Annotated in this window: 56 protein-coding genes and 1 other annotated feature (1 of these 57 cut by a window edge); of the genes, 29 read left to right on the plus strand and 27 right to left on the minus strand. The window is 54.4% G+C overall.

Features of this window, described 5'->3' with window-relative positions; genetic code table 11:
* Positions 1-252: 252 nt before the first annotated feature.
* The 6 genes from trpA to trpL all read right to left on the minus strand — a co-directional run bounded on the left by trpA (position 253) and on the right by trpL (position 6,925).
* On the minus strand, positions 253-1,062 hold the full coding sequence (gene trpA, locus BMW97_RS01455) for a tryptophan synthase subunit alpha (protein WP_045908897.1): 810 nt from the start codon (positions 1,060-1,062) through the stop codon (positions 253-255).
* Positions 1,062-2,255 (minus strand): tryptophan synthase subunit beta, encoded by a 1,194-nt coding sequence (gene trpB / locus BMW97_RS01460; protein WP_045908896.1) that lies wholly within the window; start codon positions 2,253-2,255, stop codon positions 1,062-1,064. The genes trpA and trpB overlap by 1 nt, the downstream gene beginning before the upstream one ends.
* Positions 2,256-2,265: 10 nt before the next feature.
* Positions 2,266-3,624 carry a bifunctional indole-3-glycerol-phosphate synthase TrpC/phosphoribosylanthranilate isomerase TrpF gene (gene trpCF, locus BMW97_RS01465; RefSeq protein ID WP_045908895.1) on the minus strand — a complete coding sequence of 453 codons (1,359 nt, stop codon included), beginning with the start codon at positions 3,622-3,624 and terminating at the stop codon, positions 2,266-2,268.
* A 3-nt stretch (positions 3,625-3,627) separates the two neighbouring features.
* Positions 3,628-5,223, minus strand: a complete 1,596-nt coding sequence (gene trpD / locus BMW97_RS01470) for a bifunctional anthranilate synthase glutamate amidotransferase component TrpG/anthranilate phosphoribosyltransferase TrpD (RefSeq protein WP_008502806.1) — start codon at positions 5,221-5,223, stop codon at positions 3,628-3,630.
* Complete coding sequence (locus tag BMW97_RS01475) at positions 5,223-6,785, minus strand: anthranilate synthase component 1 (RefSeq protein ID WP_045908894.1); 1,563 nt, start codon at positions 6,783-6,785, stop codon at positions 5,223-5,225. Before BMW97_RS01475 ends, trpD begins: the two co-directional genes overlap by 1 nt.
* Before the next feature lie 25 nt (positions 6,786-6,810).
* Positions 6,811-6,904: a sequence feature (Trp leader region), on the minus strand.
* Complete coding sequence (gene trpL, locus BMW97_RS24415; protein ID WP_106993556.1) at positions 6,881-6,925, minus strand: trp operon leader peptide; 45 nt, start codon at positions 6,923-6,925, stop codon at positions 6,881-6,883. It overlaps the preceding feature by 24 nt.
* Positions 6,926-7,064: 139 nt before the next feature.
* On the opposite strand from trpL, the gene rnm reads away from it, so the two are divergent.
* From rnm to rluB, 3 genes are all read left to right on the plus strand, one after another.
* Positions 7,065-7,946 carry an RNase RNM gene (gene rnm, locus BMW97_RS01480; protein WP_045908893.1) on the plus strand — a complete coding sequence of 294 codons (882 nt, stop codon included), beginning with the start codon at positions 7,065-7,067 and terminating at the stop codon, positions 7,944-7,946.
* Positions 7,943-8,563, plus strand: a complete 621-nt coding sequence (locus BMW97_RS01485) for an L-threonylcarbamoyladenylate synthase (protein WP_003856793.1) — start codon at positions 7,943-7,945, stop codon at positions 8,561-8,563. The genes rnm and BMW97_RS01485 overlap by 4 nt, the downstream gene beginning before the upstream one ends.
* A gap of 96 nt (positions 8,564-8,659) precedes the next feature.
* Positions 8,660-9,535 (plus strand): 23S rRNA pseudouridine(2605) synthase RluB, encoded by an 876-nt coding sequence (gene rluB, locus BMW97_RS01490; RefSeq protein WP_045908892.1) that lies wholly within the window; start codon positions 8,660-8,662, stop codon positions 9,533-9,535.
* A 35-nt stretch (positions 9,536-9,570) separates the two neighbouring features.
* Here the strand turns inward: rluB and cobO are convergent, their stop codons facing one another.
* Both cobO and BMW97_RS01500 read right to left on the minus strand, forming a co-directional pair.
* The gene (gene cobO, locus BMW97_RS01495; RefSeq protein WP_045908891.1) at positions 9,571-10,161 is read right to left on the minus strand and encodes a cob(I)yrinic acid a,c-diamide adenosyltransferase; all 591 of its coding nucleotides are present in this window, start codon (positions 10,159-10,161) and stop codon (positions 9,571-9,573) included.
* On the minus strand, positions 10,158-10,919 hold the full coding sequence (locus BMW97_RS01500; RefSeq protein ID WP_045908890.1) for a YciK family oxidoreductase: 762 nt from the start codon (positions 10,917-10,919) through the stop codon (positions 10,158-10,160). The genes cobO and BMW97_RS01500 overlap by 4 nt, the downstream gene beginning before the upstream one ends.
* Positions 10,920-11,170: 251 nt before the next feature.
* On the opposite strand from BMW97_RS01500, the gene sohB reads away from it, so the two are divergent.
* Positions 11,171-12,217 carry a protease SohB gene (gene sohB / locus BMW97_RS01505; protein WP_045908889.1) on the plus strand — a complete coding sequence of 349 codons (1,047 nt, stop codon included), beginning with the start codon at positions 11,171-11,173 and terminating at the stop codon, positions 12,215-12,217.
* A 34-nt stretch (positions 12,218-12,251) separates the two neighbouring features.
* Here sohB and BMW97_RS01510 read toward each other — a convergent pair whose 3' ends face one another.
* Entirely contained in the window at positions 12,252-12,503 is a 252-nt protein-coding gene (locus tag BMW97_RS01510) for a YciN family protein (RefSeq protein ID WP_003856804.1), read from the minus strand.
* Positions 12,504-12,902: 399 nt separating this feature from the next.
* On the opposite strand from BMW97_RS01510, the gene topA reads away from it, so the two are divergent.
* The 5 genes from topA (at position 12,903) to acnA (ending at position 20,387) form a co-directional block, all read left to right on the plus strand.
* Complete coding sequence (gene topA, locus BMW97_RS01515; RefSeq protein WP_045908888.1) at positions 12,903-15,500, plus strand: type I DNA topoisomerase; 2,598 nt, start codon at positions 12,903-12,905, stop codon at positions 15,498-15,500.
* Positions 15,501-15,687: 187 nt separating this feature from the next.
* A complete protein-coding gene (gene cysB, locus BMW97_RS01520) occupies positions 15,688-16,662 on the plus strand; it encodes an HTH-type transcriptional regulator CysB (protein WP_008502814.1) in 975 nt (324 codons plus the stop codon).
* A 338-nt stretch (positions 16,663-17,000) separates the two neighbouring features.
* The gene (locus BMW97_RS01525) at positions 17,001-17,141 is read left to right on the plus strand and encodes a YmiA family putative membrane protein (RefSeq protein ID WP_213327741.1); all 141 of its coding nucleotides are present in this window, start codon (positions 17,001-17,003) and stop codon (positions 17,139-17,141) included.
* A gap of 310 nt (positions 17,142-17,451) precedes the next feature.
* Entirely contained in the window at positions 17,452-17,550 is a 99-nt protein-coding gene (gene ymiC / locus BMW97_RS24260; protein WP_032623144.1) for a small membrane protein YmiC, read from the plus strand.
* 161 nt (positions 17,551-17,711) lie between these two features.
* On the plus strand, positions 17,712-20,387 hold the full coding sequence (gene acnA / locus BMW97_RS01535; protein ID WP_032674926.1) for an aconitate hydratase AcnA: 2,676 nt from the start codon (positions 17,712-17,714) through the stop codon (positions 20,385-20,387).
* A 35-nt stretch (positions 20,388-20,422) separates the two neighbouring features.
* Here acnA and ribA read toward each other — a convergent pair whose 3' ends face one another.
* On the minus strand, positions 20,423-21,013 hold the full coding sequence (ribA, locus tag BMW97_RS01540; protein WP_008501210.1) for a GTP cyclohydrolase II: 591 nt from the start codon (positions 21,011-21,013) through the stop codon (positions 20,423-20,425).
* A 197-nt stretch (positions 21,014-21,210) separates the two neighbouring features.
* Here ribA and pgpB point away from each other — a divergent pair, with 197 nt between their 5' ends.
* The 5 genes from pgpB (at position 21,211) to yciH (ending at position 24,860) form a co-directional block, all read left to right on the plus strand.
* Positions 21,211-21,978 carry a phosphatidylglycerophosphatase B gene (gene pgpB, locus BMW97_RS01545; RefSeq protein ID WP_032674925.1) on the plus strand — a complete coding sequence of 256 codons (768 nt, stop codon included), beginning with the start codon at positions 21,211-21,213 and terminating at the stop codon, positions 21,976-21,978.
* Positions 21,979-22,126: 148 nt separating this feature from the next.
* Positions 22,127-22,435, plus strand: coding sequence for a LapA family protein (locus BMW97_RS01555; RefSeq protein ID WP_008501212.1), 309 nt, complete (start codon positions 22,127-22,129; stop codon positions 22,433-22,435).
* Positions 22,436-22,441: 6 nt separating this feature from the next.
* Positions 22,442-23,611: a lipopolysaccharide assembly protein LapB gene (gene lapB / locus BMW97_RS01560; RefSeq protein ID WP_063621868.1), complete on the plus strand. Its 1,170-nt coding sequence runs from the start codon at positions 22,442-22,444 to the stop codon at positions 23,609-23,611.
* Between the two features lie 185 nt (positions 23,612-23,796).
* A complete protein-coding gene (gene pyrF / locus BMW97_RS01565) occupies positions 23,797-24,534 on the plus strand; it encodes an orotidine-5'-phosphate decarboxylase (protein WP_045908886.1) in 738 nt (245 codons plus the stop codon).
* Positions 24,534-24,860 carry a stress response translation initiation inhibitor YciH gene (yciH, locus tag BMW97_RS01570; protein ID WP_045908885.1) on the plus strand — a complete coding sequence of 109 codons (327 nt, stop codon included), beginning with the start codon at positions 24,534-24,536 and terminating at the stop codon, positions 24,858-24,860. Before pyrF ends, yciH begins: the two co-directional genes overlap by 1 nt.
* A 105-nt stretch (positions 24,861-24,965) precedes the next feature.
* On the opposite strand, the gene osmB is transcribed toward yciH, so the two are convergent.
* The 3 genes from osmB to BMW97_RS01585 form a co-directional block, all read right to left on the minus strand.
* Entirely contained in the window at positions 24,966-25,184 is a 219-nt protein-coding gene (gene osmB / locus BMW97_RS01575) for an osmotically-inducible lipoprotein OsmB (protein ID WP_008501216.1), read from the minus strand.
* Positions 25,185-25,444: 260 nt separating this feature from the next.
* Positions 25,445-26,197, minus strand: a complete 753-nt coding sequence (locus tag BMW97_RS01580; protein WP_045908884.1) for a DNA-binding transcriptional regulator YciT — start codon at positions 26,195-26,197, stop codon at positions 25,445-25,447.
* Between the two features lie 44 nt (positions 26,198-26,241).
* Positions 26,242-26,424, minus strand: a complete 183-nt coding sequence (locus BMW97_RS01585) for a YciZ family protein (protein WP_045908883.1) — start codon at positions 26,422-26,424, stop codon at positions 26,242-26,244.
* Positions 26,425-26,617: 193 nt separating this feature from the next.
* On the opposite strand from BMW97_RS01585, the gene BMW97_RS01590 reads away from it, so the two are divergent.
* On the plus strand, positions 26,618-27,487 hold the full coding sequence (locus BMW97_RS01590) for a crotonase/enoyl-CoA hydratase family protein (protein ID WP_032674921.1): 870 nt from the start codon (positions 26,618-26,620) through the stop codon (positions 27,485-27,487).
* Here BMW97_RS01590 and pdeR read toward each other — a convergent pair.
* From pdeR to BMW97_RS01620, 6 genes are all read right to left on the minus strand, one after another.
* Entirely contained in the window at positions 27,484-29,475 is a 1,992-nt protein-coding gene (pdeR, locus tag BMW97_RS01595; RefSeq protein WP_045908882.1) for a cyclic di-GMP phosphodiesterase, read from the minus strand. The two genes, BMW97_RS01590 and pdeR, sit on opposite strands and share 4 nt — an antisense overlap.
* 323 nt (positions 29,476-29,798) lie before the next feature.
* Entirely contained in the window at positions 29,799-31,733 is a 1,935-nt protein-coding gene (locus BMW97_RS01600; RefSeq protein WP_090392421.1) for an exoribonuclease II, read from the minus strand.
* Positions 31,734-31,821: 88 nt separating this feature from the next.
* Positions 31,822-32,808 (minus strand): CMD domain-containing protein, encoded by a 987-nt coding sequence (locus BMW97_RS01605; RefSeq protein ID WP_090392422.1) that lies wholly within the window; start codon positions 32,806-32,808, stop codon positions 31,822-31,824.
* A gap of 154 nt (positions 32,809-32,962) precedes the next feature.
* Positions 32,963-33,751 carry an enoyl-ACP reductase FabI gene (gene fabI / locus BMW97_RS01610; RefSeq protein ID WP_003856831.1) on the minus strand — a complete coding sequence of 263 codons (789 nt, stop codon included), beginning with the start codon at positions 33,749-33,751 and terminating at the stop codon, positions 32,963-32,965.
* Between the two features lie 270 nt (positions 33,752-34,021).
* On the minus strand, positions 34,022-37,117 hold the full coding sequence (locus BMW97_RS01615) for a multidrug efflux RND transporter permease subunit (protein WP_045909002.1): 3,096 nt from the start codon (positions 37,115-37,117) through the stop codon (positions 34,022-34,024).
* A gap of 95 nt (positions 37,118-37,212) precedes the next feature.
* Positions 37,213-37,599 carry a colistin resistant protein CrrC gene (locus tag BMW97_RS01620; RefSeq protein WP_044597947.1) on the minus strand — a complete coding sequence of 129 codons (387 nt, stop codon included), beginning with the start codon at positions 37,597-37,599 and terminating at the stop codon, positions 37,213-37,215.
* Positions 37,600-37,870: 271 nt separating this feature from the next.
* Between BMW97_RS01620 and BMW97_RS01625 the strand changes: the two genes are divergently transcribed.
* Entirely contained in the window at positions 37,871-38,575 is a 705-nt protein-coding gene (locus tag BMW97_RS01625; protein ID WP_045908879.1) for a response regulator, read from the plus strand.
* Positions 38,572-39,636: an ATP-binding protein gene (locus BMW97_RS01630; RefSeq protein WP_045908878.1), complete on the plus strand. Its 1,065-nt coding sequence runs from the start codon at positions 38,572-38,574 to the stop codon at positions 39,634-39,636. Before BMW97_RS01625 ends, BMW97_RS01630 begins: the two co-directional genes overlap by 4 nt.
* Here the strand turns inward: BMW97_RS01630 and BMW97_RS01635 are convergent.
* The 6 genes from BMW97_RS01635 to sapA form a co-directional block, all read right to left on the minus strand.
* A complete protein-coding gene (locus BMW97_RS01635) occupies positions 39,617-40,558 on the minus strand; it encodes an ATP-grasp fold amidoligase family protein (RefSeq protein ID WP_045908877.1) in 942 nt (313 codons plus the stop codon). The genes BMW97_RS01630 and BMW97_RS01635 overlap by 20 nt on opposite strands.
* Before the next feature lie 148 nt (positions 40,559-40,706).
* Positions 40,707-41,513 (minus strand): putrescine export ABC transporter ATP-binding protein SapF, encoded by an 807-nt coding sequence (gene sapF, locus BMW97_RS01640; protein WP_008501227.1) that lies wholly within the window; start codon positions 41,511-41,513, stop codon positions 40,707-40,709.
* 1 nt (position 41,514) lies between these two features.
* On the minus strand, positions 41,515-42,507 hold the full coding sequence (gene sapD, locus BMW97_RS01645) for a putrescine export ABC transporter ATP-binding protein SapD (RefSeq protein WP_008501228.1): 993 nt from the start codon (positions 42,505-42,507) through the stop codon (positions 41,515-41,517).
* Positions 42,507-43,397: a putrescine export ABC transporter permease SapC gene (gene sapC / locus BMW97_RS01650; RefSeq protein ID WP_045908876.1), complete on the minus strand. Its 891-nt coding sequence runs from the start codon at positions 43,395-43,397 to the stop codon at positions 42,507-42,509. The genes sapD and sapC overlap by 1 nt, the downstream gene beginning before the upstream one ends.
* Positions 43,384-44,349: a putrescine export ABC transporter permease SapB gene (gene sapB / locus BMW97_RS01655; RefSeq protein WP_023616846.1), complete on the minus strand. Its 966-nt coding sequence runs from the start codon at positions 44,347-44,349 to the stop codon at positions 43,384-43,386. Before sapB ends, sapC begins: the two co-directional genes overlap by 14 nt.
* On the minus strand, positions 44,346-45,986 hold the full coding sequence (gene sapA, locus BMW97_RS01660) for an ABC transporter substrate-binding protein SapA (RefSeq protein ID WP_045908875.1): 1,641 nt from the start codon (positions 45,984-45,986) through the stop codon (positions 44,346-44,348). The genes sapB and sapA overlap by 4 nt, the downstream gene beginning before the upstream one ends.
* Positions 45,987-46,363: 377 nt before the next feature.
* On the opposite strand from sapA, the gene BMW97_RS23760 reads away from it, so the two are divergent.
* Complete coding sequence (locus BMW97_RS23760) at positions 46,364-46,912, plus strand: hypothetical protein (RefSeq protein WP_139177171.1); 549 nt, start codon at positions 46,364-46,366, stop codon at positions 46,910-46,912.
* Between the two features lie 62 nt (positions 46,913-46,974).
* On the opposite strand, the gene BMW97_RS01665 is transcribed toward BMW97_RS23760, so the two are convergent.
* Both BMW97_RS01665 and pspF read right to left on the minus strand, forming a co-directional pair.
* The gene (locus BMW97_RS01665) at positions 46,975-47,250 is read right to left on the minus strand and encodes a hypothetical protein (RefSeq protein ID WP_045908874.1); all 276 of its coding nucleotides are present in this window, start codon (positions 47,248-47,250) and stop codon (positions 46,975-46,977) included.
* 81 nt (positions 47,251-47,331) lie between these two features.
* Positions 47,332-48,309, minus strand: coding sequence for a phage shock protein operon transcriptional activator (gene pspF, locus BMW97_RS01670; protein WP_045410368.1), 978 nt, complete (start codon positions 48,307-48,309; stop codon positions 47,332-47,334).
* Between the two features lie 166 nt (positions 48,310-48,475).
* Between pspF and pspA the strand changes: the two genes are divergently transcribed.
* The 11 genes from pspA to BMW97_RS01725 form a co-directional block, all read left to right on the plus strand.
* On the plus strand, positions 48,476-49,144 hold the full coding sequence (gene pspA, locus BMW97_RS01675) for a phage shock protein PspA (protein WP_023617933.1): 669 nt from the start codon (positions 48,476-48,478) through the stop codon (positions 49,142-49,144).
* A 49-nt stretch (positions 49,145-49,193) separates the two neighbouring features.
* Entirely contained in the window at positions 49,194-49,418 is a 225-nt protein-coding gene (gene pspB / locus BMW97_RS01680) for an envelope stress response membrane protein PspB (RefSeq protein WP_023312045.1), read from the plus strand.
* The gene (gene pspC / locus BMW97_RS01685) at positions 49,418-49,777 is read left to right on the plus strand and encodes an envelope stress response membrane protein PspC (protein WP_023617934.1); all 360 of its coding nucleotides are present in this window, start codon (positions 49,418-49,420) and stop codon (positions 49,775-49,777) included. The genes pspB and pspC overlap by 1 nt, the downstream gene beginning before the upstream one ends.
* 12 nt (positions 49,778-49,789) lie before the next feature.
* Complete coding sequence (pspD, locus tag BMW97_RS01690; RefSeq protein WP_023312043.1) at positions 49,790-50,014, plus strand: phage shock protein PspD; 225 nt, start codon at positions 49,790-49,792, stop codon at positions 50,012-50,014.
* Between the two features lie 196 nt (positions 50,015-50,210).
* Complete coding sequence (locus BMW97_RS01695; RefSeq protein ID WP_045908873.1) at positions 50,211-51,908, plus strand: alpha-amylase family glycosyl hydrolase; 1,698 nt, start codon at positions 50,211-50,213, stop codon at positions 51,906-51,908.
* Between the two features lie 14 nt (positions 51,909-51,922).
* Positions 51,923-53,215 carry an ABC transporter substrate-binding protein gene (locus tag BMW97_RS01700; RefSeq protein ID WP_045908872.1) on the plus strand — a complete coding sequence of 431 codons (1,293 nt, stop codon included), beginning with the start codon at positions 51,923-51,925 and terminating at the stop codon, positions 53,213-53,215.
* Positions 53,216-53,237: 22 nt separating this feature from the next.
* Positions 53,238-54,119 (plus strand): carbohydrate ABC transporter permease, encoded by an 882-nt coding sequence (locus tag BMW97_RS01705; protein ID WP_090392424.1) that lies wholly within the window; start codon positions 53,238-53,240, stop codon positions 54,117-54,119.
* A complete protein-coding gene (locus BMW97_RS01710; protein WP_008501243.1) occupies positions 54,106-54,948 on the plus strand; it encodes a carbohydrate ABC transporter permease in 843 nt (280 codons plus the stop codon). The genes BMW97_RS01705 and BMW97_RS01710 overlap by 14 nt, the downstream gene beginning before the upstream one ends.
* 28 nt (positions 54,949-54,976) lie before the next feature.
* A complete protein-coding gene (locus tag BMW97_RS01715; protein ID WP_045908870.1) occupies positions 54,977-56,029 on the plus strand; it encodes a D-guloside 3-dehydrogenase in 1,053 nt (350 codons plus the stop codon).
* Between the two features lie 17 nt (positions 56,030-56,046).
* Positions 56,047-56,835, plus strand: a complete 789-nt coding sequence (locus BMW97_RS01720; protein ID WP_045908869.1) for a 3-dehydro-D-guloside 4-epimerase — start codon at positions 56,047-56,049, stop codon at positions 56,833-56,835.
* An 11-nt stretch (positions 56,836-56,846) separates the two neighbouring features.
* On the plus strand, positions 56,847-57,069 hold the start of the coding sequence (locus BMW97_RS01725) for a D-glucoside 3-dehydrogenase (protein ID WP_090392682.1). 836 nt of this gene lie beyond the right edge of the window; 223 of the gene's 1,059 nt are visible here — the first part of the coding sequence; it begins with the start codon at positions 56,847-56,849; its stop codon lies beyond the right edge, outside the window.

Here is a 57,069-nt window from a genome sequence, read left to right on the forward strand (position 1 = left end):
CGTAAAATTCATTAAAGAACATGCCAAAAAGTTGTCCTATCTTATTGAATCAAAGGATAAATTTGTGTTTTTTGGTATTCTTTGAACTCAGAAGGATTAAAGATAAAAAAGAGTCCAGATCATACGCTTACACGACAGTTTGAAAAGCCATTCACACCGAAAATATCGAAAGGATCAATTTTAACGTCATCCTTTGTTGATGGCGGGGAATAAAGGCTAACCGTCTGGCAGGGATGCCAGACGGTGGAGGGATCAGACTTTACGCGTCGCCGCCTTCATGGCGGTCACAAACGCCTTCAGCTCGGCCAGCATCTGCTCGGGCTTGTCCACGTTCTTCTCGATGATCTTCACAATCGCAGAGCCGGAAATGGCACCCGCAGCCTTCGCGTCAATCGCCGCGGTGACTTGATCCGGAGAGGAGATCCCGAAGCCCTGCAGCGGCGGTGCGGCATGGTACTCGGCCAGCTTCTCCACCAGATGATGCAGCGGCAATGCGGCCTTATTCTCGGCACCGGTCACGCCTGCGCGGGAGAGCAGGTAGGTGTAACCGCGCCCGTAAGAGGCAATCTGGCGCAGCAGCTCATCGTCCGCGTTTGGCGGGCAGATGAAAATAGGGGCGACATTGTGACGCATCGCAGCCTGGCGGAACGGCGCGGACTCTTCAACCGGCACGTCGGCGACCAGAACGGAGTCGACGCCCACGCGTGCGCACTCGGCGTAAAACTCATCGATACCGCGGTTGAACACCAGATTGGCGTACATCAGCAGGCCAATCGGGATAGTGGGGTGCTTCTGACGGATCGCCGCCAGCATTTCGAAGCACTGGGTCGGCGTGACGCCTGAGGCAAACGCGCGCAGCGTCGCATTCTGGATGGTCGGGCCATCCGCCAGCGGGTCAGAGAACGGGATCCCCAGCTCCAGCGCATCGGCACCGGCTTCAATCAGGGTGTCGATGATCTTCAACGACTGTTCAGGGCCCGGATCGCCCAGGGTGACGAAGGGAACGAACGCGCCTTCCTGGCGGGATTTCAGTTCTGCAAATACGTTATCGTAGCGTTCCATCAGATTTCCCCTCGTGCTTTCAGAATATCGTGAACGGTGAAGATATCTTTGTCACCGCGTCCGGAAAGGTTGACCACCAGCAGTTGTTCTTTTTCCGGATTGTCTTTCATCAATTTCAGCGCATGGGCCAGAGCGTGTGAAGACTCCAGCGCCGGGATGATCCCTTCGCTGCGGCACAGCGTTTTGAACGCTTCCAGCGCTTCGTCATCGGTAATGGAGACATAGTCCGCACGACCGGTGCTGTTCAGATAGGCGTGCTGCGGCCCGACGGACGGAAAGTCGAGGCCGGCAGAGATAGAGTAAGACTCTTCAATCTGGCCTTCATCGGTCTGCATCATCGGGGACTTCATGCCGAAGTAGATCCCCACGCGGCCATGCTTCAGCGGCGCGCCGTGTTCACCCGATTCAATGCCGTGACCCGCAGGCTCGACGCCAATCAGACCCACGCTGGTGTCGTCGATAAAGTCTGCGAACATGCCGATAGCGTTAGATCCGCCGCCGACGCAGGCGATGACCGCATCCGGCAGGCGACCCTCTTTTTCGAGGATCTGCGCTTTGGTCTCTTCCCCGATCATGCGCTGGAATTCGCGCACGATGGTCGGGAACGGGTGCGGGCCCGCCGCGGTACCGAGCATATAGTGCGCGGTTTCGTAGCTGCCAGACCAGTCGCGCAGCGCTTCGTTACAGGCATCCTTCAGCGTCGCGGAGCCGCTGTGCACCGGGATCACTTCTGCACCCATCAGACGCATACGGAAAACGTTTGGAGACTGACGCTCAACGTCTTTCGCCCCCATATAGATGCGGCATTTCAGACCGAGCAGGGCGCTGGCGAGCGCCGAGGCCACGCCGTGCTGGCCTGCGCCGGTTTCGGCGATGATTTCGGTTTTGCCCATACGCTTCGCAAGCAGCGCCTGGCCCAGCACCTGGTTAGTCTTGTGCGCGCCGCCGTGCAGCAGGTCTTCACGCTTAAGATACAGCGTGGTTTTCGTGCCTTCCGTCAGATTGCGGCATTTGGTCAGGGCCGTTGGGCGGCCTGCATAGTTTTTCAGCAGGTCGGTAAATTCGGCCTGAAATGCCGGATCCTTCTGTGCGCTCACAAACGCTTCTTCCAGCTGGCGCAGCGCGGGCATCAGGATTTGCGGGACGTACATCCCGCCGAATTCACCAAAATACGGGTTAAGTAATGTCGTCATCTTCTCTTCCTTAATATGCACGCAGAGTTTTAAAAACCGAGGCCAGTTTGCTGGCATCTTTAATACCCGGCTGGGACTCTACGCCTGAATTGAAATCGAGGCCTGCGCAGCCGGTTTTCGCGGCTTCTACACAATTGTCCGGGCTTAAACCGCCCGCCAGCAGGACGTTGTCCAGCTTTTCGCCGTTCAGCAGAGACCAGTCAAAACGCTGGCCGGTTCCGCCCTGGCCGTTATCGAGGACGTATTTATCCACGTGGTTCAGGTTACGCGGGGGCAACGTATCGTCAACGCGTTGCGCTTTCCAGATCTGTACCTGCGGTGCCAGCGTAGCGCGCAGGGCATCGATGTAGGCCTGATCTTCATTGCCGTGAAGCTGCACCGCGCTCAGGGATAACGCGTCGGCTTTTTCAACCACTTCTGCGATATCTGCATTGCGGAACACGCCAACATAGCTGAGTGGTGCCGCGGCGATGACCTTACGCGCCTGCTCTTCGCTGACCGCGCGAGGAGAGGAATCCACAAAAATCAGCCCGCCATAAATCGCTCCGGCTTCATACGCGGCCTGGGCGTCCTGTTCGCGGGTTAAGCCGCAGACTTTGTTTTCACCCAGCAGCACGCGACGTACTGCCGCATTGAGATCGTCATGTTCCATCATGGCGGAGCCAATCAGGAAACCGTTGGCGAAGTGGCTCAGCTCGCGCACCTGGGCGTAGCTGTTAATGCCGGATTCGCTGATCACCGTGACGCCAGATCCCAGACGCGGTGCCAGCTGGCGCGTTCGGTTCAGGTCAATGGACAGGTCACGCAGATCGCGGTTATTAATGCCTACCACTTTGGCTTCCAGCGCAATCGCGCGTTCCAGCTCCTCTTCATTGCTCACTTCGGTCAACACGCCCATTTTCAGGCTGTGCGCGACGGCAGAGAGCTGGCGATACTGCTCGTCGTCAAGCACCGAGAGCATCAGCAGGCAGGCGTCAGCCTGGTAAAAGCGCGCCAGCCAGATCTGATACGGGTCGATGATAAAGTCTTTGCACAGGATCGGCTGCGGCGCGATACCGCTGACGATCGGCAGAAAATCGAAGCTACCCTGAAAATATTTCTCATCCGTCAGCACGGAGATAGCGGACGCATGATGCTTATAAATGCCGGCAATACGCGCCGGGTCGAAATCGTCACGGATAACGCCTTTAGACGGAGACGCTTTTTTGCACTCAAGAATAAACGCGGTGCGCGCACCCTGCAGGGCGTCATAGAAACGACGGCTGCTCGGGACGACGTCATTCTGAAAACTGGCAAGCGGCTGCTGTTGCTTGCGGGCTTCCACCCAGATGGCCTTATCGGCAACGATTTTCGCTAAAACGGTCTGCATTCTTTACCCTCTTGCCGCAAGTGCGGTAACGCGATCGTAAGCTGCACCGGAGCGCAGTACATCCAGAACTTTTTGAACGTTGGCCTTCAGGTCTTCCTCGCCGTGCAAACGCATCAGCATGGCGACGTTGGCAGCAACGGCGGCCTCATGGGCAACCTCTCCCTTACCTTGTAATAAGCGCGTCAGAATGTCACGGTTTTCTTCCGGGGTACCGCCGGCCAGCGCTTCCTGGTGATACGGGGTTAAACCAAAGTCAGCGGCTTCCAGCTGGTAGCTCAGGATTTCACCGTCGCGCAGTTCGGCTACCAGCGTCGGCGCATGCAGTGACACTTCATCCATTCCGCCGCTGTGCACCACGGCGGCACGCTGGTAACCCAGCACGCGCAGCGTCTCTGCAATCGGCAGGACCAGTTCCGGACTGTAGACACCGATCAGCGCCAGCGGCGGATGGGCCGGGTTGATCAGGGGGCCGAGCACGTTAAACAGGGTGCGGGTTTTAAGCTGCTGACGAACCGGCATTGCGTGGCGGAAACCGGTGTGATACTTCGGCGCAAACAGGAAGCAGACGCCCAGGTCATCCAGCGCTTCACGGGAACGTTCGGCGTTCATATCGAGATTAATGCCGAATGCCGCGAGTAAATCAGACGAGCCTGACCGGCTGGACACGCTGCGGTTACCGTGCTTCGCCACTTTCAGACCACACGCTGCGGCCACAAAGGCGCTGGCGGTTGAAATATTGATACTGTTGCTGCCGTCACCGCCGGTGCCGACGATATCAGCAAACGGATAGTCCGGACGCGGGAACGGGGCGGCATTTTCCAGCAGGGCCGTGGCGGCACCGGCGATCTCCTGCGGGCTTTCACCGCGGACCTTCATGCTCACCAGCGCGGCCGCCAGCTGTTCCGGCTTCAGCTCACCGCGAACCACGGCGGAGAAGAGCTGGTGGCTCTCCTGCTGGCTCAGGGTTTGCGCCTGATACAGTTTTTCCAGAATCGGCTGCAGGGTGTTGGTCTGCTCCAGCTTCTGTAACGCCCAGTCGAGGGTCTGCTCCAGCAGGCGGGCACCGTGGGAGGTCAGGATGGATTCCGGATGGAACTGCATCCCGCAAACGCGATCCGCGTCGTGACGGACCGCCATCACCATCCCTTCAAACGAGGCGTTGATCGTCAGCCCGGCGGGAATGTTGCTGCCGACCAGCGAGTGGTATCGCGCGACCGGGAGCGGATTCGGCAGCCCGGCAAACATCGCCTGGCCGTCATGTTCGATGCTGGACGCTTTACCGTGCAGGATTTCACCCGCCTGGCCAACGTAGCCGCCATAGGCTTCAACAATCGCCTGATGACCGAGGCAGATGCCGATAATCGGCAGCTTGCCGCGCATACGGGTCAGCAGCTCCGGCATACAGCCCGCTTCGCTCGGCGCGCCTGGCCCCGGAGAGAGCATCAGCACCGGGTTTTGCATGGTGGCCAGACGGTCAATCAGGGTCTGCGCCGGTACATGGTTACGATAGATAACGACGTTATGGCCATTCGCACGCAGCTGATCTGCCAGGTTGTAGGTAAAGGAGTCGATATTATCGAGCAGCAGAATGTCAGCCATCAGAAAATCTCCTGTGCGTGGTGTGCGGTAGCAATGGCGCGAAGGACCGCACGGGCTTTGCTGCGCGTTTCGTCAGCTTCAGACTGCGGAACAGAATCAAGAACAATCCCGGCACCCGCCTGGACGGTGGCAATACCGTCTTCAACATAGGCGGAGCGGATGACGATGCAGGTATCGAGGTCACCATGGGCCGTAAAATAGCCCACCGCACCGCCGTAGCTGCCGCGACGACGCCCTTCGGCGGCGGCAATCAGCTGCATAGCGCGCACTTTCGGCGCACCGCTCAGGGTGCCCATGTTCATGCAGGCGCGGTAGGCGTGCAGCACGTCGAGGTCGTGGCGCAGCTCACCGACCACGCGGGAGACCAGGTGCATCACGAATGAATAGCGGTCGACTTTAGTCAGGTCCGCCACGTAGCGGCTGCCTGGGGTGCAAATACGAGCCAGATCGTTACGCGCCAGGTCAACCAGCATCAGGTGCTCAGAGAGCTCTTTATGGTCGGTGCGCATTTCCAGCTCGATGCGGCTGTCGAGATCGCGATCCAGCGAGCCGTCTGGGCGACGTCCACGTGGACGGGTTCCGGCGATCGGGTAGATCTCAATCTGACGGCTGGTGGCGTCATATTTCAGTGAGCTTTCCGGCGAGGCGCCGAACAGCGTGAAGTCGTTGTCCTGCATAAAGAACATGTACGGGCTGGGGTTGCTCTTTTTCAGCACGTCGTAAGCGGCCAGCGGAGACGGGCAGGGCAGAGAGAAGCGACGGGACGGTACAACCTGGAAAATTTCCCCGGCGCGAATCGCTTTTTGCATCTGGCGAACCACGGCACCGTACTGATCGTCGGTCTGGTTCACATCGCAGGTCATTTTTTCCACCCGCTGTACCGGCAGTGCAGGTGGCGCTTCCGTCATCTGCTGCTGAAGCTGAGCGATGCGGTGCTCAAGACGGTTTTTCTCAGCGGTTGAAGGCGTGAACAGGCTGGCCTGGATACGGGTGTACTGTTTCTGATGGTCGATCACCAGCAGGGTTTCGGCCAGATAGAAGCAATAGTCCGGGCAGCGATTGCCCTGCTCGGTTTCCGGTAAATCTTCAAATCCGGCGACCAGGTCGTAGGCAAACAGCCCGCCAAAGAACATCGCTTCACGCTCATCGTGTGGAACGGTAACCAGGTTCTGCAGCAGGCGGAAGGCATCGAAGACGGAAAGGGAGCACAGGCGCGCGTCTTCATCCAGCAACTGGCTAACCGGCGGGAAATGCAGAATACGCATTTCTGGATGACGTTCGTTTTCGATGCCTGAAGGCAGGGCGGCATCCAGCAGTGGCAGCAGCGAGGCGCCGTTGTCTGATAAGGCCTTGATTGTGACAGTGTCACCTAGAGCGGTAATGCGCAACGCGCTGTCGACCAGCAGCAGGCTTTTGAGATCGTCCTTGCTGTCAATGTCCGCAGATTCCAGCAGCAGCGTTGCCGGGCGTGCCCCGCACACCTGATGAAATAGCGCGGTCGGGTTGTGGCGATAGGCCGCCTCGCAGGTCAGCAATTCGAGATGGGGTTTGGCTGTTTGCATGTTGGTGTTCTCATTTATTCTGTTCAAAAAAAAGCCCGCTGGGTAGCGGGCGGGTATCTGTTTGCATTTCGCAGACGCGTGACACTGCCCGATGATCAGGAAGTACGCCACCAACCGTGCAGAGTGAAATGTGCTGTCATTTTCAGATACCTTTCTCGTGTGAACTTGCGTACTAGTTAACTAGTTCGATGGCGTGTTGTCAACCCTTGATTTCAGAATTTCGATATAAGTCGGTATCATGATGGTTTCGGATGTCTCCAACCTGTTATGGGAAGTGCTTTGAGCGATACCACCTACGCTATTATTTATGATTTACACAGCCATACTCAGGCCTCTGATGGCCTGCTGACACCCGAAGCCCTGGTTCATCGTGCCGTTGAAATGCGCGTCGGTACGCTGGCGATAACCGATCACGATACGACGGATGCCATTCCGGCGGCGCGCGCCGAGATCGCCCGCAGCGGGCTGGCGCTTAATCTGGTCTCCGGTGTCGAAATTTCGACCGTCTGGGAAAACCATGAGATTCATATCGTTGGCCTGAACATCGATATAGACCATCCGGCACTGACTGCTTTTTTGCAAGAACAAAAAACGCGCCGCAACCAGCGCGCGGAGATGATCGGCGAACGTCTGGAAAAGGCGCATATTCCGGGTGCACTGGAAGGTGCCCAAAAGCTGGCGAACGGCGGGGCGGTCACGCGCGGTCATTTCGCCCGTTTTCTGGTAGAGGCGGGTAAGGCCACGACGATGGCGGATGTCTTTAAAAAGTATCTGGCGCGCGGGAAAACCGGATACGTTCCGCCACAGTGGTGTACAATAAAACAAGCTATTGATGTGATTCATCATTCTGGCGGTAAGGCCGTGCTGGCCCATCCGGGGCGGTATAATCTTTCTGCTAAATGGCTGAAAAGGCTGCTGGCGCACTTTGCCGAAAACGGTGGTGAGGCGATGGAAGTCGCCCAGTGTCAGCAGGCGCCCAATGAGCGCGCGCAGCTCGCGACCTATGCCCGACAGTACGGTCTGCTTGGCTCACAGGGTTCTGATTTCCATCAGCCCTGCGCCTGGATCGAACTGGGGCGCAAGCTCTGGCTGCCCGCTGGCGTTGAGCCGGTCTGGCAGCTCTGGGAACAGCCGCAGCAAATTGAAGAGAGGGAAGTATGAGTCAGTTTTTCTATATCCATCCGGACAACCCGCAGCCACGTCTGATTAACCAGGCCGTGGAGATCGTCCGCAAAGGCGGCGTGATTGTCTACCCGACCGATTCCGGCTACGCGCTGGGCTGCAAAATTGAAGATAAAGGGGCGATGGAACGCATTTGCCGTATTCGCCAGCTGCCGGACGGCCATAACTTTACCCTGATGTGCCGCGATCTCTCTGAGCTGTCCACCTATGCTTATGTGGATAACGTGGCGTTTCGCCTGATCAAGAACAACACGCCGGGGAACTACACCTTCATCCTGAAAGGGACGAAAGAGGTGCCGCGCCGCCTGCTGCAGGAAAAGCGTAAGACTATCGGCATGCGCGTGCCGTCGAACCCGATTGCGCAGGCGCTGCTGGAAACCCTCGGCGAGCCGATGCTCTCTACCTCGCTGATGCTGCCGGGCAGCGAGTTTACTGAGTCCGATCCGGAAGAGATCAAAGATCGTCTGGAGAAGGTGGTCGAGCTGATTATTCACGGCGGTTATCTCGGCCAGCAGCCGACCACCGTGGTCGACTTAACCGAAGATGCACCGGAAGTGATTCGAGAAGGCGTGGGTGACGTAAAGCCTTTCTTGTAATGGTATAAGCAGATATACTACGCGGCCATCAAAGCAGGGCTCAGCCCTCTTTTGACCTGATTCGACGCCTGTGAAGGCGACACCTGAGGAAGCTCAATGAGCGAGAAGTTACAGAAAGTGCTGGCGCGTGCCGGCCACGGTTCACGCCGTGAAATCGAAGCCATTATTGAAGCGGGCCGCGTGAGTGTGGACGGTAAAATCGCCACGCTGGGTGACCGCGTAGAAATCGTACCGGGGCTGAAGATCCGTATCGACGGTCATCTTATCTCCGTGAAAGAGTCTGCTGAACAAATCTGCCGCGTGCTGGCTTACTACAAGCCGGAAGGCGAGCTGTGTACCCGCAATGACCCGGAAGGTCGCCCGACGGTGTTTGACCGTCTGCCTAAACTGCGTGGCGCTCGCTGGATTGCCGTTGGTCGTCTGGACGTGAATACCTGCGGTCTGCTGCTGTTTACCACCGATGGTGAACTGGCAAACCGTCTGATGCACCCAAGCCGTGAAGTGGAACGTGAATACGCCGTGCGTGTGTTCGGCCAGGTTGACGAGAATAAACTGCGCGACCTGTCGCGTGGCGTTCTGCTGGAAGACGGTCCTGCGGCGTTCAAAACCATCAAATTTACCGGTGGGGAAGGCATCAATCAGTGGTACAACGTGACCCTGACCGAAGGCCGCAATCGCGAGGTGCGTCGTCTCTGGGAAGCGGTAGGCGTGCAGGTTAGCCGCCTGATCCGTGTCCGTTACGGCGACATCCTGCTGCCAAAAGGCCTGCCGCGTGGGGGATATACCGAACTGGATCTGACCCAGACCAACTACCTGCGCGAGCTGGTCGGCCTGACGCCGGAAACCACCTCTAAAGTGGCGGTGGAGAAAGATCGTCGCCGCATGAAGGCGAACCAGATTCGCCGTGCGGTGAAGCGTCACAGCCAGGTGAGCAGCAACCGCCGCTCTGGCAGCCGTAATAACAACGGTTAATGTAAAAGCCCGGTGAAGACACCGGGCTTTTTTCTTTAGTAATCAATCCCTATTTGCGCTTTGATGCCCGCATCAAACGCATGTTTAACCGGACGCAGCTCGCTGACGGTATCTGCCAGCTCCAGAATATCCCGATGACACCCGCGGCCCGTGATGATAACCGTCTGATGGGCGGGACGGTCTTTCAGTGCATTAAGCACGTCTTCTAGCGGCAAATAGTCGTAGGCGACCATATACGTGATCTCATCCAGCAGAACCATATTGAGTGAAGGATCGGCCAGCATTCTTTTAGCGTGCTCCCAGACGGCCAGACAGGCTGCGGTATCGGTTTCGCGGTTCTGGGTGTCCCACGTAAATCCGGTCGCCATCACCTGGAACTCAACGCCGTGGGGCTCAAGCAGATTACGCTCGCCGTTAGGCCACTCACCTTTAATAAACTGGATAACGCCGACCTTCTGTCCGTGGCCGACGGCGCGTGTCGCCGTGCCGAATGCGGCCGTGGTTTTCCCTTTGCCGTTGCCGGTAAAGACGATGACGATCCCGCGCTCATCCTGAGCGGCCGCGACGCGTGCATCAACCTGTTCCTTCAGACGCTGCTGGCGCTGCTGGTGACGTTCTTCACTCATTGCGATATTCCTGGTTTACGGCCTGGCTGGGCGTCAAAGGTCATCCCGGTTTTGCGGCGGCTGTCGTCGCCCATTAGCCAGAGATAGAGCGGCATAATGTCTGCCGGCGTTTTCAGCTTCTGCGGATCTTCCGTTGGGAAGGCACTGGCGCGCATTTTGGTGCGCGTACCGCCCGGGTTAATGCAGTTTACGCGCAGATGGCGGCTTTGGTACTCCTCTGCCAGCACCTGCATCATGCCTTCGGTCGCGAATTTTGAAACGGCATAGGCACCCCAGTTTGCACGCCCCTCACGGCCTACGCTGGAAGAGGTGAATACCAGTGAACCTGAATCCGATTTGAGTAATAAAGGAAGCAGTGCCTGGGTCAGGAAAAACGTCCCGTTGACGTTGACCTGCATGACCTCCTGCCAGATCTCGGGATCCTGTTCATCCATCGGGCGAACTTCGCCAAGCAAGCCGGCATTGTGCAGCACGCCGTCGAGACGCGGATAATGGGTGCTGATGCGCTGAGCAAGCTCCTGACATGACGCGGGCGTGCAGGTGAGCAGATCGAGCGTGTACCAGCGAGCAGGAATCCCACCTGCGGCTTCAATCTCCTGCGCCACCCCTTTAAGTTTTTCTTCGTTGCGGCCGGTCAGGATGACGCTCGCGCCATACTCAGCGTAGGTCAGCGCCGCTTCACGGCCAATCCCGTCGCTGGCCCCAGTGACAAGAATGATGCGGTTCTGCAGCAGATTTTTTTGCGGTTGATAATGCAAGGTGACTCCTCGGCGCACGGTGACTCAAAGACGCCTTCTTTTGTGACTTTTCGGCTTTATGCCCGAATTCGCCTGATAATTCAATCAGTCTACAGGACGCATTGCTGTAAAATTAACAATTTGCAAATATTTAAACGCCAGACCGGGGATTCCTGAAGGCGCCTCGCAGAGGTAATGTCACGAGCGAGACGCATGGGCAGGGCTGTTGTACACTGCCGTGAAAGATTCGTGGTTAAATCAAGGTGGAACGCGTGGAATTACTTTCTCAATATGGGTTGTTTTTGGCGAAAATCGCGACGGTGGTGATTGCCATTGCGGTGGTTGCCGTTCTGATTGTCAACCTGACGCAGCGCAAGCGTCAGCGTGGGGAGTTACGCATCACCCGCCTGAGCGAGCAGTATAAAGAGATGCAGGAAGAGATGTCTCTGGCGCTGCTTGACAGTCATCAACAGAAACTGTGGCTCAAAGCGCAGAAGAAAAAGCATAAACAGGAAGCCAAAGCGGCAAAGGCAAAGGCGAAACTCAATACGCCACAGGATAAGGTCACGCCCCGCGTCTACGTGCTCGATTTTAAGGGCAGCATGGATGCGCATGAAGTGTCCTCTTTGCGGGAGGAAGTGACGGCCGTTCTGGCCGTGGCGACGCCGCAGGATCAGGTCGTTGTTCGTCTTGAAAGCCCGGGAGGTGTCGTGCATGGTTACGGCCTGGCCGCGTCTCAGCTACAGCGCCTGCGTGAAAAACAGATCCCGCTGACCGTAGCCGTAGATAAAGTGGCGGCGAGCGGTGGCTACATGATGGCCTGCGTGGCGGACAAAATTGTGGCCGCACCGTTTTCTATTATTGGCTCGATCGGCGTGGTCGCGCAGATCCCGAACTTTAACCGCTTCCTGAAAAATAAAGAGATTGATATCGAACTTCACACGGCGGGTCAGTACAAACGCACCCTGACGCTGCTGGGTGAAAACACGGAAGAAGGGCGCCAAAAATTCCGTGAGGATCTCAACGAAACGCATCATCTCTTTAAAGACTTTGTGCACCGTATGCGCCCGACGCTGGACATTGAGCAGGTCGCGACGGGTGAGCACTGGTACGGCGTTCAGGCGCAGGAGAAAGGGCTGGTGGATGAAGTCGGAACCAGTGACGATCTGCTGCTCAACCTGATGGAAGGCCGGGAACTGGTAGGCGTCCGTTTTGCCCAGCGCAAGCGACTCCTTGACCGCTTTACCAACAGTGCCGTAGAAAGCGCGGACCGCCTGCTGCTCCGCTGGCTACAGCGCGGACAAAAACCGCTGCTGTAAACAAAAACGCGAGGCTTATGCCTCGCGTTTTGCGTTAATCGACCAGGTGATATTTCTCGGAAAGCGTGTGTGCCAGGTATTTAAACATGTTAAACACGGCGGTGCTTTTCGGGGTCGGTAAGCCCTGTTCATCAAGGAAGTATTCGCCGCTGAAAACCAGCACGCCATTTCGCTGCTCTACGCCGGTGGCTTCAATGCCTGCCAGCGTATCTTCATGGTCACGAATAAGCTTGTTTGCTTCGATAAGCAGAGAGGCTCGGTCAATAGGTTGGGTCGTATTCTGCATAATCCACTCCTTAAACAGTGACAATAGTCTACGCCGAGGGCGCTTTGGGGGCAAATTTTCCCTGTATTGTGAGGGGATAAGGTGCAGGGGCCTGGCTGGCAGGATTTGCTTTTGCATGCTAATAAAGTTGCGTAACGAATTTTATCAGGTAGAGTGTGCGCTTTCGTCATTCTGGCAACAGAATTGCTTGACATTCAACCGGGAATTCGTCACGAATTACACGAGATGTGAGAAAAATACCCGAGAACTCAATCACCTGGGCGGCTTTTCTTTAACGCCCGGTAAGACAAAGGGGTTGATATCTCCTGACGCAGTCGCAATATCATTGGCTCGTCGTCAGCGGAAGGGAAATCAACGTGCGGCGTATTCCTGGAAGAATTAAATTAGGTAAAGGTGAATATGGGTAAAGCTCTCGTCATCGTTGAGTCCCCGGCAAAAGCCAAAACGATCAATAAGTATCTGGGTAATGACTACGTGGTTAAGTCCAGCGTGGGTCATATCCGCGATTTGCCGACCAGTGGCTCAGCCAGCAAAAAGAGCGCAGACTCTACCTCCACCAAAGGGGCTAAAAAGCCTAAAAAGGATGAACGTAGCGCGCTTGTCAACCGCATGGGTGTTAACCCATGGCATAACTGGGATGCACAATATGAAGTGCTGCCAGGGAAAGAAAAAGTCGTTAACGAGCTGAAGCAGCTGGCTGAAAAAGCAGACCACATCTATCTCGCAACCGACCTTGACCGCGAAGGGGAGGCCATTGCGTGGCACCTGCGGGAAGTGATCGGGGGTGATGACAAACGCTACAGCCGCGTAGTGTTTAACGAAATTACGAAGAATGCGATTCGTCAGGCGTTTGAGAAGCCGGGCGAGCTGAATATCGACCGCGTCAACGCCCAGCAGGCGCGTCGCTTTATGGACCGCGTCGTGGGTTACATGGTTTCTCCACTGCTGTGGAAGAAAATTGCCCGTGGCCTGTCCGCAGGTCGCGTGCAATCCGTCGCCGTGCGTCTGGTCGTTGAGCGTGAGCGCGAAATTAAAGCCTTCGTGCCGGAAGAGTTCTGGGAAGTCGATGCCAATGTGACCACGCCGGGTGGTGACGCTCTGCCGCTGCAGGTAAGCCATCAGAACGATAAGCCTTTCCGTCCGGAAAACCGCGACCAGACCATGGCCGCCGTGGCGCTGCTGGAAAAGGCACGCTATCAGGTACTGGAACGTGAAGACAAACCGACCAGCAGCAAGCCTGGTGCGCCGTTTATCACCTCCACCCTGCAACAGGCGGCAAGCACCCGTCTGGGTTACGGCGTGAAGAAAACCATGATGATGGCCCAGCGCTTGTATGAAGCAGGTTACATCACCTACATGCGTACCGACTCAACCAACCTGAGTCAGGACGCGGTCAACATGGTGCGTGGCTACATCAGCGACAACTTCGGTAAGAAATACCTGCCGGAAAGCGCTAACCAGTTTGCCAGCAAAGAGAATTCTCAGGAAGCGCACGAAGCGATTCGTCCTTCTGATGTCTCTGTGCTCGCTGAATCACTGAAAGATATGGAAGCCGACGCGCAGAAGTTGTATCAGCTGATCTGGCGTCAGTTTGTTGCGTGCCAGATGACCCCGGCCCAGTACGACTCCACCACGCTGACCGTCGGGGCGGGTGATTTCCGTCTCAAGGCGCGTGGTCGTATTCTACGTTTCGACGGCTGGACGAAAGTGATGCCTGCGCTGCGTAAAGGTGATGAAGATCGAACGCTGCCAGCGGTGAATAAAGGTGATGAACTTTCTCTGGTTGAGCTGCTCCCGGCTCAGCACTTCACCAAGCCACCTGCACGCTTCAGTGAAGCATCTCTGGTAAAAGAGCTGGAAAAACGCGGTATTGGCCGACCGTCGACCTATGCGTCAATTATCTCGACGATTCAGGATCGCGGTTATGTCCGTGTTGAAAACCGTCGTTTCTATGCGGAAAAAATGGGGGAGATCGTCACCGATCGTCTGGAAGCCAACTTCCGCGAGCTGATGAACTACGATTTCACCGCGCAAATGGAAGACAGTCTCGACCAGGTTGCCAGCCACCAGGCGGAATGGAAAAAGGTCCTCGACAGCTTCTTCAGCGATTTCACCGACCAGCTTGAAAAAGCGGAGAAAGACCCTGAAGAGGGCGGCATGCTGCCTAACCAGATGGTACTGACCAGCATCGACTGCCCAACCTGTGGCCGCAAGATGGGGATCCGTACTGCCACCACGGGCGTGTTCCTCGGCTGCTCTGGCTATGCGCTGTCGCCAAAAGAGCGCTGCAAAACCACCATCAACCTGGTGCCGGAGAATGAAGTTCTCAACGTGCTGGAAGGTGACGATGCGGAAACTAACGCTCTGCGTGCCAAGCGCCGCTGCAAAAAATGCGGCACAGCAATGGACAGCTACCTGATCGATCCAAAACGCAAGCTGCACGTGTGTGGTAATAACCCAACGTGTGACGGGTATGAGATCGAAGAGGGCGAGTTCCGCATTAAAGGCTATGACGGCCCGATTGTGGAGTGCGAGAAGTGTGGTTCTGAAATGCACCTGAAAATGGGGCGTTTCGGTAAGTACATGGCCTGCACCAACGACGAATGTAAAAACACGCGCAAAATTCTGCGTAACGGTGAAGTGGCTCCGCCGAAGGAAGATCCGGTTCCGCTGCCAGAGCTCCCGTGTGAGAAATCTGACGCGTACTTCGTGCTGCGTGACGGTGCGGCAGGTGTCTTCCTGGCCGCCAACACCTTCCCGAAATCGCGTGAAACCCGCGCGCCGCTGGTGGAAGAGCTGCATCGCTTCCGCGAACGTCTGCCGGAGAAACTGCGTTATCTGGCCGATGCGCCACAGCAGGATCCGGAAGGCAATAAAACCGTGGTGCGGTTTAGCCGTAAAACTAAGCAGCAGTACGTTGCGGCAGAGAAAGAGGGTAAAGCGACTGGATGGTCAGCCTTCTTTGTCGATGGCAAATGGGTTGAAGGCAAGAAATAATCTTCCCTAACCGTAACTTACCTGTGAAAGGGCCGGATTTCCGGCCCTTTTTTATTACCTTGTTATTATTTTTTGTTCCGTACTATACAGTCAGGCTATAAATGATATAGTGGTTATAGTTAACCTGTTTCTTATTATTAAATCGTCTTAAGCGATTGACCGCATGCGCTAAATCGGATGGTCTGGCATGAAATTACAGCAGCTTCGTTATATCGTTGAGGTGGTGAATCATAACCTTAACGTCTCTTCTACCGCCGAGGGGTTGTATACCTCGCAACCGGGCATCAGCAAACAAGTTCGTATGCTGGAGGATGAGTTAGGCATTCAGATCTTCGCTCGCAGCGGTAAGCATCTTACCCAGGTGACGCCGGCGGGGCAGGAAATCATCCGCATTGCGCGGGAAGTCCTCTCCAAAGTCGATGCGATTAAGTCTGTGGCAGGGGAGCATACCTGGCCGGATAAAGGCTCGCTGTATATTGCCACCACGCATACGCAGGCGCGCTATGCGCTGCCCGGCGTGATCAAAGGCTTTATCGAGCGTTATCCTCGCGTCTCGTTGCATATGCACCAGGGCTCGCCAACGCAAATTGCTGAAGCCGTCTCCAAGGGGAATGCAGACTTTGCCATCGCCACCGAAGCGCTTCACCTGTATGACGATCTGGTCATGCTCCCGTGCTACCACTGGAACCGTTCTATTGTGGTGACCCCCGATCACCCCCTGGCGGGTAAAGGGTCGGTCACTATCGAAGAGCTGGCCCAGTATCCTCTGGTGACCTATACCTTTGGCTTTACCGGGCGTTCTGAGCTTGATACGGCCTTTAACCGGGCAGGATTAACGCCGCGCATTGTCTTTACTGCGACGGACGCCGACGTGATTAAGACCTATGTCCGGCTTGGATTGGGGGTGGGCGTCATTGCCAGCATGGCGGTGGATCCGGTGTCAGACCCTGACCTGGTGCGTCTTGATGCGCACGACGTTTTCAGCCATAGCACCACAAAAATTGGTTTCCGCCGCAGCACCTTCCTGCGCAGCTATATGTATGATTTTATTCAGCGCTTTGCCCCTCATTTAACGCGTGATGTGGTTGATACCGCCGTGGCATTACGCTCAAATGAAGATATTGAAGAGATGTTTAAAGACATCAAACTTCCCGAAAAATAATCACACCCGGTATCTTTCCCCCAGGGAAAGATACCGAAATAACCTCTCAAAGCTAAATTAGAATTATCATCATCTGCGATTCCCCTGCCATATAATGTCATTATCCATTTAATACGTAAGGTTATAATGTCGTGAATTGGCGACAAAAGTAGAAACTAATTTACGCCTTCGCAAATTTTTCTTTTCAATTATTTATTTCTGGTCAAAAGATTGAATATTTCATACCTCCCGGTGCGTAAATTCACTGGCTTTTCGGCTAAAGTTTCTTTAGGATTTATCTCAACAGATGATTAATTGTACCAATTGTTTGGTCCTAAATGATAAGCGATGTCGATTGTATGAGGTTAGCAATGCCTTCAGGAAGTGAAGAACCGCAAAGGGATCCTGCGCTCAAGCGTAAAGCCTGGCTGGCGGTCTTTCTCGTCTCTACCCTGTTTTGGGTGGTGGTTGCTCTCCTGGCCTGGAAATATTGGGGTTAAATATGTCAGTGACGGTACGTACAGCTTCGGTAAAACAGATGTGTCAGCATCGTGACAGCGGCCACAGAGGGCGTAAAGCACCTGCGACTGTTGTACCCGCGTCCTGGAAACTGACGCCGCAGCAGCAGGCTTTTATTGATGTGTTCGCAGAAGACGAACCCAAAAAACAATAATTTAGTTTATTGCGTAATGATGCAAATAGTCTGAATATCGACTCTGCGCTTTTGTACTCTTTAATAAATACACATCAGCAATATAGCACTGAGGAACGACCTCGGAATTTTTATAAATAATGCCTGGTGTCCCTATGATGAATAACATGACGTCTCACAAATACTGGTCGTGGATCGGCGTTTTTACCGTGTCGATTCTGTTCTGGAGTCAGCTCATCTGGCTGGCGCTCCACTAAATTGTAAAACCTCGCTACGGCGGGGTTTTTTGTTTCCCCGCGCTGGACCAATCCTAAATTTATCAATTTGGGTTGTTATCAAAACGTTACGACATCTTTGTGTTATCTTTAATTACGGCCCTGATGATTGTCAGGGCATCTCTGTGATTAAGGAGGAGCTTATGTCGTTAACCCTACGCGAAGCCAGTAAGGACACATTACAGGCAGAAAATAAAACCTGGCATTACTACAGCCTGCCGCTGGCTGCCAGAACGCTTGGGGACATTTCGCGTTTACCCAAGTCATTGAAAGTTTTACTGGAAAACCTCTTGCGCTGGCAGGACGGTGACTCTGTCACGCTTGATGATATCCAGGCGCTGGCAGGGTGGCTTGAGAAGGCCCATGCCGACAGAGAAATCGCTTACCGCCCGGCAAGGGTGCTGATGCAGGACTTTACCGGTGTTCCGGCCGTGGTTGATTTGGCCGCGATGCGTGAAGCCGTTAAGCGTCTCGGCGGGGATACGGCAAAAGTTAACCCGCTTTCCCCGGTTGACCTCGTCATTGACCACTCCGTCACCGTTGACCACTTCGGTGATGATGACGCCTTTGGCGAAAACGTGCGTCTGGAGATGGAGCGTAACCACGAGCGCTATGTATTTCTGAAGTGGGGACAGCAGGCGTTCAGTCGGTTTAGCGTGGTCCCGCCAGGCACCGGTATTTGCCACCAGGTGAACCTTGAATATCTGGGTAAAGCCGTCTGGAGCGAATTGCAGGATAAAGAGTGGGTCGCTTATCCGGACACGCTGGTGGGCACGGATTCGCATACCACCATGATCAACGGTCTGGGCGTGCTGGGCTGGGGCGTCGGGGGTATTGAAGCGGAAGCCGCCATGCTCGGCCAGCCGGTATCCATGCTTATCCCGGATGTGGTGGGCTTCAAGCTGACCGGAAAGCTGTCTGAAGGCATTACTGCCACCGATCTGGTACTGACCGTCACCCAGATGCTGCGTAAGCATGGCGTGGTGGGCAAGTTTGTTGAATTCTACGGTGATGGTCTGGATTCGCTGCCGCTGGCCGACCGCGCCACCATTGCCAATATGGCGCCGGAATACGGTGCCACCTGCGGCTTTTTCCCCATTGACGACGTCACGCTGGAGTACATGCGCCTTAGCGGCCGCAGCGAAGAGCAGGTCGCGCTGGTGGAAGCGTACACCAAAGCGCAGGGCATGTGGCGCAATCCGGGCGATGAGCCTGTTTTCACCAGCACGCTTGAACTCGATATGGGAAGCGTCGAAGCGAGCCTCGCGGGGCCGAAACGTCCGCAGGATCGGGTTGCGTTGTCTGACGTGCCGAAAGCGTTTGCCGCCAGCAATGCCCTGGAAGTGAACGTGGCGCAGAAAGACCATCGTCCCGTCGACTATGTTCTGAACGGGCATCAGTATCAGCTTCCGGATGGCGCGGTTGTTATTGCCGCCATTACCTCCTGCACCAACACGTCCAACCCCAGCGTATTGATGGCAGCCGGTCTGCTGGCTAAAAAGGCGGTCGAGCTTGGGTTAAAACCTCAGCCGTGGGTTAAGGCCTCGCTGGCCCCGGGATCCAAAGTGGTGTCGGATTACCTGGCTCAGGCCAAACTGACGCCGTACCTGGACGAGCTGGGCTTTAACCTCGTGGGCTACGGCTGTACGACCTGTATTGGTAACTCCGGGCCACTGCCTGAACCCATCGAAACGGCGATCAAGCAGGGTGACCTGACGGTAGGCGCCGTTCTTTCCGGTAACCGAAACTTTGAAGGGCGCATTCACCCGCTGGTAAAAACCAACTGGCTTGCTTCGCCGCCGCTGGTCGTGGCGTACGCTCTCGCGGGGAACATGAATATCAATCTGGTGACCGATCCGATTGGCCACGATCGCAAGAATGACCCTGTCTATCTGAAAGATATCTGGCCATCCTCTCGAGAAATCGCGCTGGCCGTTGAGAAGGTCTCTACCGAGATGTTCCGCAAAGAGTACGCGGAAGTCTTTGAAGGCACGCCGGAATGGAAAGCCATCAATGTTGCAGGTTCGGATACCTATGGCTGGCAGGATGACTCGACCTATATTCGTCTGTCGCCGTTCTTTGATGAGATGCAGGCCGAGCCCGCGCCGCTTAAGGATATCCACGGCGCGCGAATCCTGGCCATGCTGGGGGATTCCGTCACGACGGACCATATCTCTCCGGCGGGGAGCATCAAAGCCGATAGCCCGGCAGGCCGTTACCTGCAAAGCCGGGGTGTCGAACGCCGCGATTTTAACTCTTATGGCTCGCGCCGCGGTAACCATGAAGTCATGATGCGCGGGACCTTTGCCAACATCCGCATTCGTAACGAAATGGTGCCGGGTGTGGAAGGGGGCATGACGCGTCATCTGCCTGGAACAGAAGTCGTGTCGATCTATGATGCGGCCGTTAAATACCAACAGGAAGGGACGCCGCTGGCGGTGATTGCCGGGAAAGAGTACGGTTCCGGCTCCAGCCGCGACTGGGCGGCGAAAGGTCCGCGCCTGCTTGGCGTTCGGGTGGTCATCGCCGAATCGTTCGAACGTATTCACCGTTCGAATCTGATCGGCATGGGGATCCTGCCGCTTGAGTTCCCGCAGGGCGTGACGCGTAAAACGCTGGGCCTGACCGGGGAAGAGCAGATTGACATTAGCGGCCTGCAAAACCTGCAGCCGGGTAAAACGGTGCCGGTAACGTTAACGCGGGCAGACGGGAAAACCGAGGTGCTGGATTGCCGGTGCCGTATTGATACGGCAACCGAGCTGACCTACTACCAGAACGACGGCATTTTACATTACGTGATTCGTAAGATGCTGGATTGATGAACGAGCCCGGCACGCGTGCCGGGCTTTTTACATCATTCTTTCAGCAGATGGCCCATTTTGGCGGCTTTGGTATCAAGGTAGTGGGCATTTTTCGGGTTACGGCCGACAATCAGCGGTACGCGTTCAACGATGTTGATCCCGGCTTCGGTCAGGATCTCCACTTTTTTCGGGTTATTGGTCAACAGACGTACTTCGTCCACGCCCAGCAGCTTGAACATATCAGCGCACAGGGTGAAATCACGTTCGTCAGCGGCAAAACCGAGCTGATGGTTCGCTTCAACCGTATCGTAGCCCTGGTCCTGAAGCGCGTAGGCGCGAATTTTATTCAGCAAACCAATATTACGCCCTTCCTGACGGTGATAAAGCAGCACGCCGCGGCCTTCTTCAGCAATATGAGAAAGGGCTGCTTCCAGCTGGAAACCGCAGTCACAGCGCAGGCTGAACAACGCATCGCCGGTGAGACACTCTGAATGGACGCGGGACAGCACCGGTGTCTGCCCTGAAATGTCGCCATACACCAGTGCGACATGATCCTGTCCGGTTGCCAGTTCTTCAAAACCCACCATCAGGAAATCGCCCCATGGGGTTGGCAGTTTGGCTTCTGCCACACGTTTAAGCTGCATGTGATTCTCCAGAGTAGGCTGACACGTTTCGTGCCTGTGCCCTGTTTTGCTTTCTGTATCAGTTTATTTTGCCACAAGCTCAGCATGTTCGCCTAATGGGCACCATGCTATATGAACGTTAAACGCACGATCCGACATCTCCACCAGGTGAATAAATTTCAGTTATGATTGTGACGCTTAGCGAAAAAGGAGAAGACATGCATTCAATCGCCAGACGTACGGCAGCAGGTGCGGCCATTTTACTGATTATGCCTTTGGCCGTATGGCTTTCCGGGTGGATGTGGCAGCCCGGGCAGAACGCCACGTGGTTGAAAACGTTATACTGGATTACGGAAACGGTCACCCAGCCCTGGGGAATTATTACCCACGTTCTCCTCTGCGCCTGGTTTCTGTGGTGCCTGCGCTTTCGTCTGCGCGCCGCGCTGATGCTCTTTGCGATCCTCGGTGGCGCTATCCTTATCGGTCAGGGCGTAAAATCCTGGGTGAAAGATCGCGTTCAGGAGCCGCGTCCTTTTGTCGTCTGGCTGGAAAAAACGCACCATGTTCCGGTGGATGAGTTCTACACTTTAAAGCGTAAAGATCGCGGCGCGCTGGTCAAAGAACAGCTTGCGGAACAGCAAGATATCCCGAAATTCTTGCGAAAACACTGGCAGAAAGAGACCGGGTTCGCGTTTCCTTCTGGCCATACCATGTTTGCCGCCAGCTGGGCGCTGCTGGGGGTTGGGCTGCTTTGGCCAAGACGCCGTACGGTCACTATCGTGATTCTGCTGGTCTGGGCGACGGCGGTCATGGGCAGCCGCTTAATGCTGGGGATGCACTGGCCACGGGATCTGGTTGTTGCCACGCTCATCTCGTGGCTGCTGGTGATGCTGGCGACCTGGCTGGCTGAACGATTCTGCGGCCCGCTAACGCCACCGCCGGAAGAGAAAGAAGAAATAGCCGAAAGGGACCAAACGGACGCCTGACGGTTGATATTCCGCATTTTGCCCATAGATCCATGACGTGCGCGTCACTTTTTCCGTTTCGCGCCCGTCACTAAAATGGTAGTTTATAAGGCTGATTGCGTTAAGTTGAACACACTTTATTCGCTTGAACCACATAACGGGAAGTAATGTGAAATATTTACTCATTTTCTTACTGGTATTGGCGATTTTTGTCATTTCAGTCACATTGGGTGCACAAAACGATCAGCAGGTGACGTTTAACTATCTGCTGGCTCAGGGTGAATACCGTGTGTCGAGCCTGCTCGCGGTCTTATTTGCTGCAGGCTTTGCCATTGGCTGGCTGGTTTGCGGTTTGTTCTGGTTAAAAGTCCGTGTTTCGCTTGCGCGCGCAGAACGTAAAATCAAACGACTCGAACATCACATTGCGCCTGCGTCCGACATGCCGGAAAGCTCTGGCGTGCCGGTCGTGAAGGAATAATCGACGATGCTGGAGTTGTTGTTTCTGCTTTTGCCTGTCGCCGCAGCCTATGGCTGGTATATGGGCCGCAGAAGTGCGCAACAAACAAAACAGGATGAGGCCAACCGACTCTCCCGCGACTACGTTGCGGGGGTCAACTTCCTCCTGAGCAATCAGCAGGACAAAGCGGTGGACCTGTTCCTCGACATGCTGAAAGAGGATACGGGGACCGTTGAAGCGCATCTTACCCTGGGTAACCTGTTCCGCTCGCGCGGCGAGGTTGACCGCGCCATTCGTATTCACCAGACCCTGATGGAAAGCGCCTCGCTGACCTACGATCAACGACTCCTGGCCGTACAACAGCTGGGACGAGATTACATGGCCGCGGGGTTGTACGATCGCGCTGAAGATATGTTCGCTCAACTGGTGGATGAAACAGATTTCCGCATCGGCGCGTTGCAGCAGCTCCTGCAGATTTATCAGGCCACCAGCGACTGGCAAAAAGCCATTGATACGGCCGAACGTCTGGTGAAGCTGGGTAAAGATAAGCAGCGCGTTGAGATAGCCCATTTCTACTGTGAACTTGCCCTTCAGCAGATGGGCAACGACGACATGGATAAAGCCATGACGTTGCTGAAGAAAGGTGCCGCCGCGGACCGCAACAGCGCCCGTATCTCTATCATGATGGGGCGCGTCTTTATGGCGAATGGCGACTACGCCAAAGCCGTTGAAAGCCTGCTGCGGGTTATCGATCAGGACAAAGAGCTGGTCAGTGAAACGCTGGAGATGCTGCAAACCTGCTATCAACAGCTGGACAAGCAGGAAGAATGGGTGGCGTTCCTGCGTCGCTGCGTGGAAGAGAATACCGGCGCAACCGCGGAACTGATGCTCGCTGACGTTGTTGAGCAGTATGAGGGTGGCGACACCGCGCAAGTGTATATCACCCGACAGCTTCAGCGTCATCCGACGATGCGGGTCTTCCATAAGCTGATGGATTACCACCTGAACGACGCGGAAGAAGGGCGCGCCAAAGAGAGCCTGATGGTGCTGCGCGACATGGTTGGCGAACAGGTGCGCAGCAAGCCGCGCTACCGTTGCCAGAAGTGTGGTTTTACCGCCTATACCCTCTATTGGCATTGTCCTTCATGCCGGGCCTGGTCAACCATCAAGCCAATCCGCGGCCTGGACGGGCAGTGATTTTTTAAAAGCCTTCATTTTAGTTACAACATACTGATAGCTTTTAGCACTTTCTCAACACCGTGCGGTTTGCCAGCCTGGCAGGGACATAAATGGCTTCTGTCAATTTGCGGCGGCGGCAGGTAGAATGCTGGCCGTTTATCTGTTCCGCGCCGCTGCGCGCCCATAGACGAAAAGGGCTGGTCATGACGTCTGTTACATCCTCCACTTCCCGCGTAATTACGGATTCTCCTGTTGTTGTTGCGCTTGATTACAATAAGCGTGACGCTGCACTGGCGTTTGTCGACGGTATCGACCCTCGCGGCTGCCGTCTGAAAGTTGGCAAAGAGATGTTCACGCTGTTTGGACCGCAAATCGTTCGCGATCTGCAACAGCGCGGCTTTGACGTTTTCCTCGACCTCAAATTCCATGATATTCCGAATACCACGGCCCACGCCGTTGCTGCAGCCGCAGAGCTGGGTGTATGGATGGTCAACGTCCATGCGTCGGGTGGGGCAAGAATGATGACCGCCGCCCGTGAGGCGCTCCTGCCGTTCGGTAAGGACGCGCCGCTGCTGATCGCCGTCACCGTGCTGACCAGCATGGACGAAAGTGATTTACGCGACCTCGGCGTGACGCTGTCACCTGCGGAACATGCTGAACGTCTCGCCCGTCTGACGCAGCAGTGCGGCCTGGATGGTGTTGTCTGCTCCGCGCAGGAAGCGGTACGTTTCAAATCAGTACTGGGCCAGGATTTTAAACTCGTCACGCCAGGGATTCGCCCTGCGGGCAGCGATGTGGGCGATCAGCGCCGCATTATGACGCCTGAGCAGGCGCTGGCAGCGGGCGTTGACTATATGGTTATCGGGCGTCCGGTGACGCAGTCTGCAAACCCGGCTGAGACGCTTAAGGCTATCAATGCATCGCTGAACAAGGGGGCGTAATGACCGATTCCAACAGCCGTCTGGTCTACTCAACCGATTCCGGGCGGATAGACGAACCGAAAGCCAAAGTGGAGCGTCCAAAGGGAGACGGTATCGTTCGGATTCAGCGTCAAACCAGCGGACGTAAGGGGAAAGGGGTCTGCCTTATCTCCGGCATTGATCTGGATGATGCAGAACTGACTAAGCTGGCTGCCGAGCTGAAAAAGAAGTGTGGCTGCGGCGGGGCCGTAAAGGACGGGGTTATTGAAATCCAGGGTGATAAACGTGATTTAATAAAATCACTGCTGGAAGCCAAAGGCATGAAAGTTAAACTGGCAGGCGGCTAAAATAAATGAGCCACGGCAAATGCCGTGGCTCGTGTTATATACGTGCGTATGTCAGACCTGAAATGCGTTTAAATATCGCAATATCGAGGAAGGCTTAGATAATAATTATTTGCCAACCTGGTGACCGATAATACCACCGACAGCAGCGCCACCTAATGTACCCAGCGTACTACCATCCGTTAATACTGCACCACCGAGAGCACCGGCACCGGCACCAATCGCGGTGTTACGGTCACGTTTAGACCAGTTAGAGCATGCGCTCAGGGACATTGCTACAGTGATTGCCAGAACAGCGGCGGCTAATTTTTTGCTGGTTAAGGTCATAATACTTTCTCCTGAATTATCGATTCACGGAAAGATGTACACGTTAAGTATAGACGAATCGAATACTTAATTCTTTTCCCCGTGAAAGCTGGTCGCGCAGGCGTTACTTCATCACGCAGGTGATAGTCACTTCCTGTTATATCGCTAACAGTAATTTTACGACTTTAGGGCAGGTTATACAGGTAAAAACTCTTAAAGCAGGGTTAAGAATCATCTCAGAGAAAGAACATGCGCGCCCGAAATTCGGGCGCGGAGGGAAATCAGGCGCTGGTTTCAATAATATTGACGATCAGACCGCTCTCTTCGAGTTTATTGCGATGCGCTTCGCTCAAACGGTCATCGGTAATCACGCGGCTAAAGCGTGAAGCGGGACCCATCGTGTAAGGATGAACGGCACCAAATTTAGAGCTGTCGGTGAGCACAATGGCTTCGCACTCTTTTTCCAGTACGGCATTGACCACGTCAGAGCGCATCATATCCCGGCCGGTAAAACCTGTCTCCGGCTGCCAGCCGTCAATCCCGATAAAGGCCTTACTGAAATGAACCTGCTGGACGTACTGACGGGTCAGCGGGCCAACCATGCTTTCGCTTTTTTTCTGATAAATACCGCCCAGCAGAATCACCTCGCAGCGCGTCTCTTTAAGCAGATGCGCGATATAGCTACTGACGGTGATGATGGTAACGTCTTTTTGATCGGCAAGTGTTCGCGCCAGAAGGGCATTACTGCTGCCGTTTTCAATAAAGACGGTCTCACCGTTGTTCACCAGGGAGGCAGCAAATTCCGCCAGTTCACGTTTGAGCGCGTAGTTGTTCATCATGCGCGTCTCAACGTCATCACTGTCCAGCGGGACCGCATAGCCGTGCGCGCGACGCAGGTAGCTCTGTTTTTCCAGCAGATTAAGATCCTGACGGATGGTGACTTCAGAAACGCCAGTGGTTTTCGCGAGATCGACTACGCTTACGCGTCCCTGATCGATGACCATCTGCAAAATGAGTTGTTGTCGGGAATTCATAGCATCCATTTAATAAAGCGAAACGAGGTCGGAAACGGTGGGCGTTAAACTTCCCACGGCGCTTTTGGCTGTCTGTTTTCGGGCGCAGCGTCAGCGCCATGCTGAGCAAGAAGTTCAGACTTCAGGATCTCAAGATTACGGATAGCAGAGTGATAATCGCCCGCCACCAGGATATCCAGCACGGTATCAATTCGTTGTGCTACAGCTTGTGCGTCAATCGTAGACATAATCTCACCCCAGGCGCGAAAAGTTAATATTTTCAATGATGCAGAAATTGGGTTCAAAAGAGAAGGGAAAAAATGCAATAACTAAATTACATAAACGGAAGTGATAAAATTATTCCCCCTCATACAGCGGGCTTATTGAGTGGATTAGTCTAAAACTGCGCGCAACGCGCTTTTTTATAGGAGGAAGTAGACTATGACAGTTATCAATCAGCCTACCTGTACACTGTTTACCGATACTGAACGGTTCACCCAGCTGTCAGGGTATTACGAGGCGGAGCGACATACCGTCTGGATGATGTTACGGGCTCAGCCACGGCCTTGCTTCAACCATGCGTTGATAGAGGAGATCATGAATTTTTCATGGCTCGTCCGCCAGTCTGGTTTTGCGGTTGATTTTTGGGTGACCGGATCGCTGGTTCCCGAAATGTATAACGCGGGCGGTGACCTGCAGTTCTTCGTTGAGTGCATTCAGCACGGTCGACGTGAAGCGTTACGGGCCTATGCGCGCGCCTGCGTTGATTGCGTGCATGCGGCCTCGCGGGGATTTGATACGGGGGCCATCTCTCTGGCCATGGTCGAAGGCAGCGCGTTAGGGGGCGGGTTTGAGGCCGCTCTTGCGCACCATTTCGTTCTGGCTCAGCGCGACGCCCGCTTAGGTTTCCCCGAAATTGCCTTTAACCTGTTTCCGGGCATGGGGGGATATTCCCTGGTTGCACGCCGTTCAGGCATGAAGCTGGCAGAGGAGCTCATCTACAAAGGGGAGTCCCATACGGCGGAATGGTACGAACAGCACGGCCTGGTGGATCTCCTGTTTGAACCCGGACAAAGCTATGTCTCCACCCGAACCTTCATCGACACGCTACGGCCAAAACTGAATGGCGTGAGGGCGATGCTGCGCGCCCGGACGCGCGTTCTGCAATTGCCGCGCAGTGAACTGATGGACATCACGGAGGACTGGGTAGACGCGGCTTTCTGCCTTGAACCGAAAGATATCGCCTATATGGAGCGTCTGGTGATGCTGCAAAACCGCCATCACGCGGCGGGCTTGCGTAAAGCCAGTTAATGCTGTTTTCGCGCCTGATAGCGTTTTAGCCATCGCTCGAATGCGGCAGCGGGCATCGGCTTAGCAAACAGAAAACCCTGCCGTTCGTTGACGCCGTTCTTGGTCAGAAAGGCGTCTTCTTTTGCATTTTCGACCCCTTCGGCAATCACCTGCAGGTTTAACGCCTGCGCCACCGCGACGATGGCGCGCACCAGTGACTGGGAGATGGACTGCTTATGAATATCCCTGACAAACGATTGATCGAGTTTTATGGCGTCAATAGGGAAGCGGGCCAGCTGCGAAAGGGAGGAGTAGCCGGTACCAAAATCGTCGAGATGAATTTGCGCCCCCAGCCTGCTGAACTGCTGGATCACGGAGAGCGCCAGCTCTTCGTTCTCGATAAGACAGCTTTCGGTTAATTCGACGTCCACCGGGCAGTATTCAAAGTTAAGATCCTTCAGTGCCTGCTTTAAGTCACTAAAGATAGTCTGGTCGGCCAGCTGACGCGCAGAGACGTTCACGGCCACGCGCAGGTTTATTCCCTTATCGCGCCATTTTGCCACCTGGCGAACCACATCGAGCATCACCCAGCGGCCCAGCGGCACGATCAACCCCGACTCCTCGGCATAAGAGATAAACTCCAGCGGTGGGATCAAACCGCGTTCGGGTGATTGCCAGCGTACCAGCGCTTCCAGGCTTCTGACCTCGCCGCGCCAGGTGATTTTTGGCTGGTAGTGGATCAAGAGCTGATCGTTATCCAGCGCTTTACGCAGGTTGGTATCCAGCCAGAGATACTCAAACACGCGTTGGTTCATCTCGGGCGAGAAGACGCAGAACTTGCCCCGGCCGTTCTCTTTGGCGGTGTACATGGCGGTATCGGCGTTACGAATGACGCTTTCCCGGTCGTTGCCATGCTGCGGGGCGAGGGCGATGCCCAGGGAACAGCCGGTGTAAATTTCAATCAGACCGATTCGGAACGGCTGGCGCAGGCGGGTTAAAATGCGCGACGCCATCGCTTCCAGAGAGCCCTGAGAGGTATTGGTGGCCATGACGATAAACTCATCACCGCCAAGTCGTGCCAGCACCTGTTCCTCATCCAGACAGCTCAAAATGGCGAGCGCGACAGCCTGTAACAGCTGATCGCCAAACATATGCCCGTAAGCGTCGTTGACCTTTTTAAAGTTGTCCAGATCGAGATACACCACGCCAACCTGCGTGTCGCCGCGGTGAGTGATGGCGTCAGAAATCAGGTCATGGATTGCATTGCGGTTTGGCAAGCCAGTGATGGTATCGGTATTGGCCAGCACGCGCAGCCGTTCCTGAGCGCGGCGTTCCTCGGTAATATCGGTACCGGAACAGATAAGGAAAATTTCATTTTTACCGCTGCCGCTGTGAACGAATTTGTTTCTGAACAGAAACAGTCGTTGCCCTTTACGCGTTTTGATCCAGCGCTCGACTTCGTAGGAACTGCCGTTGCGGAAGAAACCGGAAATATTGCGCTTTGAGGCTGCCGCTTCGCTTCGGCTCATAAACAGCTTAAACACGTTCTGGCCAATCACTTCCTGCTCTTTCAGGCCGGTATATTCTTCGCTTAGTCGGTTAAAGCGCTGAATATTGCCGTTCTGATCGAGGATCACAATGACGGAGTTAGCCTCTGAAACGACCTGTTCCGCGAAAGAGAGTCCCTGAGCCAGGTCGCGCGCCACGGAGGGGGTATCATGCCAGGCGGAAGCGGTACCGGCCCACTCGTTACGGGTAATTTTCCGCCCAACAAGGTGAACCGGGAGGTCTTCCCCGAATAACGAGAGCGTCATGGAAATGCTGGAGGTAATCACGGTTAAGTGACGGATAAGATCGGCCTGATCGTCGTCCAGCGCAATCACCTGAGTGACATCGGCATTTTCACTGGCGGCAAGGTGCAGAGCATTGCTGTCAGCTGACAAACGCCACCATGGGCTGTGAGTCCCCATGTAGCGAAACAGCAAATTCTGCTCCAGATCGTCCATCATGTTTTCTCCCGCAGCTGTTCATTAGCGCACAAATTATTCATTTGCAGTCGACTTTTCCGTTGAGAAACAGCGGTAAAACCGAAGTGAACTTATTGTTTTTCCCTGATTTCTGATAATAAAACGAGTCAGGTTAAAAAGGATACTGGGCGTATAAAAATTCACGTAACCGAATATAACAACACTCTTTTACTGTAGATAATTATGGCGAATTTGGACGAAGGGAGACTGAAAATAGTAAGAAAAAATAATGCTTTTGTGGCGGGGGTAAAAAGAAAAATTGTCGGCCCTTCCGGAAAGGAAGTGACCGACAATTGAACAGGTTATCAGGCGACAGGACGCGCGATAATACTGCGGGTTTCCATACGGACTTCAGCAATGGTGACGTCAATCACGTCGGTGACTTTGTAAACTGTTTCACCTTTAATTTGCACCGTACCGTTTTCCTGACTACAGACCATTTCATCGCGCACAGCATGCAGGAATGGCGCAGGAATAAACGCGACAGCACCGTTATCGACCAGACGGACGCGCATCCCTCCGCGGCTGATATCGATGATTTCTGCGGCGAAACGGGTATCCGTACCGGCTTTATTCTGCAGGAAGCGTGCGTACAGCCAGTCGCCAACGTCACGTTCCGCCATGCGGTTCAGACGACGGCGATCGGCCATCTGCAGCGTGGTGTCTTCCTGAGGACGGGCAACGGTTTCGCCTTTGATAATCGCTTTCAGCAGACGGTGGTTAACCATATCGCCATACTTACGGATCGGTGACGTCCAGGTCGCGTAGGCTTCGAGGCCGAGACCAAAGTGCGGGCCAGGCTCGGTGCTGATTTCTGCGAAGGACTGGAAGCGACGAATGCGGCTGTCCAGGAAGCCCGATGGCTGCGCGTCCAGTTCGCGGCGAAGCTTGCAGAAGCCCGGCAGCGTGAGCACTTCTTCCGGATCGACGTGCACGTCGTGATTCTTCAGCAGGGCTGCCAGCGCTTCGGTATTCGCCGGATCAAAGCCGGTATGAACGTTGTAAATGCCAAAGCCCAGCTTGTCGCGCAGCACGCGTGCGGCACAGATGTTGGCGGAGATCATCGCCTCTTCAACGATGCGGTTCGCAATGCGTCGCGGTTCGGCCACGATATCCAGCACTTCGCCTTTCTCACCCAGAACAAAGCGATAATCCGGGCGATCTTTGAACACCAGCGCATGGGTTTGACGCCACTCGCCGCGGTTCAGACAGATGCGATGCAGCAGACGGATCTGCGCGGCAATGGCGTCTGATTCAGGTTTCCAGCTACCGGTATTTTCCAGCCAGTCGGAGACGTTATCGTAGGCCAGCTTGGCTTTCGACTCGATGGTGGCGGCAAAGAACTCGATATCGTCTTCAATCGCGCCATCCGCAGCAATGGTCATGCGGCAGGCAAGGACCGGACGCACTTCATTCGGACGCAGCGAGCAGAGATCGTCTGACAATTCGCGCGGCAGCATTGGGATGTTGAAGCCCGGCAGGTAGTTCGTGAACGCACGGATTTTCGCCGTTTCGTCAAGCTTACTGCCTTCAACAATCCAGGCGGTGGGATCGGCAATGGCAACGGTCAGGTGCAGTTTGCCGTCGGCACTCTCTTCAGCGTAGAGCGCATCGTCCATATCTTCGGTGCTGGCGCTGTCGATGGTGACAAACTCCAGCGCGGTAAGATCGCGACGCGTCAGACCTTCGTCCTGCATCTCGGTTGCCACGCCGTTCGGCGCTTCTTTTTCAAGATTGTGGCGTGCCAGCGTGACCCACCATGGCACGAAATGATCGGCGCCAAAGGTAATGAACTGGGTCAGTTCCGCATAGAAACCGCGATCGCCTTTCAGAGGATGACGGCGCATTTCTGCTACGGCCCAGTCACCTTCTTTAAAATCATGCTCAACACCACGGGCGGCGCGGCAGGGAATGGCATCTTTCAGCAGAGGATGATCCGGCACGATAGAAAGACGATCGTCTTTTCGCTGCACCTTACCCACAAAACGGGTCAGGAACGGTTCGATCAGTTCTTCCGGTTCGGCGGACTCGCGATCCTTCTCGGTATGAATGACGGCCATGACGCGATCGCCATGCATCACTTTCTTCATCTGCGGTGGCGGAATGAAGTAGCTTTTCTGCGCGTCAACTTCAAGGAAGCCAAAGCCCTTTTCCGTGGCTTTTACGACCCCTTCTGCACGCGGCGTCTGGGAATGCAGTTGCTGTTTAAGCTGCGCTAGCAGCGGGTTGTCCTGAAACATAATGTTCTATTTTCGTAGCCATTGAGCGGCTGACAGTTTTACGCGATTCTCACTGTCTCAGCAAGCGGTCTTTGGGTAATGAGTGTGGTTATTCCTCTTTACCAAACGCCACTTTCAGACGATTGAGCCAGCCATCAAACGCACTTTGGGTAAGCAGCGTGATGGCATATTCGCCCTGGAGTCCTTGATCCGTGAGCGGGGTAAACTGCGCGGCGCTGAAGCGGTCTGGAGAGCGGGTCAGCAGTTCGACCGCTGCCGAAAGTGCGGGGGAGGTCTGCGGGGTCTCCGCGCGGCTGTTTAACAGGATTTCTCCGGTCAGGTCGAGCAGCGTCGGCTCATGACAAAGCACCGGCGTCAACGCCTCGAGCGCGGGTTCGGACTGCCAGCGGGACAGGGACTCCAGCTGATGCGCATTCGCGTAGCGCAGCTCGACGAGGGGTAAAAGCGGCATCCACGCATCGTGGCTCGCGGGAAGCGTGTGCGGCTGAATATGATGCCCCGGCAACCAGCGAACAGGATGTCCCAACAGGGCCTGGAAAATCGCGACCACGCGCGCCTGAAAACCGATAAAGCCGATAATCTGGTTAATCACCACGATGTCGTACGTGGACAGGCCCACCTCATCAAGCTGGTTCCGGGCTTTATCATCAATGACATCAGGAGAGCTGGCGAGCTGGCGGGCATACTGGGTGATTTGCGCCAGGCGGCGGTTGCTTTCGCGCGAGGAGTCCGGGCCGGGAAGCGGGGCGAGGAGGGCGGCGTAGTGGTTACAGAGCCGCTGAACGCCGCAGGCCTGAGCGACCGTTAACGCGGTACTGAGCCGATCGTAAGCGCTGAGCGTATGCAGTCGGTTCACGGGAATTGAGAGTGGAAACAGCTGGTGGCATAAGGCTCTGGCAGGAGTAAGCCAGCCAGAACAGGCGGCGACAATCTCATCAGGCAGGGCTAAATCGAGCAAAAAACGATCGTCGACGTTAGCGGCTTCGGGCACCAGGGGCAGAACATCCGTCTGCGCGTGGTTTGACTGGGTTTCATGATACCAGTGGCCTTTGCCGGAAAAACGGCGTTGTTCCATGTGCGTTCCTTGATCTCAAAATGGCGATCAATATCCTGGCGTAAGGCAGATAAAGGGAAAAATATTGTTAGGTGATAACAAATAGCAGAACGGAATAACGAAGGGGTGACGCGGGGGGAAATACTCTCTTCCCGGGCGGGAAGAGAGTCACAACTTATTTAATTTCCAGCTCGTTCATTGCAGCGATGTTGAAGCCGCCGTCAACGTGAACCACTTCGCCGGAGATACCTGCGGAAAGGTCAGAGCACAGGAATGCTGCAGAGTTACCCACATCTTCAATGGTAACGGTACGACGAATCGGGGTAACCGCTTCGCAGTGTGCCAGCATTTTACGGAAATCTTTAATACCGGAAGCGGCAAGGGTGCGGATAGGACCCGCAGAGATGGCGTTAACACGCACGCCTTCAGGACCCATTGCGTTCGCCATGTAGCGTACGTTGGCTTCCAGAGACGCTTTAGCCAGACCCATAACGTTGTAGTTAGGGATAGCACGTTCAGCGCCCAGGTAGGACAGGGTCAGCAGGGCTGCGCCCGGGTTCAGCATCGCGCGGCAGGATTTCGCCATCGCAACGAAGCTGTAGGAGCTGATGTCGTGCGCGATTTTGAAGCCATCACGGGTTACCGCGTTCACGTAGTCGCCGTCCAGCTGGTCGCCAGGAGCGAAGCCGATGGAGTGAACGAAACCGTCGAATTTCGGCCATGCTTTTGCCAGTTCAGCAAACATGCCGTCGATGCTTTCGTCTTGTGCAACGTCACATTCCAGAACAATGCTGGAACCCAGCTGCGCGGCAAACTCTTCAACACGGCCTTTCAGCTTGTCGTTCTGGTAGGTGAACGCCAGCTCAGCGCCTTCGCGATGCATTGCCTGTGCGATGCCGTATGCGATGGACAGTTTGCTGGCAACGCCAGTCACCAGAATGCGCTTACCGGAAAGAAAACCCATAGCTTTAATCCTTATATTCATTGCTTATTTTGCCTTGTAATTCATAGCGTTACAGGCAGTATTTCAAAATCATTCGAAATTAGCTCGAAATTATAGCCCACTCACAGCCCCTTGTGTCACGATATTTCTCGCACTTCTCCGAAGTCGCATGTCCCGAAGAATGCGTCGCGGACACGCGGGGGCGCGAAATTTCAGCATTCGTCCAGTATATCACCCGGCAACAGCTTCGCCTCATCCAACCAGCGAGGAGGCGCGATCCCGCAAGGGTGTTCACGCTTTCCTGATGTTGCCGATGAAGCGCGCAATAACGATAAAGAAAACCGGTACGAAGAAGATCGCGAGAAGCGTACCGCTAATCATGCCGCCAAATACGCCGGTACCGATGGCATGCTGCGTACTGTCGCTTGCACCACTGGCCAGCATCAGAGGAACAACCCCTAAGGTAAAGGCTAACGATGTCATCAGAATGGGGCGCAGGCGCTGACTGGCGGCATGAATGGTCGCCGCCAGCAGGGGTTGCCCTTCGCGATGCAGCTGCCTGGCAAACTCCACAATCAGAATGGCGTTCTTGGCCGACAGGCCGATAAGCGTAATCAGACCGACCTTAAAGAACACGTCATTGGTCATACCGGCAACAAACACCGCTATCACCGCGCCGATAAGGCCAAGTGGAACAACCAGCATGACCGCAAAAGGAATAGACCAGCTCTCATACAGGGCGGCGAGCACCATAAACACGACCAGTATCGACAGGGCGATCAGGCCCGGAAGCTGCGATTCCGATTTTTTCTCCTGCAACGAACTCCCGGCCCACTCACCCGCCATGCCCTGAGGCAGGCTCCTGGACAAACCCTCCATGATCTTCATTGCGGTGCCGCTGGATACGCCTGACGCCGCACTTCCGGTAATCCGTATAGCAGAATAACCCTGGTAGCGCGTCAACTGCTGCGGCGCAACGTTCCAGGAGATCGTCGCAAACGTTGATACCGGCACCATCTCACCCATCCGGTTTTTCACTGATAGTTTCAGTATCTGTTCAGGCTGCATTCGGTAGGGGGCATCGGCCTGCATAATCACCTGTTGAACGCGGCCGTTATTCGTATAGTCGTTGACGTAATTTGAGCCCAGGGTGACGGAAAGCGTCTGGTTGATTTCATCGAATGAGACGCCCATCGCTTCCGCCTTTTCCCGGTCAACCAGGAGCGCAAGGCTGGTTCCTTCTGGCAGACCGTCTATATAGACATCACTGAGTTCAGGGCGTTGATTAGCCTGCAGAACCAGCGCGTCGGCGGCCCTCTTCAGAGCCTCATAGCCCGCTCCCGCTCTGTCCTGAACGTACCAGGTGAAGCCCGAGGAGGTGCCCATATCCGAAATGGCCGGCGGGAGCAGGCTCATTGTGACGGCATCAGTGACGTTCGTCATGCTGGCCTGTATGTGGTCGGCTTCATCCTGAGCCGTCGAGCCCTGCCGATTTTTCCAGTCCTTCAGCGTGGTGAAGGCCATGGCCGAATTCGGTCCTGAACCTGAAAAGCCAAACCCCAGGATCATAATGTTGCTTTCTATGTCCGGCCGGGCCGCAATTTCCGCTTCAAATTTTTTAACCACGTTGAGGGTGCGCTGCATCGTGGCGTCAGAAGGCAGCTGGATAGAGGACATAAAGTAGCCCTGATCTTCGTCCGGCAGAAAAGACGACGGTAACGAAGACAATCCAACAAATAGCGCCGTACAAAGCGCAACGTACAGGAGCAGCATACGCCCGGTTCGCTTCAGAACGGCACCCAGCCCGGCTTCGTAACAGACGGTGAGCAAACGGAAGCGCGCGTTAAACCTGGCCGCGAACCTTCCACTTCCGCTCTTTCCTGCCTTGTGCGGCTTGAGTAACGTTGCGCACAGGGCAGGTGTTAGCGTCAGGGCCAGAAACGCGGACAGCAGTATGGAGACCGCCATAGAAATACAAAATTGTCGATAGATAATCCCGACCGAACCCTCAGCAAACCCCATGGGGATAAAGACGGCAGTCAGCACCAGCGTGATGCCGATAATCGCCGGGGTGATCTCCTGCATGGCCTGCCGGGTAGCGTCCCGTGGGGAGAGGCTTTTTTCCGCCATCAGTCGTTCGACGTTCTCCACAACCACAATGGCATCATCAACGATAATCCCTATCGCCAACACCATGCCGAACATCGTCAGAATATTGATGGAGTATCCGCTCAATAACATCACCGTGAAGGTGCCAAGAAGTGCGACGGGAGCAACAATCGCCGGGATAAGCGTACAGCGTATCTTATGCAGAAACAGAAGCATCACCAGGAAGACCAGGACCATCGCTTCTACAAAGGTCTGAACCACCTTCATGATAGACAGTTTCACAAACGGCGCGGTATCGAAGGGAACCGTAAACGTCATTCCTTCCGGTAATACCTGGGAAAGCTCGTCGATGCGCGCGCGTACGCCTGAAGCCGTACTCATTGCGTTGGCACCCGGCGAGAGCTGGATTGCCGCAGCCGTTGCGGGCACGCCATTTTCGCGGATACCGAAAGCGTAACTTTGCAGGCCGGACTCAACGCGCGCGACGTCGGACAGTTTCAGCCTCGCGCCCGATGCATCTGATTTCAGGGTAATGTTTCTGAACGCCTCTACCGAAGTGAGTTGCCCCTTCACGGTGATGGGATATGTTACGCCTTGTCCCGCAGATGCTGGCTCATCTCCCGTTTTGCCGGGCGAAACCAGGGCATTTTGCTGGCCAACAGCAGTAAGCACATCGCTCACCGAAAGGCCGTAGCTGTGGAGCTTCATCGGATCCAACCAGATACGCAGCGCTTTTTCGCCGCCAAACAGCTGAACTTTCCCTACGCCGGGCACGCGACGAAGCTCGTCACTGACGTTTCGGGCAAAATAGTCGCTTAAGTCGGCTTCCTCGAATTGACCGCTGGTGGACTTCAGCCCCACCATCATTAAAAAACCAGAATTAGCGGCCTCGACGTTAATGCCGTTTTGTCTTAACGCCTGAGGAAGACGAGGCTCGACGATCTTTATCTGATTCTGCAGATCCATCTGTGCCAGCTTGATGTCCGTGCCGGGTTTAAACGTGACGGTAATCGATGCCGAACCGGTTGTGTCGCTGGATGATTCGAAGTAGAGCAAATTATCTACGCCAGAGATTTCGCGTTCGATTAACGATATCACCGACGTATTCATGATATCGGGGCTGGCCCCCGGGTAACTGACGGAAATAATGATGCCTGGCGGAGCCACCGCCGGATACTGCGCCACCGGCAAACGAGGAATAGACAGGAGACCCGTCAGGACGATAAACAGCGCCACAACCCAGGCGAAAATGGGACGTTCGATAAAAAAATGAGGCATTGGGTTATTTTTGTGCAAAAGAGTGAGGCAGAGACTCTACCGCGCACCTGTTTAGCGGAAGTGGGCGGTTTATGGAGGCCGTGTGGAGCAAGGGCTCAGATCATTCTCATAATGAGGTACAGCGGTGCTCCACCAAAAAAAATGATCAAATAACATTCATAGTAAAAGATCAGATCCTCAATATCGGGCATCGCGTTTAACAGCACGGTGAACGTAATAATGAGATAAACAAAAATCACCATCAGCCAGAAGGCGATGATAAGTAGCTCAATGAACGCGCCGGCTTTATTTTGTATGACCAGAAAAACCACTGACAATGCGATGCAGCCATAGATAAGGGGTGAAGAGAGCAGCGTCGAGGCGACTTTCTCATCCATTCTGTGTACCAGCACCAGCCAGGTATAAAGTAATCCCCACGACAGCAGCAGAAACAGGAAATATATGCCCAGTTTTTTAGGAGAAAAATATTTAGAAAGTTCCATGTTCATTACTTCAGCCAACTTCATAAAATCTTTAAGAAACAGTGGTAATTTGCAGCGCGCAATGCACAACGCGTTATGCCTCATTAGCGATTTTGAACGGACATTGTCGAGTCTTTATTGACTGAATGTGTAGGCTGTGTGGAGAAATAACCGGGCATTTAAATCAACCGGGAAATTTTCGTGACTACGGCACTTTTTCCCGGAGGCTGTGTCTTATTGTGCTCAAGATATCTGATAGCGTGCTTAAAGGGATTTCACCCGCGGAGATAATATGAACAAAAATACGCTGATCCTTGTTGTTGAAGACGAAGACGAAATCGCCGATATACTGATGAGCTACTTAGAGCGTTCGGGAATGAAAACGCTCAGGGCCAGGCAGGGCGAGCAGGCGATAACGCTCAATCGCCTCCATAAACCGGATCTCATCTTGCTGGACATTCACCTGCCCGTGTGTGACGGCTGGAGCGTGCTTACCACGCTTCGCCATGAAAGTGCTGTCCCCGTCATTATGGTTTCCGCTCTCGATCAGGACGTCGATAAACTTATGGGTCTGAGGCTCGGCGCGGATGATTACGTCATCAAACCCTTCAACCCTTCGGAAGTTGTCGCACGGGTTGAGGCGGTGCTGCGTAGAACAAAGCCTGCGCTTCAGCAGGCGGGGGCCCTGCCGCTCAGAACGCCATTCATTACGGTCTATCCGGATGATTTCTACGTGGAGGTTACTGCGGGGCCCGAGGTTATCTCCCCGGTCTTAACGACGACCGAATTTAAATTGCTTTCTTACCTGATGCGGTATCCGCGCAAGGTCTGTTCCCGTGAAGAGTTGCTCAACGCGTGTTTGCCGGAAGGCGATACGCTCGACAGAACCGTCGACAGCCATATGAGCAAGCTGCGAAAAAAACTGGAGCAGGCCGGTCTTTATGGCGTTCCCGAGAGCATCAGGGGCATGGGTTACCGGCTTGGGGAAAAGAAATGAATAAAGAATCTGTCCTGAGTCGTCAGATCTTAACGTATATGCTGTTGCTGACGTTTACGATAATTGCCATCGCCATACTGGGCTCCTGGTTTTTTTACTCCTTTATTCTGGATCATCTTCCCGGCGGCCCTGCTGCGGGCGATGACGAGCAGATGACGATGTGGGACTGGGTATGGATTGGGACCGCGACAACGATCAGCCTGATCATTGCCGTATTCTTTACGGTCAAACTTTCATCGCGAATACTCACCCCGCTAAACGCGGTCGCGTCCAGCCTGAAAAAAATTTCTCAGGGCGATCTGGACGCCAGGGCATTCTGTGCCAGTTCCCGGCTGGGTGAGATCAATCACCTGGTTACGGATTTCAATGAAATGGCAGAAAAGTTGCAAACGCTGGATATCCAGCGGAAATCCTGGAATGCTGCGATTGCACATGAACTCAGAACCCCGGTCACCATTTTACGCGGAAGGCTTCAGGGGCTGGTTGACGGGGTGTTTACCCCGGACCCGGTGCTGTTTACTAACCTCCTCAAACAGACGGAAGGATTAACCCGTCTGATTGAAGATCTCCGGGTTATCAGTTCGGATGGCGGGGCAGGATACACGTTATACCAGGCCAGAACGGATCTGAAAGGGACAATACAGGACGCGCTCGATACCTTCATGCCCGAGTTCAACCGTAAGGCATTTACCGTCCATACTGAACTGAGGGTGCAGCAGTGCGTATTCGATCCCTTACGCATCAATCAGTGTCTGACCGTTTTATTTGACAATGCCTTACACTATTCCACTTCGCGCAAGCTCACGGTAAAAAATGGTGTTTCGGATAAAGGCAATTTTATCCTGATTCAGGATGGGGGACCGGGTATTCCCAGGGAGTTTCATGACTTCCTGTTTCAGCCCTTTCAGCGCGATAACGGCGCCAGACAGTTGAACCCGGAAGGCTGTGGTTTGGGCTTGTCGGTGGTAAAAGCCATCATGCTGGCGCATGGTGGCGATGTTACCTATACCTTATCAACGCAAAACCACTCAATATTTAAACTCACCTGGCCCGACTCGTGAGCGTCAGCGGCAGGTCAAATGTGCCTGCCGGCGGTAAATGCCATATTTTTCCTAGCTTAGCATCCCATTCCTGCGGGGTAATCGACAGTTTACCGCGTCTCGGGCTTAAGGTTATTTCACTGAAATAGATTTCATCATTTTTTAGCATGAGGTCAACGCGGCAGTAGTCAATGCCATCCGCCAGCTCCTGGGATGCCAGCAACGCTTGTCGGAACAAGGCCGGTTCGCCTGGCGCCAACGGTGTATTCGGATATTCCATCTGAAAGGGTTGTAAGTTCCAGTACCTGTCGTAAACGTTGATGAAACCTTTTCCGCTGTCATCCGTAAAATCCGCTTCAACATAGTGGGCAACGCCATGAAAGCAATGGATCCTCAGCATTTCGGGGGCTGTGTTCCTGTCTGCATCATCAAAGAGATCGACAAACGGTTCGCAAAGTATTTTTGGCGTAATGTTTTTGTACTGCCATTCGCGCGTGGTGTAGTACATATTTTTCTTTAACGCGAGACTGAGTTTTTTACACGCTTCCCTGACGTTAAATTGCGCTTTGTTCGTACATATTATTGTGCTGCCACTGTCATGGTTGCACTTAAGGACGAATTTTTCAGGGAGCGTCGAAAAATCAATCTGGGACACCTTACTGTAGACGCCGAGTAATGGCACCGTTTTGACTCGCGTTGTTCTGGAGATTACGTATTCCCGAACGGCGAGTTTATCGGCAAGCAGGGTATAGACGTTATTGTGGTCATAAACCAGACGATGACATATTTTTTCACTCAACGTCGTGGGGGATTTAATGTCAGGATGCTTCCCCGATGTTTTCTTGAGCCTCATAGTATGAAAGTACAGGTCTGTCATTAAAAATGAACGACATTTTCTGATGAGATACTCGGTATATTTGAGAACGTAAGTGGCGTTGTTCATTTCTTCTCCTCCGTAATGTCCGGATATTCTGGAGAAGAACTGTTGATGTATTTTGCTGAGAATATGGAGCAGCTATGGAGATGAAAAAGTTAAGGATTAAACAGCGTGTTAAGGCTATTTAATCCTTATTAAGCGGTGCAACGTTTGTTTACCGGTCTTTGCGCCACGCATCGGCTGTCAGTGCTTCACCGAAATGACCGGCTATCAGCCGTTTTGTCAGCTCGTGAAGCGGGGAGGCCATCACATCCGCCGTGCTGCCACGCTCGACCACTTCACCCTGGTGCATAACCATCACCTGATCGCTGATGTGTTTCATCATCCCCAGATGCTGGGTGACGTAGATATACGAGATGCCCTGTTTTTCCTGCAGCTCCAGCATCAGGTTAATCAGCTGCGAACGCATCGACATATCCAGCGAGGCAAGCGCTTCGTCAGCAATGATCACTTTCGGGCGCAAAATCAACGCACGCGCCAGACCCAGACGCTGTTTCTGGCCGGGGGCCAGCATGTGCGGGTAGTAGCTTTCGTGATCCGGTAACAGCCCAACCATGCGCAGGGTTTCGAAGATACGCTTGCGGCGCGCCTCGGGCTCCAGGTCGGTGTTCAGACGCAGCGGAAAATCGAGGATCTGCGAAATGCGCTGGCGAGGATTGAGCGAGGTCGATGGATCCTGGAAGATCATGCGGATGCGCTGGCTGCGGAAAGAGTAATCCCCGAACGTCAGAGGGTGATCGTCAATCAATACTTCGCCAGCCGTGGGTTCAACCATGCCAGCAAGCATTTTCGCCAGGGTTGATTTCCCGGAACCGTTCTCGCCGATGATCGCCAGGGTCTGTTTTTCACGCAGGGTAAAGCTGAGCGGTTTTACCGCGTCGACAGTTTGACGATGAAACAGCCCCGTGCGGTAGCGAAAGGTCTTACTCAGGTTGCGGACTTCAAGCAAGGTTTCGACCATTTCACTCTCTCTCCATGTTCAGCGGGAAATGACAGGCGTAAAGATGATTTTTGGCCCCGGTCAGGCGTGGCGTCTCGATACATTTACGCTGAGCATACGGGCAACGCGGCCCCAGACGACAGCCTATCGGCAACGATTCCAGCAGCGGAATCGCCCCGGGCAGGGTATTCAGGCGGCTCTTATGCGGCATGGCGCTGCCAAAATCGGGAATCGCGCGGATTAGCGCCTGCGTATACGGGTGGTGCGGCGCGGTGATCAGGTCTTCACTAGGCGCGGTTTCGACCGTTTGTCCGCAGTACATCACGTCAATTTTATCCGCCCATTTGCTGAGCATTTGCAGGTCATGGCTGATCAGCAAAATGGTGGTGTTGTTGTTCTGGTTGAGACGCGACAGCAGGCGGAAGATTTGCGCCTGCGTGGTGGGTTCCATCGCGTTCGTCGGTTCATCCGCAATCAGCAAACGCGGCTGATTAGCCAGCGCGATGGCAATCATCACTTTCTGACATTCACCGTCGGTCAGCTCGTACGGGAAGCTGCGCATCGCATCTTTGTGATCTTTGATCCCGACGCGGTGTAATAGCTCAATGGCACGACGCTTGCGCCAGCCAACGCGCTGCCACCAGCGGCCTTTATAGGTCCAGCCGGGGATGTTCTGCATTAACTGTTTGCCCACGCGTTCGGACGGGTCGAGACAGGACTGCGGCTCCTGGAAAATCATCGAGACGTTATGCCCGACCAGCTTACGCCGCTCGCGGGGAGAGAGGCGCAGCAGGTCGATGTCATCAAACCGCATACGGTCGGCGGTCACGCGCCAGTTATCTTTCGCCACGCCGCAGATGGCTTTGGCGATCAGGCTTTTGCCTGAGCCGGATTCCCCCACCAGCCCGCGGATTTCACCTTCCGCGAGGGTGATACTGATGCGATCGACGGCTTTAACCCAGCCTTCACCGGTTTTGAATTCAATGGTGAGGTTGCGAATATCAAGAAGCGGCATTATTGCACCCCCGCGTTAATTGCACGGCGAATACCGTCGCCCAGCAGGTTGATCAGCAGCACGCTCACCATAATGGCCGCACCCGGCAGCATAACCGTCCACGGCGCCACGTAAATTAACTCCAGCGCGTCACCGAGCATCGCACCCCATTCAGGCGACGGCAGCTGCGCGCCGAGGTCGAGGAAGCCGAGCGCCGCGATGTCCAGAATCGCCATCGACAGGGCGCGGGTGATCTCGGTGACCAGCCCGGACGCGATGTTAGGCAGCACGGCAAACCACAGAATGTTGAAGGTGGTCGCGCCGTCCAGACGCGCAGCGACGACATACTCTTTTTCCAGCTCGTCATGCACCATGCTGTAAACCGAGCGCACGATGCGGGGCAGGATAGCCAGCCAGACGGCGAACATGGCATGCGACAGGTGCGGACCGGCAAAGGCAACCACAATGATCGCCAGCAGCAGAGACGGAATCGACAGCAGCGTATCCAGAATGTGGTTAAGCACCGCCGAGCGGAGGCCATGCGTGGATCCCGCAAAAATACCCAGCGCCAGCCCGCAGATCGTGGCCGCGAGCGTCACCACAAACGCGCCGCCCACCGTCGGGGCCGCACCGCTCAGCAGGCGGCTCAACACGTCACGTCCGAGGTCGTCCGTTCCCAGGAAGAAGGAGACTTCCCCGTAGCGGGACCAGGACGGCGGCAGCAGCTGATAGCCAAGGAACTGCTGGTCAATGCCATACGGCGCAAACCAGGAGCCAAAGACGCACAGCAACACCAGACCGGCACAGCCATAAAGGCCGATCATTGCCGTGGTATCGCCATAGAATTTACGCCACACGGTACGTAGCACACCGGGTGTGCGCTTTTCACTGTATACGCTATCGTAAGGCATACCATTCCTTATGCTTCAATGGGTTGGCCATGGCACCCAAAATATCGGACAACACGTTGACAATAATCACCAGCGAACCAATCACCATCACGCCTGCGGAAATCGCGGCGTAGTCCTGCTGGCGGATAGCGTTAATCAGCCACCGTCCGAGGCCAGGCCAGCTAAAGACCATCTCGGTGATCATGGCCAGCGTGAGCATGGTGGAAAACTGTAATCCCAGACGCGGAATAACCGGCGGCAGCGCGTTGTGCAGGACGTTGCGGCGTAGGATGGTCAGGCGCGACAGTCCGCGCGTGGCGGCGGCTTTGACATAGTTCTGGTCAAACACCTCGATGGTGCTCAGGCGCATCAGGCGGATCACTTCGGTTGTTGGCGCAACCGCCAGCGTCAGCACCGGCAATACCATATGGCGCAGGGCGCTGACGATCATCTCGTGACGCCACACCGAATCAGACAGCCACGCATCGATGATGGCAAAGCCCGTCACCGATTTAACCGTGTAGAGCAGGTCAAAACGGCCAGAAACCGGTAGCCAGCCCATCGTCAGCGAGAAGAAAAGCGTCAGCAGTAGCGCCAGCCAGAAGACCGGAATGGAGAAGCCGAGCAGGGCGAGGGCGCTGATAAACTTATCCTGCCATTTGTTGCGATATATCCCGGCCAGCATGCCCACGGGGATCCCGACCATCAGGGCAAAACCGAAGGCCAGAATGCAAAGTTCCATCGTGGCCGGGAAAACCTCTTTCAACTGATCGGAAATAAGCTGCCCGTTAATGCTGGACACGCCGAAGTCCCAGTGCAGCAGCCCGTTAAACCAGAAGAGCCAGGCATCCCACAGCGACGATCCCTGGAGTGGGGCGTGGGGCGTGAAATAGCTCAGACTAAAGCCGACAAAGTTCAGGAAAAAGAGCGTCACCAGCAGCAAAAGGAGCCGACGCAAGGTAAAAATAATCATGGTTTTTTCACCTCTTGTTCTTTTTCACGCGACACGCCGGCGAACGAGGCGTTGCCAAACGGGCTCAGCACCAGGCCTTTAATATCATAGCGATACGCCTGAAGGCGCAGGGAAGAAGCCAGCGGCAGCACCGGCAGTTCCTGAGCAAGGATCTTCTGCGCTTCATCATAGGCGTCGATGCGCGAGGCCAGCTGTTGGGAAGCCAGCGCTTTTTGCAGCACGGCGTCAAACTCCCGGTTACACCAGTGGGCGTAGTTGGTCTGCGAGTTTATCGCCGCACAGCTCAGCAGCGGCCGGAAGAAGCTGTCCGGGTCGTTGCTGTCGGTGGCCCAACCGGTGAGGGTTAAATCATGATTCATATCCATCAGGCGCGCCTCCTGGAAACGGCCCTCTACCGGTACGATGATCACTTTAACGCCTACCTGCGCCATATCCGCCTGCAGCAGTTCGGCGGTCTTGAGCGGGCTGGGGTTCCACGCCTGGGAGCTGGTGGGCACCCAAAGCTGCAGCGTGAGGTTTTCTGCCCCCAGCGCTTTCAGCTGTTCACGCGCTTTTGCCGGATTGTATTCCGTAATTTTAGCCTCACCGTCGTAGGCCCACGAGGCGCGCGGTAAAATTGAGGCGGCGGTTTCCGCCGTGCCGTAATAGATCGACTGCATCAGGCGCTGGTTGTTAATGGCCAGCGCCAGAGCGTGCCGAACAGCAGGGTTATTCAACGGCGGCTTATCCGTGTTAAAGGCCAGATACGCGATGTTCATCCCCGGGCGTAGCGTCAGACGCAGACGCGGATCGTCGCGCAAAATCGTGAGCTGGCTGGCTGCGGGCCAGGCAAGCACGTCACATTCCCCGGTGAGCAGTTTCGAGAGCCGCCCCGTTCCGCCAGAGCCGAGATCGACCACCACCTGCGGCATCAGCGGCGTACCGCGCCAGAAGTGTTCATGGCGCTGCAGACGAATATATTGACCGGCGCGATATTCGGCCAGCTGGAACGGACCGGTGCCAACCGGCTGGCGATCGAGCAGTTCCTGACGATCTTTTTTCGTCAGCTGAGCCGCGTATTCGGCTGACATGACGGATGCATAGTGCGTTGCCAGGTGCCAGAGGAAGGAGGCATCCGGGCGCGTCAGCGTGAATTCAACCGTGCGGTTGTCGAGCTTACGTACGCTTTTCACGGTGTCGGCAAACTGCAGACTGTCGAAATAGGGGAAATTGCTGCCGTTAACGTTATGCCACGGATGGTTGCGGTTGAAGATACGCTGGAAGGTGAAGACCACGTCATCCGCGTTCAGCTTGCGCGAGGGGGTAAACCACGGCGTACGCTGAAACGCGACATCATCGCGCAGGTGAAAACGGTAGGTTGCGCCGTTATCCAGCACTTCCCAGCTTTCTGCAAGCTCGGGCACGAGACGGTAGGTGTACGGGTCAACATCAAGCAGACGATCGTAAAGCTGCGCGGCAAGGGTATCCACAATCAGGCCGCTACCCGCTTTTTGCGGGTTGAAGGTATCCACCTGGCCGCTTACGCAATAGACGAAGCCGCTGTCACGAATGTCAGGCTGCGGCGTTTGCCCGGGCGCGGCAAAGGCCTGGCTGCTAAACAGACCAAGTGCAAAAAAGGACGATAAAACCAGACGCATAATTTTTAAGGTATTAAATATGAAGTGGCTATCCTACTAATTTTAAACGACATTATCCAGTATCGTTTAAGCCTGAGGGCATAATGGGGGCAGTAACGTCTGCAGTCGGTCACTCAGCGTCACAACCCGATGCACGTTCATACCTGCAATCCACTTTGAATATACCTCATGGACTATCTTAGCATTTTCGTGGCGTATCTGACTCGCTATAAACGAAGGATTTAACCCGGCAGACAGGGTTTCGCAAAGTCGGTCGGTATAGTTACGTCTTCGCTGGGTAAAATGACAGGAATGCAGGGTACATTCCAGGTGCGATATCATTTTAATTGTAATATGTGTCTGATATATTATGATTTTTTACTAAAGTAAAACAAATTATGGCATTCAGACTACCCGCCAAACGCGAAGTGTTTGCATACTTTTGCCTGGGATTATGGTTTTACGGGATGTGTCGGCTTGACATCTATACAAGCGATGCGTACTTGATAGAACCAGGTTCTGTTTATTGTCCAATTATCTTGATTTCAGTCGCTATAGGTGCCTTTGCATCATGGCGCGTTTCGTCACGCGTCAAAAGCAAAGAGGGTAAACTGGAGCGCGTTAAGTTTTTCCTGGCTTGTTTTGTGTTTGTAGTGGGTGTCGTATCTTTCACACTCTGGGAAAGCACTGAAGCAATCATCGTTTCAAGTGCAACGCAAACAGTTAGCGGAACTTACCCTTTCAGGATGAACTACCCAGGACCTTCATGCGGAAAACATTGCCGTTGCAAGGCTGGGGTTGTCTATTATGACGAATTCTTAAAGCGTGAAATTGAATTCTGCCAGTGGGATGACGCTTCGTCTTTTTTCTACACAGACTCTATTCGTGTGGTCAAAAAAGTCAATGCTCACGGCGGTAAAATAATAAGCCATGAGGCAATTCACTAATTCAAAAGAGTGTCCTGAGATAGCTACATAATGAATAATAAGAGTGCCCAGAAGCAAGCGCATCACTGGAATAGTGAGCTTAGTGTCTTGAAAATAAAGTTTTTTTGATCAAGTGAAATGATGCCGACAGCTAAAAGTAACGAACCACCGCTCGCCATGATTAAAAGATTAAAATAGAATTTCCAGGGGTGTTTAGAGCAATAAACATAATACTTCTCATAGGTTCCGTTGAGCCAGCCAATAAAAACTCCTGTCTTCAGAGCTTTACTTGTATGCCAGATGTAGAAAATACCGCCTAAGCAGAATGCGAGAGAAATCAAAAAATCTAAAATAGCCATCTTAATAATATCCTTATTCTTCTTGATTCATCTATTGCTTTTTTTTCATAAAATAAGTGAATTTTAAAGTGATAGACACTGTCATCGCATTTGATGCTTTTTGAGCAATGCCCTTAACTGATGGTAGGTCAGACCCAGCAGTTCAGCTGCCCGTTTCTGGTTGTATTTCGCCATCTTCAGGCTTTGCTCCAGCAGCTGTTTCTCCTGGTCGTGCTGGAACTGGCGCAAATCAAGGGGAAGAGCAGGGGCGTCGCCTGGAGATGCTGGTGCGGGCAAGGGCGGGGCGCTGCGCTGAAAAGGATCGATAATGATGTTGTCCAGCTCCGTCTCGCTGCTGCCGTGGCGATAGACGGAACGCTCCACGACGTTTTTCAGCTCGCGGATATTGCCCGGCCAGTGGTACGCGAGCAGCGTCTCCCGTGCATAATCGCTGAAGCCGGGGAACAGCGGCAGTCCGAGCTCGCGGCACATCTGAATCGCAAACTGGTCTGCCAGCAGCATAATGTCGCTTCTTCGCTCGCGCAGCGGAGGAAGCTGCACGACGTCAAAGGCCAGGCGGTCGAGCAGGTCGGCACGGAATTTTTCCTCTGCCACCCTCTCCGGCAGGTTGGCGTTAGTGGCGCACACCAGGCGCACGTTCACCTGCAGCGGCTGGCTGCCGCCGACGCGCTCCAGCTCGCCGTATTCAATCACGCGTAGCAGTTTCTCCTGCACCAGCATGGGCGCGGTGGCCAGCTCATCAAGAAACAGCGTACCGCCGTCGGCGCGCTCAAAGCGTCCGGGATGGCGTTTCTGGGCACCGGTAAACGCGCCCGCCTCATGGCCGAAGAGCTCGGTGTCGAGCAAGTTTTCATTCAGCGCCGCGCAATTAAGGGAAATGAAGGGGCCGTCCCAGCGCCCGGATAAGTAGTGCAAACGGTTGGCGATGAGTTCCTTACCCGTACCGCGCTCGCCGATAATCAGCACCGGTTTATTGAGCGGCGCCAGGCGAGAAACCTGTTCCAGCACTTCCAGAAAACTGTTTGCTTCGCCGAGTAAATTGTCTTTGTATCCAGGCATGATGAAATTAACCACTCCTTAGCGATATTCACCAGGCAAGAATAGTTCTTCACTGCATGAAAATCAACCATGGCCTGTTAAATCAATAAGATAAAAAGTTGGCATGAGATTTGTATTATCTGTGCAGCAGGGCATCGCCCGATAACAGAACTATGAGGAGTCAATTATGGGTATTTTTTCTCGTTTTGCCGACATCGTGAACGCCAACATCAACTCACTGCTGGAGAAAGCGGAAGATCCGCAGAAGCTGGTGCGTCTGATGATTCAGGAAATGGAAGACACGCTGGTTGAAGTCCGCTCTACCTCCGCCCGCGCGCTGGCGGAGAAAAAACAGCTTACGCGTCGTATTGAACAGGCCACCGCTCAGCTGAACGAATGGCAGGAAAAAGCAGAACTCGCGCTGCGCAAAGACAAAGAGGATCTGGCCCGTGCGGCGCTGATCGAAAAACAGAAGCTGGCGGACATGGTCGCGACGCTCGAGCATGAAGTGACGCTGGTGGATGACACGCTCACCCGCATGAAGAAAGAGATTGGCGAGCTGGAAAACAAGCTGAGCGAAACCCGCGCGCGTCAGCAGGCGCTGACCCTGCGTCATCAGGCGGCAAGCTCTTCCCGTGACGTGCGTCGCCAGCTCGACAGCGGTAAGCTGGATGAAGCGATGGCCCGTTTTGAGTCGTTTGAGCGTCGTATCGACCAGATGGAAGCGGAAGCCGAAAGTCACGGTATCGGTAAGCAGAAGTCGCTGGATCAGCAGTTTGCTGACCTCAAGGCCGATGATGAAATCAGCGAGCAGCTGGCGGCACTGAAAGCCAAAATGAAGCAAGATAACCAATAATAATTCATGCGGCACCTGAACGTGCCGCATCGTAAGACAAGGAGTACACATGAGCGCGCTTTTTCTGGCTATTCCCCTGACAATTTTCGTGCTGTTCGTTTTGCCGATTTGGCTATGGCTGCACTACAGCAACCGTTCCTCACGGGGTGAACTCTCCCAGAGTGAACAACAGCGTCTGGTACAGCTCTCCGACGAGGCGAACAAAATGCGTGAACGCATTCAGGCGCTGGAAGCCATCCTGGATGCTGAACATCCAAACTGGAGGGACCGTTAATGTCTGGACTGAATCTGAACAAAAAGCTGTGGCGAATTCCACAGCAGGGCATGGTACGCGGCGTCTGTGCCGGGCTGGCTCATTATCTTGACGTCCCGGTTAAGCTGGTACGCGTGGTGACGGTGCTGTCGATCTTCTTTGGTCTGGCATTTATAACCCTGGTCGCTTACATCGTGCTGTCGTTTGTTCTTGACCCGATGCCGGAAGGAGAACTGGCGGCGGAAGGCGCACCCACCAGCAGCGATCTCCTTAATGCTGTTGATGAACAACTCGCTGCCGGGGAGAAGCGGTTACGGGAAATGGAACGCTATGTCACGTCGGATACCTTTACGCTGAGAAGTCGTTTTCGTCAGCTTTAAGAGAGTGAAGAGATGAAACAACACTGGCAACAGGCCGGTCAGAAGGTTAAACCCGGCCTCAAAATCGCAGGTAAACTGGTCCTGCTGACCGCGTTACGTTTCGGCCCAGCAGGCGTGGCGGGGTGGGCGATAAAATCCGTTGCCCGCAAGCCGGTCAGAATGGTTCTGGCCGTGGCGCTCGAACCGCTGTTGCAAAAAGTGGCAAAACGGCTGTCGCGCCGCTACTTGTCCCAGTAATTCCCTCACGCGTTAGCCCTTACTCTTCCTGGAGGGGGGCTGGCGATGATTAACCTCACTTCCTCGTTAACCCTGCTTTCTTTGCGGCAGCTCACAATATTGTGCTGAGCTGCTTTGCAATCGTGTTTTTCTCCTGCCCGGTCCGTTGACAGATATTTTTCATGGGAGTAGATTGCCACTCCGTGGGACCGCTACCATGGAAAATAAAGTGAACGAAAAAATTAAAGCACTCATTGATCTTGTTTATGGAAAAACGTTTTCTGAAGCACATCTTCATGTGCTGCTGGAAAATATTGAAAAGGCCGCCTCTGTTATTACAGAAAAGCGTAAAATGGGCTGGGATGAAAAAGATGTCGTTCTGATAACCTACGCCGACCAGTTTTCAGCGAAAGGGGAGAAAGCACTCCCTGTTTTTACACGTTTTTATAACAAATGGCTTTCGCGTTCTTTTTCTCATGTCCATCTTTTGCCTTTTTATCCGTGGTCCTCGGACGACGGCTTTTCTGTCATTGATTATCATGAAGTTGCGCCTGAAACCGGATCATGGCGAGATGTTGCTGAATTAAAACAGTCAGCCAGCCTGATGTTTGATTTCGTCTGCAATCATATGTCGGCCAAAAGTGCCTGGTTTGCTAATTACCTGAAGCAAATGCCAGGGTATGATGATTTCTTTATTTCTGTCGATCCTGAAACAGATTTATCCGCGGTGACGCGTCCGCGTGCCTTACCGCTTCTTACGCCTTTCACGCTGCATGATGGTAGCGTGCGACATTTGTGGACCACCTTCAGTGAGGACCAGGTTGATCTCAACTTCGCCTCTCCGCAGGTGCTGATTGCGATGGTCGACGTGCTGCTGCATTACCTTATTGAAGGGGCGCGATATATTCGACTGGATGCCGTTGGGTTCATGTGGAAAATACCGGGAACGAGCTGCATTCACCTTGAGCAAACTCACCAGCTCATCCAGCTTTTCCGCGCCATTACCGAGGCGGTTGCCCCCGGCACGGTGATAATCACCGAGACGAACGTTCCGCATAAAGATAACGTCTCTTACTTCGGTAACGGCGAAAATGAAGCGCAGATGGTTTATCAGTTCTCGTTGCCCCCGCTGGTGCTGCATGCGGTGCATTGTCAGGATGTGCGCACGCTGAGTCAGTGGGCGGCGTCGCTTACGTTGCCTTCTACCAAAACCACCTGGTTCAACTTCCTGGCCTCGCATGATGGCATTGGTCTTAACCCATTACGCGGAATATTACCTGAGTCGGAGATCCTCTCGCTTGTAGAGAAGCTTCAGTCCGAAGGCGCGTTGGTTAACTGGAAAAATAACCCGGATGGCACGCGAAGCCCTTATGAAATTAATGTGACCTATCTGGATGCATTAAGTACGCGAGAAAGTCATGATAGCGATCGCATTGCCCGGTTTATTCTGGCCCATGCCGTCCTGTTAAGCTTCCCCGGTGTGCCTGCGATTTATATCCAGAGTATTCTCGGCTCCCGTAATGATTATGACGGGGTAGAGCGTCTGGGATATAACCGTGCGATAAATCGCGAAAAATATACCGCAGGACAAATTGATAGCACGCTTGAAGATAAAAATAGTCTGCGTTATCAGGTCTATTGTGCGTTAAGCCAGTTAATCGTACTGCGTCGTGCGGAAAAAGCATTTCACCCTGACAGTCAGGCTTATTTTAGCACGTCAGGTGAGCATGTTTTAAAAATTGTTCGCGTGGCGGATTGTGGTGAAAAAATAACAGCGCTATTTAATTTCAGTGATGCTCCTCAAACAGTTGAATCTGACATTCACGCCGGAAGGGAATTGATTAGCGGAGAAGATATTACCGATACGACTCTGACCCTAAATCCATGGCAGGTTTTGTGGATTAAAGAAAACTAAAAAGGACCTTAAACATGAAAACACCCAGAATTGTGCTGATATCAGCACTGGTTTCGTGCGCCCTGTTATCAGGCTGTAAGGATGACAAAGCGTCCTCTGTCACCATTGAGTTTATGTACTCGTCGGTAGAGCAGGAGCGTCAGGCCGTTATTACGAAACTGATCGAAAAATTCGAGAAAGAGAACCCTGACATCACGGTAAAACAGGTACCGGTGGAAGAGGATGCCTACAACACCAAGGTGATTACGCTGGCAAGAACCGGCGCGCTGCCTGAAGTGATTGAGGTCAGCCATGACTACGCAAAAGTAATGGATAAAGAACAGCTTCTGGATCGTGACGCTATCGCTGAAGCCGTTAAAGCGGTGGGGGAAAACACCTTCTATGACGGAATCTTACGCGTAGTCCGTACGGAAGATGGCGCAGCCTGGACGGGCGTGCCGGTCAGCGCCTGGCTTTCCGGCGTCTGGTATCACAAAGATGTGCTGGCCGCGGCGGGCATTGAGGAGCCGCATAACTGGGAACAGCTTCTGCAAGCCAGCCAGCGTCTGAACGACCCGGCTAAAAAGCATTACGGCATCGCGCTGCCGACGGCGGAAAGCGTGATGACCGAGCAGTCATTCTCTCAGTTTGCCCTTTCCGGTGGCGCGAACGTGTTTGATGCAAAAGGCAATGTCGATATCGATACCCCGGAAATGGCAAAAGCGCTGGCGTTTTATAAAGCGCTGGCTGCGACCACCATGCCGGGTTCGAACGATGTCATGGAGATCAAAGACGCCTTCATGAACGGGTCTGCGCCGATGGCGGTTTACTCCACCTACATCCTGCCTGCCGTCTACAAGGACGGAAACCCTTCTAATCTGGGCTTCGTTGTCCCGACTGAAACGTCATCGGCGGTGTACGGCATGATCACCTCGCTCACGATCACCACCGGACAAACCGAAGAGGAGACCAAAGCGGCCGAGAAGTTTGTTACCTGGATGGAACAGGCTCAAAACGCGACGGACTGGGTCATGATGTCGCCGGGCGCGGCGCTGCCGGTAAACAAACTGGTGGTGGGCACGGAGACCTGGAAAAACAACGACGTGATTAAAGCGTTTGGGCAGTTGCCTTATGAGCTGATTGCGCAGTTCCCGAACGTGCAGGTGTTTGGCGCCGTGGGGGATAAAAACTTCACCCGCATGGGCGACGTGACGGGCTCCGGCATTATCAGTTCCATGGTGCATAACGTCACGGTGGGGCAGAAGGACCTTAACACAACGTTAAGCAGCAGCCAGAAGCGACTGACTGATCTCATTACACAACGATAGGAGCGCTCTGCGGAAGGAAATTATGAAGACGTTGTTTTCTGGTCGTTCAGATATGCCTTTCGACATGCTGCTGTTGGCCCCCAGCCTGATACTGCTGGGGGGCCTGGTGGCCTGGCCAATGATTTCCAATATTGAAATCAGTTTTTTACGCTTGCCGCTCAATCCGCGCATTAGCGCCGTGTTTGTCGGACTGGACAATTACATTCGCATTCTCAGCGATGCCGCTTTCTGGCACTCGCTGTGGATGACCTTCTGGTACACGGCGCTGGTAGTGATTGGCAGCACGGTGCTGGGGCTTGCCGTCGCCATCTTTTTCAATCGCGAGTTTCGCCTGCGCAAGACGGCACGTTCACTGGTGATTTTATCCTACGTCACGCCGTCTATTTCGCTGGTGTTTGCCTGGAAATACATGTTCAACAACGGCTACGGCATCGTGAACTATCTGGGTGTAGACCTGTTGCACCTGTATGACCAGGCGCCGCTGTGGTTTGACAACCCGAACAGCAGCTTCGTACTGGTGGTGCTGTTCGCGATCTGGCGTTACTTCCCGTACGCGTTTATCTCATTCCTGGCGATTTTACAGACCATTGATAAATCCCTGTATGAAGCGGCGGAAATGGACGGTGCAAATGCCTGGCAGCGTTTTCGTATCGTCACGCTGCCCGCGATTATGCCGGTGCTGGCCACGGTGGTCACGCTTCGCACCATCTGGATGTTCTACATGTTTGCTGACGTCTACCTGCTGACCACGAAGGTCGATATTTTGGGCGTCTATCTCTACAAAACCGCATTCGCTTTCAACGATTTGGGCAAAGCAGCGGCGATCTCTGTGGTGCTGTTCGTGATCATCTTCGCTGTGATTCTGCTGACCAGAAAAAGGGTGAACCTCAATGGCAACAAATAAACGCGTACTGAGCCGTATTGGTTTTTATCTGGGGCTGGCTGTATTTCTGATCATCACGCTTTTCCCGTTCTTCGTGATGCTGATGACGTCATTTAAGAGCGCCAAAGAGGCGATCTCGCTCCATCCGACCATTCTGCCGCAGGCGTGGACGCTGCAGCATTACATCGACATCTTTAACCCGCTGATCTTCCCGTTCGTGGATTACTTCAGAAACAGCATGGTGGTGTCGCTGACCTCATCGGTGATTGCCGTGTTTCTCGGTACGCTGGGCGCTTACGCCTTGTCCAAGCTGCGTTTTAAGGGCCGCACGACGATCAATGCGAGTTTTTACACCGTCTACATGTTCTCCGGCATCTTGCTGGTGGTGCCGTTGTTCAAAATCATCACCGCGCTGGGGATCTACGACACCGAGCTGGCGCTGATTATCACCATGGTGACGCAGACGTTACCGACGGCGGTGTTCATGCTGCGCAGCTACTTCGACACCATTCCGGACGAAATAGAAGAAGCCGCAATGATGGACGGCCTTAACCGCCTGCAAATCATCTTCCGTATTACCGTGCCGCTGGCGATATCCGGGCTCGTATCGGTGTTTGTCTACTGCTTCATGGTGGCGTGGAACGACTATCTGTTTGCGTCCATTTTCCTGTCCAGCGCCAGCAACTTCACCTTGCCGGTCGGGCTGAACACGCTCTTTAGCACACCTGATTATATCTGGGGTCGCATGATGGCGGCATCGCTGGTGACGGCACTTCCGGTGGTCATCATGTACGCCCTGTCTGAACGTTTTATTAAAAGTGGTTTGACCGCCGGTGGCGTGAAGGGCTGAGGCGGCCAATTTTAACAAGGAGTCAATCATGAAAAAATTAGTTGCGACAGCGCCACGCGTGGCGGCGCTCGTAGAGTATGAAGATCGCCCGGTTGCGGGACATGAAGTGAAAATTCGTGCCTGCTTTGGCGCACCGAAACACGGTACCGAAGTGGTGGATTTCCGCGCGGCAAGTCCGTTTATCGATGAAGAGTTCAATGCGGAGTGGCAGATGTTTACCCCGCGCGAAGAGGGGGCGGCCCGCGGGATCGAATTCGGTAAGTTCCAGCTGGGTAATATGATTGTCGGCGACATTATCGAATGCGGCGCTGACGTCACGGAATACCAGACGGGCGAGCGCGTCTGCTGTTACGGGCCGCTCCAGGAGACGGTCATCGTGAATGCCGTCAACAACTACAAGCTGCGCAAAATGCCGCAGGGTGCCTCCTGGAAGAACGCCGTCTGCTACGATCCGGCACAGTTTGCCATGAGCGGCGTGCGTGATGCCAACGTGCGGGTCGGGGACTTTGTCGTGGTGGTAGGCCTCGGCGCGATTGGGCAGATTGCGATCCAACTGGCGAAAAAAGCCGGCGCGTCAGTCGTCATCGGCGTGGATCCTATCGAACACCGTTGCGACATTGCCCGCCGTCATGGCGCGGACTACTGCCTGAACCCAATCGGCACAGATGTCGGTCTGGAAATTAAAAAGCTGACCGGAAAGCAGGGCGCAGACGTGATCATCGAGACCAGCGGCTTTGCCGATGCGCTGCAGTCTGCACTGCGCGGCCTCGCCTACGGCGGCACCATTTCCTACGTTGCGTTCGCTAAACCGTTCGCTGCAGGCTTCAATCTGGGGCGTGAAGCGCACTTCAACAACGCGAAGATTGTCTTCTCCCGCGCCTGCAGTGAGCCAAACCCGGACTACCCGCGCTGGAGCCGCAAGCGTATTGAAGAGACCTGCTGGGAACTGCTGATGAACGGTTATCTGAATTGTGAAGATCTGATCGACCCGGTCGTGACCTTCACCAGCAGCGCTGAAAGCTACATGAAATATGTGGATCAGCATCCGGAACTGAGCATCAAAATGGGCGTCACTTTTTAAGCTAAGGAAAGCAACTCATGAAAATCGCAACACAAAATCAGGCCTTTTTCCCGGGCAATATCCTGGAGAAATTCGAGTACATCAAAGCGATGGGTTTTGATGGCTATGAAATTGACGGCAAGCTGCTGGTGGAAAACCTCGCCGAGGTGAAAGCGGCGATTAAGGCCACCGGCCTGCCGGTCACGACCGCCTGCGGCGGATACGATGGCTGGATTGGTGACTTTATCGAAGAGCGTCGTCTGAACGGCTTAGCCCAGATTGAACGCATTCTGGAAGCGCTGGCCGAAGTGGGCGGCAAGGGCATTATCGTACCTGCAGCCTGGGGCATGTTCACCTTCCGTTTACCGCCAATGACTTCACCACGCAGCCTCGAAGGCGACCGCAAAGCGGTAAGTGCTTCGCTGCGCTGGCTGGATGAGGTGGCAGCGCGCACCGGAACCACCGTCTATCTGGAGCCGCTGAACCGCTATCAGGATCACATGATCAACACCCTGGCTGACGCACGACGCTATATCGAAGAGAACGCCCTCAAGCACGTGCAGATCATCGGTGATTTCTATCATATGAACATTGAAGAAGATTCGCTGACGGAGGCGCTGCATCAGCATCGCGATCTGCTGGGCCACGTGCACATCGCTGATAACCACCGTTACCAGCCGGGAAGCGGTAGCCTCGATTTTGCCAGCCTGTTCGATCAGCTGCGTGCGGATAATTACCAGGGCTATGTGGTTTACGAGTGCCGCGTACGTGCTGAAGATCCCGCTCAGGCTTATCGGGATTCCCTCACTTATTTACGTGAATGCTAAGGATGACGAGCGTGATGAGTGCTTCAACAACGTCGCCACTGCGCGTCGCCATCATTGGCGCCGGGCAGGTTGCGGACAAAGTGCATGCCTCGTATTACGCCACGCGCAGTGATGTTCAGATGGTGGCTGTCATGGACAGCCGCCTCGAACAGGCACAGGCTTTTGCGGAGCGTCATGCCATACCGTCGGCGTGGCAGGACGCGTGCGCCATGCTGGAGGCGGTTAAGCCGGACG

The organism is Enterobacter sp. NFIX58 (genome assembly GCF_900110475.1).
GTDB lineage: Bacteria > Pseudomonadota > Gammaproteobacteria > Enterobacterales > Enterobacteriaceae > Enterobacter > Enterobacter quasiroggenkampii.

Excerpts from the sequence above, each read along its gene's own strand:
- trpA (WP_045908897.1), bottom strand. The coding sequence starts at position 1,062 with ATGGAACGCTACGATAACGTATTTGCAGAACTGAAATCCCGCCAGGAA.
- trpB (WP_045908896.1), bottom strand. The coding sequence starts at position 2,255 with ATGACGACATTACTTAACCCGTATTTTGGTGAATTCGGCGGGATGTAC.
- trpCF (WP_045908895.1), bottom strand. The coding sequence starts at position 3,624 with ATGCAGACCGTTTTAGCGAAAATCGTTGCCGATAAGGCCATCTGGGTG.
- trpD (WP_008502806.1), bottom strand. The coding sequence starts at position 5,223 with ATGGCTGACATTCTGCTGCTCGATAATATCGACTCCTTTACCTACAAC.
- BMW97_RS01475 (WP_045908894.1), bottom strand. The coding sequence starts at position 6,785 with ATGCAAACAGCCAAACCCCATCTCGAATTGCTGACCTGCGAGGCGGCC.
- BMW97_RS01485 (WP_003856793.1), top strand. The coding sequence starts at position 7,943 with ATGAGTCAGTTTTTCTATATCCATCCGGACAACCCGCAGCCACGTCTG.
- rluB (WP_045908892.1), top strand. The coding sequence starts at position 8,660 with ATGAGCGAGAAGTTACAGAAAGTGCTGGCGCGTGCCGGCCACGGTTCA.
- cobO (WP_045908891.1), bottom strand. The coding sequence starts at position 10,161 with ATGAGTGAAGAACGTCACCAGCAGCGCCAGCAGCGTCTGAAGGAACAG.
- BMW97_RS01510 (WP_003856804.1), bottom strand. The coding sequence starts at position 12,503 with ATGCAGAATACGACCCAACCTATTGACCGAGCCTCTCTGCTTATCGAA.
- topA (WP_045908888.1), top strand. The coding sequence starts at position 12,903 with ATGGGTAAAGCTCTCGTCATCGTTGAGTCCCCGGCAAAAGCCAAAACG.
- cysB (WP_008502814.1), top strand. The coding sequence starts at position 15,688 with ATGAAATTACAGCAGCTTCGTTATATCGTTGAGGTGGTGAATCATAAC.
- BMW97_RS01525 (WP_213327741.1), top strand. The coding sequence starts at position 17,001 with ATGAGGTTAGCAATGCCTTCAGGAAGTGAAGAACCGCAAAGGGATCCT.
- ymiC (WP_032623144.1), top strand. The coding sequence starts at position 17,452 with ATGAATAACATGACGTCTCACAAATACTGGTCGTGGATCGGCGTTTTT.
- acnA (WP_032674926.1), top strand. The coding sequence starts at position 17,712 with ATGTCGTTAACCCTACGCGAAGCCAGTAAGGACACATTACAGGCAGAA.
- ribA (WP_008501210.1), bottom strand. The coding sequence starts at position 21,013 with ATGCAGCTTAAACGTGTGGCAGAAGCCAAACTGCCAACCCCATGGGGC.
- pgpB (WP_032674925.1), top strand. The coding sequence starts at position 21,211 with ATGCATTCAATCGCCAGACGTACGGCAGCAGGTGCGGCCATTTTACTG.
- lapB (WP_063621868.1), top strand. The coding sequence starts at position 22,442 with ATGCTGGAGTTGTTGTTTCTGCTTTTGCCTGTCGCCGCAGCCTATGGC.
- pyrF (WP_045908886.1), top strand. The coding sequence starts at position 23,797 with ATGACGTCTGTTACATCCTCCACTTCCCGCGTAATTACGGATTCTCCT.
- yciH (WP_045908885.1), top strand. The coding sequence starts at position 24,534 with ATGACCGATTCCAACAGCCGTCTGGTCTACTCAACCGATTCCGGGCGG.
- osmB (WP_008501216.1), bottom strand. The coding sequence starts at position 25,184 with ATGACCTTAACCAGCAAAAAATTAGCCGCCGCTGTTCTGGCAATCACT.
- BMW97_RS01580 (WP_045908884.1), bottom strand. The coding sequence starts at position 26,197 with ATGAATTCCCGACAACAACTCATTTTGCAGATGGTCATCGATCAGGGA.
- BMW97_RS01585 (WP_045908883.1), bottom strand. The coding sequence starts at position 26,424 with ATGTCTACGATTGACGCACAAGCTGTAGCACAACGAATTGATACCGTG.
- BMW97_RS01590 (WP_032674921.1), top strand. The coding sequence starts at position 26,618 with ATGACAGTTATCAATCAGCCTACCTGTACACTGTTTACCGATACTGAA.
- pdeR (WP_045908882.1), bottom strand. The coding sequence starts at position 29,475 with ATGATGGACGATCTGGAGCAGAATTTGCTGTTTCGCTACATGGGGACT.
- BMW97_RS01600 (WP_090392421.1), bottom strand. The coding sequence starts at position 31,733 with ATGTTTCAGGACAACCCGCTGCTAGCGCAGCTTAAACAGCAACTGCAT.
- BMW97_RS01605 (WP_090392422.1), bottom strand. The coding sequence starts at position 32,808 with ATGGAACAACGCCGTTTTTCCGGCAAAGGCCACTGGTATCATGAAACC.
- fabI (WP_003856831.1), bottom strand. The coding sequence starts at position 33,751 with ATGGGTTTTCTTTCCGGTAAGCGCATTCTGGTGACTGGCGTTGCCAGC.
- BMW97_RS01615 (WP_045909002.1), bottom strand. The coding sequence starts at position 37,117 with ATGCCTCATTTTTTTATCGAACGTCCCATTTTCGCCTGGGTTGTGGCG.
- BMW97_RS01620 (WP_044597947.1), bottom strand. The coding sequence starts at position 37,599 with ATGGAACTTTCTAAATATTTTTCTCCTAAAAAACTGGGCATATATTTC.
- BMW97_RS01625 (WP_045908879.1), top strand. The coding sequence starts at position 37,871 with ATGAACAAAAATACGCTGATCCTTGTTGTTGAAGACGAAGACGAAATC.
- BMW97_RS01630 (WP_045908878.1), top strand. The coding sequence starts at position 38,572 with ATGAATAAAGAATCTGTCCTGAGTCGTCAGATCTTAACGTATATGCTG.
- BMW97_RS01635 (WP_045908877.1), bottom strand. The coding sequence starts at position 40,558 with ATGAACAACGCCACTTACGTTCTCAAATATACCGAGTATCTCATCAGA.
- sapF (WP_008501227.1), bottom strand. The coding sequence starts at position 41,513 with ATGGTCGAAACCTTGCTTGAAGTCCGCAACCTGAGTAAGACCTTTCGC.
- sapD (WP_008501228.1), bottom strand. The coding sequence starts at position 42,507 with ATGCCGCTTCTTGATATTCGCAACCTCACCATTGAATTCAAAACCGGT.
- sapC (WP_045908876.1), bottom strand. The coding sequence starts at position 43,397 with ATGCCTTACGATAGCGTATACAGTGAAAAGCGCACACCCGGTGTGCTA.
- sapB (WP_023616846.1), bottom strand. The coding sequence starts at position 44,349 with ATGATTATTTTTACCTTGCGTCGGCTCCTTTTGCTGCTGGTGACGCTC.
- sapA (WP_045908875.1), bottom strand. The coding sequence starts at position 45,986 with ATGCGTCTGGTTTTATCGTCCTTTTTTGCACTTGGTCTGTTTAGCAGC.
- BMW97_RS23760 (WP_139177171.1), top strand. The coding sequence starts at position 46,364 with ATGGCATTCAGACTACCCGCCAAACGCGAAGTGTTTGCATACTTTTGC.
- BMW97_RS01665 (WP_045908874.1), bottom strand. The coding sequence starts at position 47,250 with ATGGCTATTTTAGATTTTTTGATTTCTCTCGCATTCTGCTTAGGCGGT.
- pspF (WP_045410368.1), bottom strand. The coding sequence starts at position 48,309 with ATGCCTGGATACAAAGACAATTTACTCGGCGAAGCAAACAGTTTTCTG.
- pspA (WP_023617933.1), top strand. The coding sequence starts at position 48,476 with ATGGGTATTTTTTCTCGTTTTGCCGACATCGTGAACGCCAACATCAAC.
- pspB (WP_023312045.1), top strand. The coding sequence starts at position 49,194 with ATGAGCGCGCTTTTTCTGGCTATTCCCCTGACAATTTTCGTGCTGTTC.
- pspC (WP_023617934.1), top strand. The coding sequence starts at position 49,418 with ATGTCTGGACTGAATCTGAACAAAAAGCTGTGGCGAATTCCACAGCAG.
- pspD (WP_023312043.1), top strand. The coding sequence starts at position 49,790 with ATGAAACAACACTGGCAACAGGCCGGTCAGAAGGTTAAACCCGGCCTC.
- BMW97_RS01695 (WP_045908873.1), top strand. The coding sequence starts at position 50,211 with ATGGAAAATAAAGTGAACGAAAAAATTAAAGCACTCATTGATCTTGTT.
- BMW97_RS01700 (WP_045908872.1), top strand. The coding sequence starts at position 51,923 with ATGAAAACACCCAGAATTGTGCTGATATCAGCACTGGTTTCGTGCGCC.
- BMW97_RS01705 (WP_090392424.1), top strand. The coding sequence starts at position 53,238 with ATGAAGACGTTGTTTTCTGGTCGTTCAGATATGCCTTTCGACATGCTG.
- BMW97_RS01710 (WP_008501243.1), top strand. The coding sequence starts at position 54,106 with ATGGCAACAAATAAACGCGTACTGAGCCGTATTGGTTTTTATCTGGGG.
- BMW97_RS01715 (WP_045908870.1), top strand. The coding sequence starts at position 54,977 with ATGAAAAAATTAGTTGCGACAGCGCCACGCGTGGCGGCGCTCGTAGAG.
- BMW97_RS01720 (WP_045908869.1), top strand. The coding sequence starts at position 56,047 with ATGAAAATCGCAACACAAAATCAGGCCTTTTTCCCGGGCAATATCCTG.